The organism is Sphingomonas sp. (assembly GCF_004799495.1).
Classification (GTDB): domain Bacteria; phylum Pseudomonadota; class Alphaproteobacteria; order Sphingomonadales; family Sphingomonadaceae; genus Sphingomonas.
Map to the genome: position 1 here is coordinate 332,909 of NZ_SSMY01000011.1, position 53,411 is coordinate 386,319.

At 65.3% G+C, this 53,411-nt stretch carries 69 protein-coding genes (2 of these 69 running past the window's edge); 21 read left to right on the forward strand and 48 right to left on the reverse strand.

All coding sequences use genetic code 11. The annotated features are described in order from the left end of the window. From aroQ to arsC, 7 genes are all read left to right on the forward strand, one after another. Window positions 1–216 carry the 3' portion of a type II 3-dehydroquinate dehydratase gene (aroQ, locus tag E7773_RS13040; protein WP_293992001.1) on the forward strand. 219 nt of this gene lie to the left of the window's left edge, so only the last 216 of its 435 coding nucleotides appear in the window; its start codon lies off the left edge, out of view; the stop codon is at window positions 214–216. Between the two features lie 49 nt (window positions 217–265). Then, complete coding sequence (gene accB, locus E7773_RS13045; RefSeq protein WP_293992003.1) at window positions 266–748, forward strand: acetyl-CoA carboxylase biotin carboxyl carrier protein; 483 nt, start codon at window positions 266–268, stop codon at window positions 746–748. Between the two features lie 110 nt (window positions 749–858). After that, on the forward strand, window positions 859–2,226 hold the full coding sequence (gene accC, locus E7773_RS13050) for an acetyl-CoA carboxylase biotin carboxylase subunit (RefSeq protein WP_293992006.1): 1,368 nt from the start codon (window positions 859–861) through the stop codon (window positions 2,224–2,226). A gap of 20 nt (window positions 2,227–2,246) precedes the next feature. After that, on the forward strand, window positions 2,247–2,759 hold the full coding sequence (locus E7773_RS13055) for a hypothetical protein (RefSeq protein WP_293992008.1): 513 nt from the start codon (window positions 2,247–2,249) through the stop codon (window positions 2,757–2,759). A gap of 18 nt (window positions 2,760–2,777) precedes the next feature. After that, a complete protein-coding gene (locus tag E7773_RS13060; protein ID WP_293992009.1) occupies window positions 2,778–3,440 on the forward strand; it encodes a hypothetical protein in 663 nt (220 codons plus the stop codon). Between the two features lie 26 nt (window positions 3,441–3,466). After that, entirely contained in the window at window positions 3,467–4,714 is a 1,248-nt protein-coding gene (locus tag E7773_RS13065) for an MFS transporter (RefSeq protein ID WP_293992010.1), read from the forward strand. Further along, window positions 4,711–5,049: an arsenate reductase (glutaredoxin) gene (gene arsC, locus E7773_RS13070; RefSeq protein WP_293992013.1), complete on the forward strand. Its 339-nt coding sequence runs from the start codon at window positions 4,711–4,713 to the stop codon at window positions 5,047–5,049. Before E7773_RS13065 ends, arsC begins: the two co-directional genes overlap by 4 nt. Window positions 5,050–5,090: 41 nt before the next feature. Here the strand turns inward: arsC and E7773_RS13075 are convergent, their stop codons facing one another. Beyond that, window positions 5,091–5,753 (reverse strand): hypothetical protein, encoded by a 663-nt coding sequence (locus tag E7773_RS13075; RefSeq protein WP_293992015.1) that lies wholly within the window; start codon window positions 5,751–5,753, stop codon window positions 5,091–5,093. 70 nt (window positions 5,754–5,823) lie between these two features. Next, window positions 5,824–6,573 carry a TonB family protein gene (locus E7773_RS13080; RefSeq protein WP_293992017.1) on the reverse strand — a complete coding sequence of 250 codons (750 nt, stop codon included), beginning with the start codon at window positions 6,571–6,573 and terminating at the stop codon, window positions 5,824–5,826. 70 nt (window positions 6,574–6,643) lie between these two features. Between E7773_RS13080 and purL the strand changes: the two genes are divergently transcribed. From purL to bfr, 6 genes are all read left to right on the forward strand, one after another. Beyond that, on the forward strand, window positions 6,644–8,857 hold the full coding sequence (gene purL / locus E7773_RS13085; protein ID WP_293992019.1) for a phosphoribosylformylglycinamidine synthase subunit PurL: 2,214 nt from the start codon (window positions 6,644–6,646) through the stop codon (window positions 8,855–8,857). Between the two features lie 16 nt (window positions 8,858–8,873). Then, window positions 8,874–9,302 carry a hypothetical protein gene (locus E7773_RS13090; protein WP_363130423.1) on the forward strand — a complete coding sequence of 143 codons (429 nt, stop codon included), beginning with the start codon at window positions 8,874–8,876 and terminating at the stop codon, window positions 9,300–9,302. A gap of 14 nt (window positions 9,303–9,316) precedes the next feature. After that, a complete protein-coding gene (locus tag E7773_RS13095) occupies window positions 9,317–9,757 on the forward strand; it encodes a hypothetical protein (RefSeq protein ID WP_293992022.1) in 441 nt (146 codons plus the stop codon). Further along, window positions 9,754–11,013 (forward strand): DUF418 domain-containing protein, encoded by a 1,260-nt coding sequence (locus tag E7773_RS13100; protein WP_293992025.1) that lies wholly within the window; start codon window positions 9,754–9,756, stop codon window positions 11,011–11,013. Before E7773_RS13095 ends, E7773_RS13100 begins: the two co-directional genes overlap by 4 nt. A gap of 63 nt (window positions 11,014–11,076) precedes the next feature. Continuing rightward, window positions 11,077–11,247: a (2Fe-2S)-binding protein gene (locus tag E7773_RS13105; RefSeq protein WP_293992027.1), complete on the forward strand. Its 171-nt coding sequence runs from the start codon at window positions 11,077–11,079 to the stop codon at window positions 11,245–11,247. Window positions 11,248–11,350: 103 nt separating this feature from the next. Beyond that, the gene (bfr, locus tag E7773_RS13110) at window positions 11,351–11,833 is read left to right on the forward strand and encodes a bacterioferritin (protein WP_293992030.1); all 483 of its coding nucleotides are present in this window, start codon (window positions 11,351–11,353) and stop codon (window positions 11,831–11,833) included. Between the two features lie 90 nt (window positions 11,834–11,923). Here bfr and E7773_RS13115 read toward each other — a convergent pair whose 3' ends face one another. From E7773_RS13115 to panB, 5 genes are all read right to left on the reverse strand, one after another. Further along, complete coding sequence (locus E7773_RS13115; RefSeq protein WP_293992033.1) at window positions 11,924–12,325, reverse strand: Hpt domain-containing protein; 402 nt, start codon at window positions 12,323–12,325, stop codon at window positions 11,924–11,926. A gap of 137 nt (window positions 12,326–12,462) precedes the next feature. Continuing rightward, on the reverse strand, window positions 12,463–13,830 hold the full coding sequence (gene der, locus E7773_RS13120) for a ribosome biogenesis GTPase Der (RefSeq protein ID WP_293992035.1): 1,368 nt from the start codon (window positions 13,828–13,830) through the stop codon (window positions 12,463–12,465). A gap of 48 nt (window positions 13,831–13,878) precedes the next feature. Beyond that, complete coding sequence (locus E7773_RS13125) at window positions 13,879–15,207, reverse strand: PQQ-like beta-propeller repeat protein (RefSeq protein WP_293992037.1); 1,329 nt, start codon at window positions 15,205–15,207, stop codon at window positions 13,879–13,881. Then, window positions 15,208–15,891, reverse strand: a complete 684-nt coding sequence (locus E7773_RS13130; protein ID WP_293992039.1) for a tetratricopeptide repeat protein — start codon at window positions 15,889–15,891, stop codon at window positions 15,208–15,210. It abuts the gene before it with no gap. A gap of 80 nt (window positions 15,892–15,971) precedes the next feature. Then, a complete protein-coding gene (panB, locus tag E7773_RS13135; RefSeq protein WP_293992041.1) occupies window positions 15,972–16,844 on the reverse strand; it encodes a 3-methyl-2-oxobutanoate hydroxymethyltransferase in 873 nt (290 codons plus the stop codon). Between the two features lie 123 nt (window positions 16,845–16,967). Here panB and E7773_RS13140 point away from each other — a divergent pair, with 123 nt between their 5' ends. Next, a complete protein-coding gene (locus tag E7773_RS13140) occupies window positions 16,968–17,396 on the forward strand; it encodes a hypothetical protein (RefSeq protein WP_293992043.1) in 429 nt (142 codons plus the stop codon). Next, window positions 17,389–17,610, forward strand: a complete 222-nt coding sequence (locus E7773_RS13145; protein WP_293992045.1) for a helix-turn-helix transcriptional regulator — start codon at window positions 17,389–17,391, stop codon at window positions 17,608–17,610. The genes E7773_RS13140 and E7773_RS13145 overlap by 8 nt, the downstream gene beginning before the upstream one ends. Before the next feature lie 142 nt (window positions 17,611–17,752). On the opposite strand, the gene E7773_RS13150 is transcribed toward E7773_RS13145, so the two are convergent. Continuing rightward, window positions 17,753–18,196 (reverse strand): hypothetical protein, encoded by a 444-nt coding sequence (locus E7773_RS13150; protein WP_293992047.1) that lies wholly within the window; start codon window positions 18,194–18,196, stop codon window positions 17,753–17,755. 63 nt (window positions 18,197–18,259) lie between these two features. Next, on the reverse strand, window positions 18,260–18,601 hold the full coding sequence (locus tag E7773_RS13155; RefSeq protein ID WP_293992319.1) for an arsenate reductase: 342 nt from the start codon (window positions 18,599–18,601) through the stop codon (window positions 18,260–18,262). 129 nt (window positions 18,602–18,730) lie between these two features. Here E7773_RS13155 and E7773_RS13160 point away from each other — a divergent pair, with 129 nt between their 5' ends. Continuing rightward, window positions 18,731–20,656: a TonB-dependent receptor gene (locus tag E7773_RS13160; RefSeq protein ID WP_293992049.1), complete on the forward strand. Its 1,926-nt coding sequence runs from the start codon at window positions 18,731–18,733 to the stop codon at window positions 20,654–20,656. Window positions 20,657–20,660: 4 nt separating this feature from the next. Here E7773_RS13160 and guaA read toward each other — a convergent pair whose 3' ends face one another. The 5 genes from guaA to E7773_RS13185 form a co-directional block, all read right to left on the reverse strand. After that, on the reverse strand, window positions 20,661–22,229 hold the full coding sequence (gene guaA, locus E7773_RS13165) for a glutamine-hydrolyzing GMP synthase (protein WP_293992051.1): 1,569 nt from the start codon (window positions 22,227–22,229) through the stop codon (window positions 20,661–20,663). Between the two features lie 40 nt (window positions 22,230–22,269). After that, entirely contained in the window at window positions 22,270–23,934 is a 1,665-nt protein-coding gene (locus E7773_RS13170; RefSeq protein WP_293992053.1) for a hypothetical protein, read from the reverse strand. Window positions 23,935–24,043: 109 nt separating this feature from the next. Further along, a complete protein-coding gene (locus E7773_RS13175) occupies window positions 24,044–24,313 on the reverse strand; it encodes a hypothetical protein (protein ID WP_293992055.1) in 270 nt (89 codons plus the stop codon). Between the two features lie 8 nt (window positions 24,314–24,321). After that, window positions 24,322–26,136, reverse strand: a complete 1,815-nt coding sequence (locus E7773_RS13180; RefSeq protein ID WP_293992057.1) for an NAD(P)/FAD-dependent oxidoreductase — start codon at window positions 26,134–26,136, stop codon at window positions 24,322–24,324. Between the two features lie 61 nt (window positions 26,137–26,197). Then, a complete protein-coding gene (locus tag E7773_RS13185; protein ID WP_293992059.1) occupies window positions 26,198–28,333 on the reverse strand; it encodes a prolyl oligopeptidase family serine peptidase in 2,136 nt (711 codons plus the stop codon). 134 nt (window positions 28,334–28,467) lie between these two features. Here E7773_RS13185 and E7773_RS13190 point away from each other — a divergent pair, with 134 nt between their 5' ends. Next, window positions 28,468–29,007, forward strand: a complete 540-nt coding sequence (locus tag E7773_RS13190; RefSeq protein WP_293992061.1) for a glycine zipper 2TM domain-containing protein — start codon at window positions 28,468–28,470, stop codon at window positions 29,005–29,007. Between the two features lie 163 nt (window positions 29,008–29,170). Here the strand turns inward: E7773_RS13190 and rplQ are convergent, their stop codons facing one another. From rplQ to rpsJ, 28 genes are all read right to left on the reverse strand, one after another. Continuing rightward, the gene (rplQ, locus tag E7773_RS13195; protein WP_293992063.1) at window positions 29,171–29,593 is read right to left on the reverse strand and encodes a 50S ribosomal protein L17; all 423 of its coding nucleotides are present in this window, start codon (window positions 29,591–29,593) and stop codon (window positions 29,171–29,173) included. A 237-nt stretch (window positions 29,594–29,830) separates the two neighbouring features. Then, complete coding sequence (locus E7773_RS13200) at window positions 29,831–30,892, reverse strand: DNA-directed RNA polymerase subunit alpha (protein ID WP_293992065.1); 1,062 nt, start codon at window positions 30,890–30,892, stop codon at window positions 29,831–29,833. Between the two features lie 87 nt (window positions 30,893–30,979). Further along, window positions 30,980–31,369 carry a 30S ribosomal protein S11 gene (rpsK, locus tag E7773_RS13205; protein WP_293992067.1) on the reverse strand — a complete coding sequence of 130 codons (390 nt, stop codon included), beginning with the start codon at window positions 31,367–31,369 and terminating at the stop codon, window positions 30,980–30,982. 54 nt (window positions 31,370–31,423) lie between these two features. Beyond that, window positions 31,424–31,792, reverse strand: a complete 369-nt coding sequence (rpsM, locus tag E7773_RS13210; RefSeq protein ID WP_293992069.1) for a 30S ribosomal protein S13 — start codon at window positions 31,790–31,792, stop codon at window positions 31,424–31,426. Between the two features lie 187 nt (window positions 31,793–31,979). Then, the gene (locus E7773_RS13215) at window positions 31,980–32,519 is read right to left on the reverse strand and encodes an SRPBCC family protein (RefSeq protein ID WP_293992071.1); all 540 of its coding nucleotides are present in this window, start codon (window positions 32,517–32,519) and stop codon (window positions 31,980–31,982) included. Between the two features lie 40 nt (window positions 32,520–32,559). Then, entirely contained in the window at window positions 32,560–33,210 is a 651-nt protein-coding gene (locus tag E7773_RS13220) for an adenylate kinase (protein ID WP_293992073.1), read from the reverse strand. A gap of 34 nt (window positions 33,211–33,244) precedes the next feature. Then, complete coding sequence (gene secY, locus E7773_RS13225; protein WP_293992075.1) at window positions 33,245–34,609, reverse strand: preprotein translocase subunit SecY; 1,365 nt, start codon at window positions 34,607–34,609, stop codon at window positions 33,245–33,247. Between the two features lie 175 nt (window positions 34,610–34,784). Next, window positions 34,785–35,342, reverse strand: coding sequence for a 50S ribosomal protein L15 (gene rplO / locus E7773_RS13230; RefSeq protein WP_293992077.1), 558 nt, complete (start codon window positions 35,340–35,342; stop codon window positions 34,785–34,787). Window positions 35,343–35,534: 192 nt separating this feature from the next. Next, window positions 35,535–35,711: a 50S ribosomal protein L30 gene (rpmD, locus tag E7773_RS13235; RefSeq protein WP_293992079.1), complete on the reverse strand. Its 177-nt coding sequence runs from the start codon at window positions 35,709–35,711 to the stop codon at window positions 35,535–35,537. Between the two features lie 5 nt (window positions 35,712–35,716). Then, the gene (gene rpsE / locus E7773_RS13240; RefSeq protein WP_293992081.1) at window positions 35,717–36,439 is read right to left on the reverse strand and encodes a 30S ribosomal protein S5; all 723 of its coding nucleotides are present in this window, start codon (window positions 36,437–36,439) and stop codon (window positions 35,717–35,719) included. A gap of 2 nt (window positions 36,440–36,441) precedes the next feature. Further along, entirely contained in the window at window positions 36,442–36,798 is a 357-nt protein-coding gene (rplR, locus tag E7773_RS13245; protein WP_293992083.1) for a 50S ribosomal protein L18, read from the reverse strand. Next, on the reverse strand, window positions 36,798–37,331 hold the full coding sequence (gene rplF, locus E7773_RS13250) for a 50S ribosomal protein L6 (protein WP_293992085.1): 534 nt from the start codon (window positions 37,329–37,331) through the stop codon (window positions 36,798–36,800). Before rplF ends, rplR begins: the two co-directional genes overlap by 1 nt. Continuing rightward, window positions 37,331–37,726: a 30S ribosomal protein S8 gene (gene rpsH / locus E7773_RS13255; RefSeq protein WP_293992087.1), complete on the reverse strand. Its 396-nt coding sequence runs from the start codon at window positions 37,724–37,726 to the stop codon at window positions 37,331–37,333. The genes rplF and rpsH overlap by 1 nt, the downstream gene beginning before the upstream one ends. 10 nt (window positions 37,727–37,736) lie before the next feature. After that, window positions 37,737–38,042, reverse strand: coding sequence for a 30S ribosomal protein S14 (gene rpsN, locus E7773_RS13260; protein WP_293992089.1), 306 nt, complete (start codon window positions 38,040–38,042; stop codon window positions 37,737–37,739). Between the two features lie 19 nt (window positions 38,043–38,061). Then, window positions 38,062–38,655, reverse strand: coding sequence for a 50S ribosomal protein L5 (rplE, locus tag E7773_RS13265; RefSeq protein ID WP_293992091.1), 594 nt, complete (start codon window positions 38,653–38,655; stop codon window positions 38,062–38,064). Further along, window positions 38,648–38,965 carry a 50S ribosomal protein L24 gene (rplX, locus tag E7773_RS13270; RefSeq protein WP_293992093.1) on the reverse strand — a complete coding sequence of 106 codons (318 nt, stop codon included), beginning with the start codon at window positions 38,963–38,965 and terminating at the stop codon, window positions 38,648–38,650. The genes rplE and rplX overlap by 8 nt, the downstream gene beginning before the upstream one ends. Continuing rightward, entirely contained in the window at window positions 38,965–39,333 is a 369-nt protein-coding gene (gene rplN / locus E7773_RS13275; protein ID WP_293992096.1) for a 50S ribosomal protein L14, read from the reverse strand. The genes rplX and rplN overlap by 1 nt, the downstream gene beginning before the upstream one ends. Before the next feature lie 68 nt (window positions 39,334–39,401). Then, window positions 39,402–39,674 carry a 30S ribosomal protein S17 gene (rpsQ, locus tag E7773_RS13280; RefSeq protein WP_293992098.1) on the reverse strand — a complete coding sequence of 91 codons (273 nt, stop codon included), beginning with the start codon at window positions 39,672–39,674 and terminating at the stop codon, window positions 39,402–39,404. Between the two features lie 10 nt (window positions 39,675–39,684). Beyond that, a complete protein-coding gene (gene rpmC / locus E7773_RS13285; protein ID WP_293992100.1) occupies window positions 39,685–39,915 on the reverse strand; it encodes a 50S ribosomal protein L29 in 231 nt (76 codons plus the stop codon). Between the two features lies 1 nt (window position 39,916). Continuing rightward, window positions 39,917–40,351 (reverse strand): 50S ribosomal protein L16, encoded by a 435-nt coding sequence (gene rplP, locus E7773_RS13290; RefSeq protein WP_293992102.1) that lies wholly within the window; start codon window positions 40,349–40,351, stop codon window positions 39,917–39,919. Between the two features lie 11 nt (window positions 40,352–40,362). Then, window positions 40,363–41,070, reverse strand: a complete 708-nt coding sequence (rpsC, locus tag E7773_RS13295; protein WP_293992104.1) for a 30S ribosomal protein S3 — start codon at window positions 41,068–41,070, stop codon at window positions 40,363–40,365. Next, window positions 41,070–41,447 (reverse strand): 50S ribosomal protein L22, encoded by a 378-nt coding sequence (gene rplV / locus E7773_RS13300; RefSeq protein WP_293992106.1) that lies wholly within the window; start codon window positions 41,445–41,447, stop codon window positions 41,070–41,072. The genes rpsC and rplV overlap by 1 nt, the downstream gene beginning before the upstream one ends. 1 nt (window position 41,448) lies before the next feature. Continuing rightward, window positions 41,449–41,724 (reverse strand): 30S ribosomal protein S19, encoded by a 276-nt coding sequence (rpsS, locus tag E7773_RS13305; RefSeq protein ID WP_293992108.1) that lies wholly within the window; start codon window positions 41,722–41,724, stop codon window positions 41,449–41,451. Next, window positions 41,724–42,572: a 50S ribosomal protein L2 gene (rplB, locus tag E7773_RS13310; RefSeq protein ID WP_293992110.1), complete on the reverse strand. Its 849-nt coding sequence runs from the start codon at window positions 42,570–42,572 to the stop codon at window positions 41,724–41,726. The genes rpsS and rplB overlap by 1 nt, the downstream gene beginning before the upstream one ends. Beyond that, window positions 42,572–42,895: a 50S ribosomal protein L23 gene (locus tag E7773_RS13315; protein ID WP_293992112.1), complete on the reverse strand. Its 324-nt coding sequence runs from the start codon at window positions 42,893–42,895 to the stop codon at window positions 42,572–42,574. Before E7773_RS13315 ends, rplB begins: the two co-directional genes overlap by 1 nt. After that, window positions 42,895–43,539, reverse strand: coding sequence for a 50S ribosomal protein L4 (rplD, locus tag E7773_RS13320; protein ID WP_293992115.1), 645 nt, complete (start codon window positions 43,537–43,539; stop codon window positions 42,895–42,897). The genes E7773_RS13315 and rplD overlap by 1 nt, the downstream gene beginning before the upstream one ends. Window positions 43,540–43,541: 2 nt before the next feature. Then, the gene (gene rplC / locus E7773_RS13325; RefSeq protein ID WP_293992117.1) at window positions 43,542–44,405 is read right to left on the reverse strand and encodes a 50S ribosomal protein L3; all 864 of its coding nucleotides are present in this window, start codon (window positions 44,403–44,405) and stop codon (window positions 43,542–43,544) included. A 242-nt stretch (window positions 44,406–44,647) separates the two neighbouring features. Further along, on the reverse strand, window positions 44,648–44,956 hold the full coding sequence (rpsJ, locus tag E7773_RS13330; protein WP_146570118.1) for a 30S ribosomal protein S10: 309 nt from the start codon (window positions 44,954–44,956) through the stop codon (window positions 44,648–44,650). A 202-nt stretch (window positions 44,957–45,158) separates the two neighbouring features. Between rpsJ and E7773_RS13335 the strand changes: the two genes are divergently transcribed. Further along, complete coding sequence (locus E7773_RS13335; protein WP_293992121.1) at window positions 45,159–45,563, forward strand: hypothetical protein; 405 nt, start codon at window positions 45,159–45,161, stop codon at window positions 45,561–45,563. A gap of 79 nt (window positions 45,564–45,642) precedes the next feature. Here the strand turns inward: E7773_RS13335 and tuf are convergent, their stop codons facing one another. The 4 genes from tuf to rpsL all read right to left on the reverse strand — a co-directional run bounded on the left by tuf (window position 45,643) and on the right by rpsL (window position 50,023). Then, window positions 45,643–46,839 carry an elongation factor Tu gene (gene tuf, locus E7773_RS13340; protein ID WP_293992123.1) on the reverse strand — a complete coding sequence of 399 codons (1,197 nt, stop codon included), beginning with the start codon at window positions 46,837–46,839 and terminating at the stop codon, window positions 45,643–45,645. Window positions 46,840–46,921: 82 nt separating this feature from the next. After that, window positions 46,922–49,015 (reverse strand): elongation factor G, encoded by a 2,094-nt coding sequence (fusA, locus tag E7773_RS13345; RefSeq protein ID WP_293992126.1) that lies wholly within the window; start codon window positions 49,013–49,015, stop codon window positions 46,922–46,924. Window positions 49,016–49,081: 66 nt separating this feature from the next. After that, window positions 49,082–49,552 (reverse strand): 30S ribosomal protein S7, encoded by a 471-nt coding sequence (gene rpsG, locus E7773_RS13350; protein ID WP_293992128.1) that lies wholly within the window; start codon window positions 49,550–49,552, stop codon window positions 49,082–49,084. A 99-nt stretch (window positions 49,553–49,651) separates the two neighbouring features. Next, window positions 49,652–50,023, reverse strand: coding sequence for a 30S ribosomal protein S12 (gene rpsL, locus E7773_RS13355; RefSeq protein ID WP_022691828.1), 372 nt, complete (start codon window positions 50,021–50,023; stop codon window positions 49,652–49,654). A 260-nt stretch (window positions 50,024–50,283) separates the two neighbouring features. On the opposite strand from rpsL, the gene E7773_RS13360 reads away from it, so the two are divergent. Both E7773_RS13360 and E7773_RS13365 read left to right on the forward strand, forming a co-directional pair. Then, complete coding sequence (locus tag E7773_RS13360; RefSeq protein ID WP_293992134.1) at window positions 50,284–50,886, forward strand: hypothetical protein; 603 nt, start codon at window positions 50,284–50,286, stop codon at window positions 50,884–50,886. Between the two features lie 51 nt (window positions 50,887–50,937). Further along, on the forward strand, window positions 50,938–51,411 hold the full coding sequence (locus tag E7773_RS13365; RefSeq protein WP_293992136.1) for a polymer-forming cytoskeletal protein: 474 nt from the start codon (window positions 50,938–50,940) through the stop codon (window positions 51,409–51,411). 3 nt (window positions 51,412–51,414) lie between these two features. Here E7773_RS13365 and E7773_RS13370 read toward each other — a convergent pair whose 3' ends face one another. Beyond that, window positions 51,415–51,879: an MAPEG family protein gene (locus E7773_RS13370; protein WP_293992139.1), complete on the reverse strand. Its 465-nt coding sequence runs from the start codon at window positions 51,877–51,879 to the stop codon at window positions 51,415–51,417. A gap of 54 nt (window positions 51,880–51,933) precedes the next feature. On the opposite strand from E7773_RS13370, the gene E7773_RS13375 reads away from it, so the two are divergent. Further along, a complete protein-coding gene (locus tag E7773_RS13375) occupies window positions 51,934–52,386 on the forward strand; it encodes a GFA family protein (protein WP_293992141.1) in 453 nt (150 codons plus the stop codon). Here E7773_RS13375 and E7773_RS13380 read toward each other — a convergent pair. Beyond that, a protein-coding gene (locus tag E7773_RS13380) for a PDZ domain-containing protein (RefSeq protein WP_293992143.1) crosses the window boundary here: on the reverse strand, window positions 52,383–53,411 show its 3' portion. The gene runs 117 nt beyond the window's last position; only the last 1,029 of its 1,146 coding nucleotides appear in the window; its start codon lies beyond the right edge, outside the window — the gene reads right to left on this strand; its stop codon occupies window positions 52,383–52,385. The two genes, E7773_RS13375 and E7773_RS13380, sit on opposite strands and share 4 nt — an antisense overlap.

Consider the following 53,411-nt stretch of genomic DNA (forward strand, 5'->3'; position numbering starts at 1 on the left):
CTGCTCAACGCCGGCGCCTTCACGCACACGTCGATCGCGCTGTTCGACGCGATCAAGGCAATCAACGTGCCGGTGATCGAGGTGCATTTGTCGAACCCGCTGACGCGCGATTCCTTCCGGCACGCCAGCTTCGTGGGTCGTGCCGCACGCGGAACCATTTCCGGGTTCGGGGCGCTATCGTATATGCTCGCGCTTGAAGCCGCCGCCCGTCTCTGACAATGGGCGCGCCTTTGACTCAGCCCGAATACGGGCAGAAGAGGGTTGCATGGCAGAAGACAAGAACAGTGGGGCGATGCGGGTCGATGTCGAGCTGGTCCGCCAACTCGCAGCGTTGCTCGATGACACCAACCTGACCGAGATCGAGGTCGAAGACGGCGACCGCAAGGTCCGAGTCGCACGGCAAGGCGGCCCCGTTGCGCCTGCGCCCGTCCATTACGCCCCGGCGCCCGCGGCCCCAGCCGCCGCGCCGGCGTCCGCCGCTCCGGCAGCCGAAGCGCCCGCCGCGCCGAGCGCCGCCAACGCGGTCAAGTCGCCGATGGTCGGAACGGTCTATCTGACCCCCAACCCCGAAGCGAAGCCGTTCATCGCGGTCGGGCAAAAGGTCGCCGCGGGCGACACGCTCCTCATCATCGAGGCGATGAAGGTGATGAACCCGATCACCGCGCCGAGCGCCGGCACCATCACCGCGATCCTGGTCGACACCGGCCAGCCGGTCGAATTCGACCAGCCGCTCGTCGTCGTCGAGTAACGCGCTTTTTTATGCGCCGCACCGGCCCGCTCCCCCACCCGACCGCCCAATCAGTTTATTCTATGGGCGGCCGGGTGGGGGAGCGGGCCGGTGCGGTCTAGGAATCAAGAATGCCCGAGATCAAGAAACTGCTGATCGCCAATCGCGGCGAAATCGCGTTGCGCATCCACCGCGCGTGCCACGAAATGGGGATCAAGACGGTCGCGGTGCACTCGACCGCCGACGCCGATGCGATGCACGTGCGGCTGGCCGACGAGGCGATCTGCATCGGGCCGCCGCCCGCGGGCGAATCGTATCTCAACGTGCCGCGCATCATCTCCGCCGCCGAAATTTCGGGCGCCGACGCGATCCATCCGGGCTACGGTTTCCTAAGCGAGAACGCCAAGTTCGCCGAGATCATCGAAGCGCATGGCATCATCTTCGTCGGACCCAAGCCCGAGCATATCCGCACGATGGGCGACAAGATCGAGGCGAAGCGCACCGCGGGCGCGCTCGGCCTGCCGCTCGTCCCCGGATCGGACGGCGCGATCAGCGATGTCGAGGAAGCGAAGAAGATCGCCGCCGAGGCCGGCTATCCGGTGATCATCAAGGCCGCATCGGGCGGCGGCGGGCGCGGCATGAAGGTCGTCTACGATCCCGACGAGCTCGAAACCCAGATGCAGCAGGCGGGCAGCGAGGCGAAGGCCGCTTTCGGCGACGCTACGGTCTATCTCGAAAAATACCTCGGCAACCCGCGCCACATCGAAGTCCAGGTATTCGGCGACGGTAACGGCAACGCGATCCATCTGGGCGAGCGCGACTGCTCGCTCCAGCGCCGCCACCAGAAGGTGCTCGAGGAAGCGCCCTCCCCTGTCCTGTCGTCCGAAGAGCGCCAGCGGATCGGCGGCATCTGCGCCAAGGCGATGGCCGACATGGGCTATCGCGGCGCGGGAACGATCGAGTTCCTGTGGGAAGACGGCGAATTCTACTTCATCGAAATGAACACCCGGCTGCAGGTCGAGCACCCGGTGACCGAGGCGATCACCGGGCTCGACCTCGTGCGCGAGCAGATTCGCGTCGCGGAAGGTCATGGTCTCACGCTGCGGCAGGAAGACGTGCATTTCCGCGGCCATGCGATCGAATGCCGCATCAACGCCGAGGACCCCAAGACCTTCGCCCCCTCGCCGGGCCTCGTGAGCCAATATCACGCCCCCGGCGGGATGAACGTCCGCGTCGATAGCGGCCTCTACGCCGGCTACCGCGTGCCGCCCTATTACGATTCGATGATCGCCAAGCTGATCGTCTACGGCACCACCCGCGCCGGCGCGATCAGGCGCCTCCGCCGTGCGCTTGAGGAATATGTGATCGAAGGGATGAAGACCACGATCCCGCTCCACCGGGCGCTGATCGAGGACCCCGAGTTCCTCGAAGGGCAGTATACGATCAAGTGGCTCGAGGAATGGCTGGCGAAGCAGGAGGCCGCCGACCCGGCCGCGTGACGTCATGAAGGGGGGAAGCAATGCGGAAGACCGTTCTCCTTCTGGCGACGCTGGGGATCGCCGCCGCGCCCGCCTCCCCCGTCACCGCGCTCGCCGGGCGCTATTCCAGGCACTTCCAGAACGGGTTCGTCGATGGCTCCAAATACTGGTCCGACGATGTCGTCGAAATCGTGCCGGTCGACGCGACCCATGCCTATGTCCGCGCCGACCTGCAGTTCTACAACGGCCACCAATGCGGGATTTCCGCGATCGCGAAAGCGGTCGGCAACACGCTGGTCTACCGCGAGAAGGAAATATCGGCTTACGAAGGCAAGCAGCCGTGCACGCTGACCGTGTCGGTCAAGGGCGCCAAGCTGCTGCTCGACGACGGCGATGGCACCTGCAAGGCCTATTGCGGCGCGCGCGGTACGTTCAGCGGGTACGATTTCATCCCCGCCGCATCGAAGCGCCCGATCACCTATATGGCGCGGCTCAAGGGTTCCGACGAATATAAGGGCGCGATCGAGGACTGGAAGGCGGGCAAGGTCGAGTAGATACCGGAGGGGACTGCGATGTTCATCGGTCATTACGCGCCAGCGTTCGTCGCGGCGACCTCACCCAAATCACCGCGGTTGGGCGCCTTGTTCGTCGCCGCGCAACTCGTCGACATCGCGTTCTTCAGTTTCCTGATATTAGACGTCGAGCATTTGCGGTTCGTACCCCACGCGACCGCGATGAACGCGATGGACCTGTACGACATGCCGTGGACGCACAGCCTGGCCGGCGCGATCAGCTGGGGTGTATTGTTCGCGTTGGCGGTCAAGGCGATGCGCGGGAGCTGGACGGCGGGAGCGATAGGCGGCGCGGTGGTCGTATCGCACTGGCTGATCGACCTGCTCGTCCACCGTCCCGACCTGACGCTGGCGGGCCGCCCGCCCGCCCTCGGGCTTGGGCTGTGGAACCATCCGTGGGTCGAAATCCCGCTCGAACTGGCCTTCGCGTTCGGCGGATTGTGGTTCTTCGTCAGCCGCACACGCGCAATCGGCGCGGCGGGCCGATGGTCGCCGCTGGCGCTCGCCGTCGCGATGGCGGCGCTTCAGGCGGTCAACTGGCTGACCCCGCAGCCCGACGCGATCGCCCCCGCCCCGCCCGCGACCGGCTGGCTCGGGCTGTTCGCCTATGCCGTGCTAGCGGTGCTTGCCTGGTGGGTGGCGCGGACGCGGCGTTTGGCATAACCCTCCCCACCAAAGGGGAGAAGTGCATGTCGCTGGCCGCCGAATTGAAAGGGCTCAACCGCAAGCAAGTCCATTCGATCTGGGCGAGCTATCTCGGCTGGACACTCGACGCGTTCGATTTTTTCCTGCTCGTCTTCATGCTGTCGGCGATCGCGAAGGAATATCTGCCGGGCATGCCGACACCGGAAGCGATCAAGCAGGTTTCGGAAGCGACCTTCCTAACGCTCGCCGCGCGCCCGTTCGGCGCGTTCGCGTTCGGCTGGATGGCGGATCGGTTCGGGCGGCGACCGATCATGATGATCGTGATCCTGCTGTTCTCCGTCTTTTCGTTCGCCTCCGCCTTCGCGTGGAGCCTGACCAGCCTGTTCGTGATCCGTACCTTGTTCGGGTTCTGCATGGGCGGCGAATGGGGAATCGGCGCGAGCCTGGTGATGGAATCGATCCCGGCGAAGCTGCGCGGGCCAGTCTCCGGACTGCTCCAGTCGGGCTATCCGTCGGGCTATTTCCTCGCCAGCCTGGTCTTTTTCCTGCTGTTCGATCGGATCGGCTGGCGCGGCATGTTCATGGTCGGGATCGCGCCGGCGATCCTCGTTTTCCTGATCCGCATGCACGTCGACGAGAGCCCGGCGTTCGAAGCGCGGCGGCACGAGCGTCCCGCCAATCCGTTCGGCGAACTCGCGCGAAACTGGAGGATCGCACTCTATCTGATTGTCCTGATGACCGCTTTCAATTTCTTCAGTCACGGCACGCAGGACGTTTATCCGACCTTTCTCAAGGAACAGCACCATTTCGACACCCATCTGACGGGCATTCTGGCGATGGTCGGCAATGCCGGCGCGATCGTCGGCGGGATCGGCTTCGGCATTTGGTCCGAACGGATCGGACGCAAGCGCGCCATCGTCATCGCCAGCCTGATTGCGCTGCCCGTCATCCCACTCTGGGCGTTCAGCGCGACGCCGTTGCTACTGGGCGTCGGCGCCTTCCTGATTCAGGTCGCGGTGCAGGGTGCATGGGGCATCGTCCCGGTGCATCTGAACGAGCTGTCGCCCGCTCTAGTGCGCGGGATGTTCCCGGGGGTCGCCTACCAGCTCGGTAATTTGATCGCGTCGCGCAACCTGCCGATCCAGGCCGGTATCGCCGAAGCGCATGGCGGAAATTACGGCCTGGCGATGGCGCTGGTCGCGGGCATCACGGCGGTCGTGCTGGTGATCTGGACGCTCGTCGGCCCTGAGCGCACCGACGTCGATTTCCTGGCGACGGAGAACAAGGGATGAAGGCAACGATCTGGCACAATCCGCGCTGCTCGAAATCGCGCGAAACGCTCGCGATCCTGAACGACACGCCGGGGGTCGAGGTCGAGGTGGTCGATTACCTCAACCATCCGCCGAGCCGCGACGAGCTCAAGGCACTCTACGCCGCCGCCGGGCTGACCCCGCGCGAGGGGCTGCGCAGCGGCGAGGACGCGGCCAAGCTGCTGAGGGGCGCCAGCGACGACCAAATCCTCGATGCGATGGTGGCGCACCCGATCCTGATCGAGCGCCCGCTGGTCGAAACGCCCAAGGGCGTGCGGCTCGGCCGCCCGCCGGAGCGCGTGCGCGAAATCCTGTGATCCGCCGGAGCGGCATGTCGGCCGCTCCGGCGTCAGCGACGTCAGCCGGTCTTGACCTTCACCGTCGTCGTGGTCTTGGCGGCGGGGGCCGGTGCCTTGCGGACGACGCGGCGTTTCACCGCGCGACGAACGGGCACGCGTTTTTTTACGACGACGGTCTTGGCAACCGGCGCCGCGGTGGTCGTCGATGTCGTGACCACCGCCGTGGTCGGCGCGGGCGGCGGAGGCGGCGGGGCCGGCGGCGCGGCGATGATCACCGGAGCCGGGGGCGGCGCATTGCGCGCGGCGGCGGCGTCGGCCTCGGCAGCGCGAGCGCGCGCATCGGCATCGGCGGCGGCGCGCGCGGCGTCGGCGGCCTGCGCGTCGGCTGCGGCCCGGTCGGCACGCTCGCGATCGGCGCGCGCGCGCTGCGTTTCGTTGAGCGCCAGGTCGGCGAGCCGCGACGCGTCCTGGGCATCCACGATCGCCTTGTCCTTGCGGCTGGCCTTGAGGTCATCCTCGGCGATCCGGAGCGCGTCCTGCGCCTGCGTCAGCGTGCGGGGTGCCACGCCGCCCGTGCCGGCGCGGGCCGCGGCTTCGACCTTGCCGCGCGCTTCGGCGACAGCGGCGCGCGCGCGGTCCATCTTGCCCTCGGCCGAAGCCGGCGCGGACGCAACGATCAGGCCCAGCGCCGAGGCGCAGGCCAGCAGAGTGGTGGTACGCATGCAAATTCTCCTGTTGGGGAACCGCTGCACAACGTTCGTTACGCGGGCGGAGTTCCCCGCAGAGGCCGCGTCAGTGCCGGCGCGCGTCCTCGAAATTCCAGAACTGATCCTGCGTGACGCGCGACCGCACCGGCTGCTTGTTCTCGTCGAGCGACGGGCGAAACCGGAATTTCCGCTCCATCAGTTCGCAGGTCAGCCGGTCGAGCGCGGGATTGCCGCTCGAGCGCGTGATCCGGCAGTCATCGACCCGGCCGTCGGTTTCGACCGCGAAGATCACACCGACGACGAACTCGCGCCCCGATTCCGCCAGATAGTCCAGCTCGTCGGGCAGATCGCCCGACTTGATCCGTCCGCCGGTCTGGCGCGGCGGCGTGTCGGCGCCATCGCCGTCGCCGTCGCCGTCGCCCTCCCCGCCACTACCGAAGCCGTTGCCCGTGCCGCCGGCGCCGAACCCTGGCCCCGGGACCGGCGCCGCGCCCTGGGTCGATTGCACGCCGGTATTGGCGACCGGCGCCGCGGCCATGGACTGCGGCGGCGGCGGGATCACTGGCTTGGGGGCGACGAGCTCGGTCGCGGTCGAGCGCAGGTTGGCGGGCGATGCCGCACCCTCTTTCGAGCTGCTCCTCTTGGGCTGCGGCGGCGGAGGCGGCGGAGGCGGCGGTTGGTCTTTCGCCATCGAAAACAGCGCGATCTTGTCGCGCAACACGGGGGAGTTGCTCACCGCCAGACCGGCGATCAGCACCCACAACAGTGCGCCCTGCACCAGCAGCGCGCCAATCGCGCCCTTCCAGCGCTCCTCATGGCCAAGATAGCCTTCCATCCCTGCTATAACGCACGACTTGCCTGAACGGCGCGTGACGTTTGCCGCCCGCACCGCTATGCGCCCCGGCATGAGCGCCATCACCCCCCAGATCATCGCCGAGCACGGCCTGTCCCCCGACGAATACGACCGCGTGCTCCATGCGATGGGACGCGAGCCGAACCTGACCGAGCTCGGCATCTTTTCGGTGATGTGGTCCGAACATTGCTCCTACAAATCCAGCCGTATCCACTTGAAAAAGCTGCCAACGACCGCGCCGTGGGTGATTTGTGGACCCGGTGAGAACGCGGGCGTGATCGATATCGGCGACGGCCAGGCGGCGATCTTCAAGATGGAGTCGCACAACCACCCCTCGTACATCGAGCCGTATCAGGGCGCGGCGACCGGGGTCGGGGGCATCCTGCGCGATGTGTTCACGATGGGCGCGCGGCCGGTCGCGAACCTCAATGCGCTGCGCTTCGGATCGCCCGATCATCCCAAGATGCGCCACCTGATCGCAGGCGTGGTCCACGGCATCGGCGGCTACGGCAATTGCGTCGGCGTCCCGACGGTCGGCGGCGAGGTCAATTTCCACCCCGCGTATGACGGTAATATCCTGGTCAATGCGATGACCGTCGGCGTCGCGCAGACCGACAAGATCTTCTATTCGGCGGCGTCGGGCGTCGGCAATCCGATCGTCTATGTCGGCTCCAAGACCGGTCGCGACGGCATCCACGGCGCGACGATGGCGAGCGCGGATTTCGGCGAGGACAGTGAGGAAAAGCGCCCCACCGTCCAGGTCGGCGACCCCTTCACCGAGAAACTGCTGATCGAGGCATGCCTCGAACTGATGGCCAGCGACGCGATCGTCGCAATCCAGGACATGGGCGCCGCGGGCCTGACCTCCTCGTCGGTCGAGATGGCGTCGAAGGGCGGGGTCGGGATCGAACTGATCATGGACGACGTGCCGCAGCGCGAAACCGGCATGACGCCGTATGAAATGATGCTGTCGGAGAGCCAGGAGCGAATGCTCATGGTGCTCAAGCCCGGGCGCGAGGCGTTCGCCGAAGCGATCTTCCGCAAATGGGAGCTCGATTTCGCTGTCATCGGCACGGTGACAGATACCGGGCGCATGATATTGAAATGGCACGGCGATGTCGTCGCGGACATTCCGCTCGCGCCGCTGGCCGACGAAGCGCCGCTCTACGACCGGCCGCATGTCCCCACGCCCAAGCCGGCGGAACTCGCTGACGATCCCGAGAGCATCGACCTTGCTGCCGACCTGCTGACGTTGATGGGTTCGCCCGATATTGCCAGCCGCCGCTGGATCTGGGAGCAATACGACAGCCAAGTCGGCGCCGACACGGTCCAGCGCCCCGGCGGCGACGCCGCGGTGGTCCGCGTGCACGACACGCAGAAGGGTCTGGCGGTCACCACCGACTGCACCCCGCGCTATTGCTTCGCCGATCCGTTCGAGGGCGGCAAGCAGGCGATCGCGGAAGCCTGGCGCAATCTTTCCGCGGTCGGCGCGACGCCGCTCGCGGTGACCAACTGCCTCAATTTCGCCAACCCGCAACGCCCCGAGATCATGGGCCAGATCGTCGGCTGCCTTGAGGGGATGAGCGAAGCGTGCGTCGCGCTCGACTTCCCTATCGTGTCAGGCAACGTGTCGCTCTACAACGAAAGCAAGGCGACCGGGGGCGGATCGGCGATCCTTCCAACCCCCGCGATTGGCGGCGTCGGATTGCTCGACGATTACACCAAGTCGGCCACCATCGCGTTCAAGAATACCGGCGACGCGATCATCGCGGTCGGCGAGCGCGGCGGGCATCTCGGCCAGTCGGTCTGGTTGCGCGAGGTCCACGGCCGCGAGGACGGCCCCCCGCCCCCGGTCGACCTGCGCGCCGAGCGCCGCACGGGTGAGTTCGTTCGTGCCTGCATCGCCAAGGGCGCAATCAGCGCGTGCCACGACGTTTCGGACGGCGGGCTGGCGGTGACACTCGCCGAAATGGCGCTGGCGTCGGGGATCGGCGCGATCATCAACGAAGCGCAACCGTTCGGCGTCGCGGGCTCGTTCTTCGGCGAGGATCAGGGGTTGTATCTGGTCACCGTCCCCGACGACCATCTCGCCGAGTTCCTCGCCGATGCGGCGCAAGCCGACGTCCCGGCGGACCCGATCGGCCGGACGATCAGGGACCGGTTGATCTTCGAACTCGACGAAGGCGACTGGGCGATCCCGCTCGCCGATCTACGCGCCGCGCACGAAGGGTTTTTCCCGAAACTGATGGGCGACACGATCGCCTAGCGCGGTCGTGGCGGTTGTGGCAGCGTCCGTCGTCATGACCGCAGGCTATTCGGGCACGCCGCTGGCGAAAAAGCTCGGGCTAAAACCCGGGATGCGCGCGTGGTTCGCCGGTATGCCCGCCAGCGTGCGCGGCGAGATCGATCCCACCGCGATCGGCTTGGTCGAACAAGATTCGTCCACCGTGGGACTCGACGCCGCCCACATCTTCGTCACCGGATGCGCCGACCTTGAGCGCCAATTGGCGATGCTTCGTAACCTTATCCAGCCCGCCGGGCAAATCTGGGTGTCGTGGCCTAAAAAGGCATCGAAAGTGCCTACGGACATCACCGAGGAAGCGATCCGCGACGTCTGCTTGCCGATCGGGCTGGTCGATGTGAAAGTATGCGCGGTCGACGATATCTGGTCGGGATTGAAGCTGGTAATCCGCAAGGAATTGCGCGGCTGACGGGGGAGAGGGGCATGGGGCAATCGGTTTCGCGCAGGATCGTGGGTGCGACGGTGGTCGCGGGGACGCTCGATATCCTGTCGGCGGTGGTCTACACGCTGATCGCGGGGCATCAGCCGCTCAATATGCTCAAGGGGCTGGCGAGCGCGGTCCTGGGTGACGACGCCGCGACGGGCGGCCTTCACATCGCGCTGGCCGGGCTGCTGATCCATTTCGTGATCATGGCGGTCATGGCGGCGTTCTACATCGTCGTCGCGGATCGCATGCCGGTGCTCAAGTCGCGCTGGGTGCTGGCCGGGATCGCCTATGGGATCGGGCTGTGGGCGGTGATGAACTTGGTCGTCCTGCCGCTGCGCTTCGGTTTTCATCCGTTCAAGCCGCTCGGGCTGGCCGAGCAGTTCTTCAGCCATATCGTGCTGGTCGGGATCCCGATCGCCTGGTTCGCCCGCAAGTGATCGTCGATGTACCGCGCCTGCGCACCTTGGACGCGGTGCGCGGGTTCGCGGTGATGGGCATCCTGTTGCTCAACATCAACGGGCTGGCGATGCCCGACTATGCCGAGGTCGACCCCAGCTTCTACGGCGGCGCGACCGGCGCCAACTGGTGGACGTGGGCGGTGGCATACGTGATCGGCGACGGCAAGCTGCGCGGGCTGTTCACGATGATGTTCGGCGCGTCGACCATCCTCGTTGCGGGCCGCGCGTTCGATAGCGGGCAGAGCCCGGCGCGCGTCCATTATGCGCGGATGGCGACGCTGTTCGTGTTCGGAATGGTCCACGCCTATCTGATCTGGGCGGGCGATATCCTCGTGCTGTACGCGCTGACGGGCATGGTCGCGTTCGTCGGCTGGCGCGTGCGGCCGCGCATTCTGCTGCTGATCGGGATGGCGCTGCTCGCTTACAAATTGGCCGACGGGCTGGTCGCGTATCAACATTTCGAGACCGCGCGGGTCGCGGCGGCACAACCGAACGGCGATCCGGCACTGGTGGCGCAATGGCGCAATTATCAGGAAATATCGGCGATCGCGCCCGATGCCGCGGCGAAAGACGTGGCGGCGTATCGCGGCAGTTACGCGGACGCGCTCGCGGCGCGGACCCAGGCCGCGATCTTCTTCCAGACGGTGATCAACCGCATCGCCTTCGTCGACACGCTCGCGCTGATGCTGATCGGCATGGCGCTGTTCCGTTGGGGCTTTTTCTCCGGCGCATGGTCGCGACATGCCTATTGGCTGGCGGCCGGCGCGATTCCATTGCTGTGGATCGCCTATATCCCGCTGGCCAATTGGCTGAGCACCACACACTGGTCGCAGCTGACGATGACCGCGACCGAAGCGATCCAGCTGAGCGTGCTGCGCCCGCTACTCAGCCTCGGTTACGCCGCGCTCGTCATCCTGTTCGTGCAATCCGGCCGCGCAGCGTGGTTCGCCGACCGGCTCGCCGCGGCCGGACGGATGGCGTTTTCGAACTATCTCGGCACCTCGATCGTCTGCACGCTGATTTTCAACGGCTACGGGCTCGGCTGGTATGGCTACCTCCAGCGCTGGCAGTGCCTGTTTGTCGTCGTCGCGATATGGCTGCTGATGCTGGCCTGGTCGAAACCGTGGCTCGACCGATTCGCCTATGGCCCGTTCGAATGGCTGTGGCGCAGCGCGGCGCGCGGACACCTCCAGCCATTCATCCGCCGCCACCGAGTTGCAAACGCCTCGCAATAGTCTTGCGAATCACTCTCACTAACGCTAACTCGATCGTAATCCGCGATAGGGATAGTCGTTCTCATGATGGTGTGCGTCTGCAATGCGATCCGCGAACGCGAAGTGCGCGATGCCGCGCGCTCGGGGTCGATGACCGCGTGCCAAGCATATCGCGCGATGGGGATGCAGCCCAAGTGCGGCCAATGCGTGCCGTTCGCGCGAGCCATTATCGATGAGGAGCGCGCTGCTGCGTAGCGTTCGCAGCCGCTAAAATCCGCAGAAATCCGCCATTATTTCGCTGTTTCGCAAGGGCGATCGGCGCTATGGTGCGCGCTCACTTTCAAAGGGGCGGCTAGCCATGAAGGGCGATCCCAAGGTCATCGAATTCCTCAACTCGGCGCTCAAGAACGAGTTGACCGCGATCAACCAATATTGGCTGCACTACCGCTTGCTCGACCATTGGGGCGTCAAGAAGCTCGCCGAGTTCGAACGGCACGAATCGATCGACGAGATGAAGCACGCCGACTGGCTGTCGGAGCGGATCCTGTTCCTCGATGGCCTTCCCAATTTTCAGCTGCTCGGGCGGTTGCGCATCGGCGAGACGGTCGAGGAAGTGCTCAAGGCCGACCTCGCGCTCGAGATGGAAGCGCTGCCCCTGCTCCGCGATGCGATCGAGCATAGCGAGAAGGTCCGCGATTACGTCAGCCGCGACCTATTCCGCAAAATCCTCGACAGCGAGGAAGAACATGTCGACACGCTCGAACGCCAGTTCGAGATGATCGAGCGGATGGGGCTGGAGAATTACATTCAGCTCAACGCAAAGGCGGAAGAGGGGGAATAACCAAGTCCGTCATCCCAGCGTAAGCTGGGATCGCAAGCCATATGGCACTGTCTCACGAGACCCCAGCTTACGCTGGGGTGACGGCAAGGCTCAACCCGCGCGGCGGCCGAATTGCGGACGGCGCTCGACCAGCGGGTTGGCTTCGCGCTCCAGCATCGTCAGCGTCGCTTCGAAGCACGGGCGCAACTTGACGACATGCTCAAGCGCCTGATCGGGCGCGTCGCGCGTCTCGACGCACTGGCGCGCGATATGCTCGATCGACTCGGCCAGCACCGACAGCGGCTCGGCACCGAACTGGCGCGATTCGCCTTTCAGCGTGTGCGAGGGCAGCACCAGCGCCGCGGCATTGCCGTTGCGCATCGCTTCCTCGATCGCAGCGACCGATTTGACCCCGTCCTCGCGGAAATACCCCAGGATGCGCACGAACCCGGCGCCAAGCTCGCTGCGCGCCGCCTGGAACGCGGTCCAATCCACCAGTTGGTCGCCGCCCATCGTCACCCCAATCCTCCGCCGGCGCCGTGCACCGCGCTGCCCATGACGGGTGTGTAACGCGCGCAAGTAAACGATGCGTTGATGAAGGGTCCGAAACGACGATCTAAGTAATTGTCGCGCTTATCTTTCCGTCTGCGCTACTTCTTGTCGCGATCGAACGGGTTCTTGGGGGCACGGAAGGTCAGCCGCACCGGGACCGCGCCGAACCCGAGATCGCGGCGCATCGAATTGACCAGATAACGTTCGTAACTCGCCGGCAACTGGTCGACGCGAGTCCCGAATATGACGAAGCTGGGGGGGCGCGTCTTGACCTGGGTCACGTAGCGCATCTTGACGCGCTTACCGCCCGGCGCGGGGGGCGGATTGGCCTCGATCGCGCGTTCGAACCAGCGGTTGAGCTCGCCCGTGCCGACGCGTTTCGACCATGCCTCACGCGTTTCGAACGCGGCGCCGAGCAACTGGTCGATCCCCTTCCCCGTCGCCGCCGACACCGTCATCACGGTGACGCCCTTGACCTGGCTCAGCCCGTCCTCGAGCGCTTTCTTGACGCCGTTGAACAGCGACGAGGCATTTTCCGCGACGTCCCATTTGTTGAGCGCGATGACGAGCGCGCGGCCTTCCTCGAGCACGCGGTCGGCGATGCGCAGGTCCTGCGCCTCCAGCCCCAGCGTCGCGTCGAGCAGCAGCACGACGACCTCGGCGAAATCAATCGCGTGGAGTGCATCGGCGACCGACAATTTCTCCAGCTTGTCCTGCACCTTGGCGCGCTTGCGCATCCCCGCGGTGTCGATCAGCCGGACCTGGCGCGGGCCGGTCCTGGGGTCGTTCCACACCCAGTCGACCGCGATCGAATCGCGCGTGATCCCGGCCTCGGGCCCGGTGATCAGCCGATCCTCGCCGAGCATCCGGTTGATCAGCGTCGACTTGCCCGCATTGGGCCGTCCGACGATCGCCAGCTTGAGCGGCGCGTCGGGGCGTTCGTCGTCGTCCTCGATATCTTCCTCCGGTTCGGGCAGCCGCGGCAGCAGCGCTTCGAACAGGTCGGCCATTCCCTCGCCATGCTCCGCCGACAATTGCACCGGATCGCCGAACCCCAGCGCCAGTGCCTCGATCACCCCGGCCTCGCCCGCACGCCCCTCGGCCTTGTTCGCGACCAGGATCACCGGCGTCGCCGAGCCGCGCAACCAGCGCGCGATCTCCTCGTCGAGCGGGACGATCCCCGCGCGCGCGTCGATCAGGAATAGCGCAACGTCGGCCAGCGCCACCGCGGCCTCGGTCTGCTGGCGCATGCGCCCGGGCAGTGTCGCGGCGTCGAGGTCTTCGTATCCCGCCGTGTCTATCACGCGAAAATCGAGCCCGATCAGGCTCGCCTCGCCCTCGCGCCGGTCGCGCGTGACGCCGGGCTGGTCATCGACCAGCGCGAGCTTCTTGCCGACCAGGCGGTTGAACAATGTCGACTTGCCGACATTGGGCCGGCCGATGATGGCGACGGTGGGTAAGGGCATGGGGTGACGCTCTAGCCGGGGCGACGCCCCGCGTCACCCCGCCCTAAATCAGCGATACGCCGTGATCCGACCACGCAGGTCAAGCGTGTACAGCGTGTTGTTTGCGACGACCGGACCGAGCCCGAAGCCCTCCTTGTTGTCGATCACTTGCCCGATCGAGCCATCGGCAGGCGAGACGAACAGCACCTCACCCATCGAGTTGGTCAGGACGAGACGATTGCCGGCGAGGACCGGGCCGTACCAGGTCAGCGGGCCCTTCTTGGACTTCTTCTTTTGCACCTTGAACGCGCGCAACTGGCTGATCCAGCGCACCTTGCCGGTCGAGCGCTGCAGGCAATAGAGCTTGCTCTCGTCGGTCACGACGAAGATCCACTCGCCCGCGAGCCACGGGGTCGAAATGCCAGCGAAATTCTGTTCCCAGATGCGCTGTCCGCTCGACAGATCAGCGGCGATCATGCGTCCGCCCTGACCCAACGCATAGACCTGGTTGCCGTCGATTATCGGGTCGGCGTCGATGTCCGACAGGCTCGACACGCTGGTCGTGATGCTCGTGCGCGACAAGGCATCGCCCCACAAGGTCCGGCCGTTTTCGTAACGATAGGCATTGAGCTCGCCGCTCGAGAAGCCGGCGACGATCGTCCCGCGCGCGACCGCGGGCGCAGCGACGCCGAACACGCCCTGCGTTTCCAGACTGCCCGACGAACTCCACGCCTGCTTGCCGTCGGCGGTCGACAGCGCGAACAACTGGTTGTCCTGGCTCAACACGTACAGCTGGTCGCCGTCGACCGATGGGGAGCCGCGCAGCGGCCCGCCCGGCTTCGCGCGCCATACCTCGGCGCCGGTGCCAGCGTCGAACGCCACCACATCGCCCAGCCCGTCGGTCGCATAAACACGGCCATTGTCGACGCTGGCGCCGCCGCCGAAGCGCGCGTTCTTGTTCCCGTCGCCCTTGGCGATCGGCACCGACCACAGTTGCGCGCCGCTCGCCGCGTCGAAGGCGTGGAGCATCGCATCGATATCGACGACATAAAGTTTGCCGCCGGCGATTACCGGCGGGCTGGCCAGCCTGGTACGGTTGGAGCCCGCGGCGATCGTCGCGCTCCAGGCGCGCGACACGCTGCTGCCGAGCGCGAGATGGCCCATCGACTTGAAGGCGTTGCCGCCCGATTGCGCCCATTCGGCGTTGACGACCGGTTCGGGCAACAGCACTTGCAGCCCGGCGATCGCCGGGTCGAGCTTGGCGTCGCTTTCGGACATCAGGATCGGGATGCGTTCGCCGACCGTCGGGGTCTTCTTGCCGCCGCCCTTGAACACGCCGCAGCCCGCGAGCGCGGTCAACGCCATCACCGCGATCGGCATCCGCCACTTGCTCGTCATTTACTTGCCCTTCTGGTCGGCACCGCCGACATCCACAGCATCCACACCCTGAACCGCGCGTTGACGGATCGATTCGGGAACGCCGTCGGTTTCGGCGATCGTCTTGAAAACGCTCCGCGCCTCGTTCGGCTTGTTGAGCCGGAGGTACGCCATCGCGACCATCTCGCCCGCGCTGCCGAGCCACGCCGATTCCTTGACCGCGAGCGGCTTCAGCCGGTCGATGATCACCTGTGGCGCGAGGGTATCGAACTCGATATTGGTCTGGCGGATCAATGCATAGTCACGAATCGGCTTGCCGACCGACGTATCGCCCGCGACCGATCCGAACTGCGCGGCGGCTTCCTTCGCCTTGCCGGCGTTGAACAGCTGGTTGGCCTCGGTCATCCGCGCGACCGCGCTATACCCCGGCGCACCCGACGCGCCGAGCTCGTCGAGGGCCGTCTTGGCGTCGGCGGGCTTGTTCGCGGCGAGCGAATCGAAAGCGGTCTGCAGCTTGACCGCCTGTCCTTCCGCCTTGCTGTGGCTCCAATAGCGCCAGCCGAGGACAGCCGCGAAGATCAGCAACCCGCCCAGGATCGCGCCGACGATCAGCCGGCCGTGCTTCGTCCATACGTCGACGATCTGGTCGCGGCGCAGCTCCTCGTCGACCTCGCGCAGGAAAGCTTCATCGGTTTTCGGCGTCACGGCCAAGGGGGTAGGCTCCGATTGTGGTGGGAATTGGGTCGGCGGGACCTTAGCGATGCCCGCTGCAAACGCAACGAGGGTTAGGGCTTCGGCAGATACACCTGTTCCTCGCCCGGGAAGGTCCGCGCGCGGACCTCTTCGGCATAGCGCTTTGCCGCGTCGCTGATCCGGCTCGCCATGTCGTCGAAGCGCTTCACGAATCGCGGGGTGCGCTCGAACAGCCCGAGCATGTCCTCCGCCACCAGTACCTGACCGTCGCATGCCGCCGACGCGCCGATGCCGATCACGGGAATGTCGCTGGTCTCGGTGATCTTGCGCGCGAGCGGTTCGACCACGCCCTCGACCACCACCGAGAACGCGCCCGCATCGGCCACCGCCTTGGCGTCGGCCGCGATTTTCGCTTCCTCTTCCTGGCCCCGCCCGCGCGCACCGTAACCGCCCAGCGCGTTGATCGCCTGCGGGGTCAGTCCGACATGCGCCATCACGGGGATGCCGCGCTCGGTCAGGAACTTGATCGTCGGCGCCATCGCCGCGCCGCCCTCCATCTTGATCGCGGCGCAACCGGTTTCGGCGAGCACGCGGCTGGCACTGGCGAACGCCTGTTCGGACGAGCCCTCGTAGCTGCCGAACGGCATGTCGACGACGACCACCGCATGATAACTGCCGCGCACCACCGCCGCGCCGTGCGCGACCATCATGTCGAGCGTCACCGGCAGCGTCGACGGCAGCCCGTACACCACCTGTCCCAGCGAATCGCCGACCAGCAATATGTCGCAATGCGGGTCGAGCAGCTGCGCCATCCGCACCGTGTAGGCGGTCAGCATGACCAGCGGCTCGTCGGTCCGTCCTTCGATCTTGCGCCGCTGGATCGCGGGCACGGTCAGCCGCTTCATCGGCGCCGGCGTCGGGTTGGCGCGGCTGGTCGAGGTATCGATCGTGAAGGTCGTGGACATGGCGGCGCTCCTACCCGCTTCGCCTCGGCCTCGCCAGCACCCGCGAAGGCCCTAGCCATTTTTGTTGACTTGATGTTAGATATATATAACATTGAGTCTACAGCGCCGAACATGAGGTCAGCTATGTCATTCAGGGAAAAGATTGCGTGGATTTCGGTCGTCACGACCGCGATCGTGTGGGGTACCTTCTTCGCGTTGCTGCTGTCTGCGGTCGCCAACGGCCACCAGCCGGGGCACAGCTATCTCGCCGGATTCTTCGGCGCGGTGGTGATCCAGGTCATCCTGATCGTCGTCGCCAGCATCGTCACCGCGGCGACCGCGCCCAAGGATGCCAGCGCCGGGATCGACGAACGCGACCGGGCGATCGCGCAAGGATCGTCGGCGATCGCTTATCCAGTGCTATTGAGCGGGGTGGTGATCGTGGCCGCCTGCCTGCATCTGGGGCTGACGGCGGTTGGCATGACCTATGGCATCATGGGCGCGATCGTGATCGCGGAGATCGTGCATTACGGCGCACAGATCGTGTTCTACCGGCGGGCGCGGCATGGCTAAGCCGCCGCCCGGCAAGGTCGTCAATCAGGTCCGGCTGATGCGGTTCATGGCGAACGAGATGACCCAGGCTGACCTCGGCGACCGGATCGGCATGACGCGACAGACGATCGCGGCGATCGAAGCGGGGAAATACTCCCCCACGCTCGAGGCCGCGTTCCGTATCGCGCAGGTGTTCGGGAAACCATTGGACGAAGTGTTCCAGTGGGAGGGTTAAAGGACATTAGTGGCGATCGGGCCTCCGCCCGATCGCTGGGGTGCCGGCCCGCTCCCCCTCCCGGCCGCCCACAGAGTATCCTGAAATGGGCGGCCGGGAGGGGGAGCGGGCCGGCACCGCCTACGCGCGTGAGCGCTTCGAACTAACGCGCGCCGATCCAGCCCTTGCGCGTCGCCATGCCGGCGAACCAGATCGAGAACGCTGCGACCAGCGCGATAAACACCGGGAACGGCACCACCTTCGCGGCGCCCTCATGCGCGATGATGTCGGTGATCGAGAAGGTGTAGCCGAACTGCACGATCACCGCGATCAGCGAAATCCAGAACAGCACGCGTGCGCGCTTTTCCTTGAGCAACAGCGCCAGCGCGCCGAGCAACCCGCCGAACGTCGCGACCGCGTAACACCAGTTATACCAGGCCGGCAGCGTCGCATATAGCGCGCGGTGGTACGGCGTCTGCTCCCACATCGCCGACATCGCGCCGTGCTGGATCTGGCCGACGCAGAAATAGACCCCGATCGCGTTCCACGCGACGAGCAGGATCGCGACGATCCAGAACCATGCCGGTGGTTTTACTCCGATGGTCATTGCACCCTCCCCCCTCATCGTTGATGGCGGGAAGACTGCGCTCGGTAGGCCCCGAAGGCAAGGTTAGCCGAGCGCGGCATCCCACGCTTCGGGCTTGAACCCGGCGAGCAGGACGCCGTCGCCTTCGAGGATCGGGCGCTTGATCATCGACGGCTGCGCCAGCATCAGCGCCACCGCCTTGTCGGCGTCGAGGTCGGCGCGGTCGGCGTCGGGCAATTTGCGGAACGTCGTGCCTGCACGGTTGAGCACCGTTTCCCACCCAAGCGCCGCGATCCACCGCCGCAGCGATGCCTCCTCGACGCCGGCCTTCTTGTAATCGTGGAACGCGTACGCCGCCCCGCGCGCATCGAGCCACGCCCGCGCCTTTTTGACCGTGTCGCAATTGGGAATGCCATGGAATGTCAGCACGGAATGTATCGCTCCTCGGTGTACGCTGCCCGTTACTACAGCAATTTAACGATGTTCATCCGCTATTCAGCGGCCCGGATACTGATATAGTGTGATAAGGCGTTATAACGCTATCGGGAGGGGAATATGGCACGGTTCGGTTGCGTATCGCTCGCGTTGCTGATGGCGGGCGCCAGCCTCCCCGCGGCGGCGCAGGACCGGACCGAAGACAATGCCGTGACGCAGGCCGAGGACGCGTTCGGCTTTTCCACCGGGCGCGAATCGATCGGCATCTACAGCGCCGGCAACGCGCGCGGCTTTTCCCCCAGCGCCGCGGGCAACGTCCGCATCGAGGGACTCTATTTCGACCCCGCTTTCGGCCTGCCGAGCATCATCAACGATTCGACCAGCATCAAGGTCGGGCTGTCGGCGCAGGGCTATCCGTTCACCGCGCCGAGCGGGATCGTCGACCAGATCCTGGTTCGTCCCGCCGACAAAGCCGGCGCGTCGATCCTGATCAACGGCGACAGTTTCGGGTCGTACGGGATCGAGGTCGACGGATCGCTTCCGATCAACAAGCAGCTGTCGCTGGGGTATGGCCTGACCGCGAACCGGGTCGCCTTTTCCGATGGCACCGACAATTTCAACCACGGCCAGGGGCTGATCCTGCGCTGGCGGCCCGCGCCGGGGGTCGAGATCCTGCCGTTCTGGACGCTCAACAACGATTACAACGACGAGGCCGGGCCGTTCTACGTCCCCGCGGGCAAGTTCCTGCCGCCGCTCCCCCCGCGCCACCAGTTCGACGGGCCGCAATGGGCCGATTTCCGCTACACCGGCACCAACAGCGGGGTGCTCGCTTCCTACGCGCCATCGAACGACTGGCTGGTCCGCGTCGGTGCGTTCCGATCGGTGTTCGACACCAAGACGGGCTACACCAACCTGTTGCTCGGCGTGCAGCCCGACGGGAGCGTGGCGGACCGGCTGGTCATCGCCGACCCGCGCAACAAGAACGTGTCGCTGAGCGGCGAGCTGCGGCTGACGCATAGCATCGTCGATGGGCCGCGGCTCCACGTCTTCCATTTGAGCGTGCGCGAGCGAGATGCGCGGCGCGAATATGACGGGTCGGACGAGGTCGATCTCGGCCCCACGCGGATCGGCGTGGCGGTGACTGCGCCCAAGCCGAATTTCGTGTTCGGCCCGCTGTCGCGCGACCGCGTCGGCCAGACGACGGTCGGGCTCGCCTATGACGGGCGGTGGAAGGACGTGGGCGAGATCAGCTTTGGTGTGTCGCGCGCCGACTACCGCAAGACCACAACCTTTCCGGGCCTCGCGCCGATCGTCTCGCACTCGACACCGTGGCTCTACAACGGCACCGCCGCCACCTATCTCTCGAAGTCGGTCAGCCTCTACGCCGGCTATGCCCGCGGACTCGAGGAAAGCGGGGTCGCTCCCCCCAACGCCGCCAACCGCAACCAGCCGCTCAACGCCGTGCTGACCCAGCAGAAGGACGCGGGGTTCCGCTGGACCGTGACCGGGAACATCAAGCTGATCGCCGGGGTGTTCGACCTCCGCAAACCGTATTTCGGGTTCGACGCGACCAACGTCTATCGGCAGATCGGCACGACGCGCGTCAAGGGCGCCGAATTCTCGATCTCCGGCAACGTCACCAAGCGGCTCAATGTCGTGGCCGGCGGGTTCTTCCTCGATGCGCAGGTTAGGCGCGACCCGCTCGCGCTCGGCAATATCGGCCCGCGCCCGGTCGGCCTGCCCGGGCATCTGCTCAACCTGAACGTCAACTGGCGCACCAAGCTGATCGACGGGCTGTCGCTCGACGCGCAAGTATTCGAGCGCCCGGCGGTACCCGCGACGACCGATAACCTCGTGTCGCTCCCGCCGCGCGCGAACGTCAATCTGGGCGGCCGTTATGCGTTCAAGCTCGCCAATAAGAGCGCGACGTTCCGCTTCCAGGTCAGCAACGTATTCGACAACCGCGCCTTCAACATCGCCGGGCCGGGGGTTTATGGCGCGAATGCGGGGCGGTATTACTTAGGATATCTCGCCATCGACGTTTAGGTCGTCATTCCCACTCAATCGTCCCCGGAGGCTTCGACGTGTAATCGTACGTCACCCGGTTGATCCCCTTGACCTCGTTGATGATCCGCGTCGCACAGCGCGACAGGAATTCTCCGGAGAAATGGTAGGCGTCGGCGGTCATGCCATCGACCGACGTCACCGCGCGCAACGCCAGCACGTTGTCGTACGTCCGACCGTCGCCCATCACGCCGACCGAGCGCACCGGGAGCAGCACCGCGAACGCTTGCCAGATCGCGTCGTAGAGCCCCGCGTTGCGGATTTCCTCGAGGTAGATTGCGTCCGCTTTGCGCAGGATATCGCAGCGTTCCTTGGTCACTTCCCCCGGGATGCGGATCGCGAGGCCGGGCCCAGGAAACGGATGCCGCCCGACGAAGATATCGGGCAAGCCGAGCTCGCGACCGAGCGCGCGCACCTCGTCCTTGAACAGTTCGCGCAAAGGCTCGACGAGCTTCATGTTCATCCGCTCGGGCAGGCCGCCGACATTGTGGTGGCTCTTGATCGTCACCGACGGCCCGCCGGTGAACGACACGCTCTCGATCACGTCGGGGTAGAGCGTCCCCTGCGCGAGAAATTCCGCGCCGCCGATCTTCTTCGCCTCGCTCTCGAACACTTCGATGAAGGTCTTGCCGATGAATTTGCGCTTGGCCTCGGGGTCGGTGACGCCGGAGAGGCCGTTGAGGAACAGCGTCTCCGCGTTCACATGGACCAGCGGGATATTATAGTGATTGCGGAACAGCGAGACGACCTGGTCGGCCTCTCCGCTGCGCATCAGCCCGTGATCGACGAACACGCAGGTCAGCTGGTGCCCGATCGCCTCGTGGATCAGCACCGCCGCGACCGCCGAGTCGACGCCGCCAGAGAGGCCACAGATCACGCGCTTGTCGCCCACTTGCGCGCGGATCTCGGCGATCTTGGCCGCGCGGAACTCGGCCATGCTCCAGTCGCCGGTCAGCCCGCAGACGTGCCGCGCGAAATTGGCGATCAGCCGGGCGCCGTCGGGGGTGTGGACGACCTCCATGTGGAATTGCGTGGCGTAGTAACGGCGCGCATCGTCCGCCACGACCGCGAACGGCGATCCCGGGCTAGTCGCGACCGGGCGAAAACCGGGGGCGAGCTCGACCACCTTGTCGCCGTGGCTCATCCACACCTGATGGCTTTCGCCTTCGGACCACAGTCCGTTGAACAGGACGCACCCGTCCTGAATCTCGACGAAGGCGCGGCCGAACTCGCCGGCATCGCCCAGCACCACGGTGCCGCCGAGCTGGTGCATCATCACTTGCTGGCCGTAGCAGATGCCGAGGATCGGCAGCCCGCTGTCGAAGATCGCCTGCGGCACGCGCGGGCTGTCGTCGTCGAGCACGCTCGCCGGACTGCCCGACAGGATCACGCCCTTGGGCTTCATCCGCTCGAACGCTTCCGCCGCCGCGTTGAACGGCGCGATCTCCGAATAGACCCCCGCTTCGCGCACGCGGCGCGCGATCAGCTGAGTCACCTGGCTGCCGAAATCGACGATCAGGATCGAATCGCCGAACGCTGCGGGTGTCTGGGTCATGGCGCCGGATAGGAACCGCGCTCCAGCCTGTCAAAGCCGGTTAGTGCTTAGCCGTCTCCCGGCGATAGATCCCGCCCAGCGATGCCTCGACGTCGGCGACCCGGATCAGCCGCCAGCGGCTATGCTCGAACCCCGACGGCAGCGCGCGCTCGGTGACCGGCAGGATGCGAACCCGCGCTTCGTAGCCGTTGTTGCTCGTCCCGTAGTTGATTCCGTACATGCCGTAGGTCGTCAGCGTGCGTTCGACGAACAGCCGCGAGTCGATCAGGAACGCGTCCTTCCCGGCCTTTCGCGTCTGCTGGGCCGCCGCGAGCAGCACCAGTTCCTCAATCGTCGCGCGGTTGGCGACATAACCACCGTAGCGAATGTTGAGATAGTCGGACCCGGGCTCGCGCTTGGTGTAGAAGCCGTTCATATCGCTGAGGAAATAGCCGTCGCCGGTCCCCTGGAACGCCGGCACCATCGGCTGCGTTTCCGGCCGCGGCAACAGATCGACCAGCTCGGCGACGGTCAGCTTGTTTTCCTTGGCCATCGACGCATCGATCTGTGCGCCCACCATCTTGACTACCGCATCGCGCGTCTGCGCATCGGCCGGTGTGTCGATCCTGACATGCGCCAGCAGGTCCGGAAGCGCGATCGCGGACTCCATCTGCCTGAGATCGACCGCCGGGCGCAGCGTCGTCATCGTCAGCGTGCCGATCCGGCCGCGCAACGCGATCATCGCCTTCCAGCGATCGAGCTTGGCCTGCGCCGACTGCCCGGCGTGCATCCGGCTGTCGTGGTCCGCGATCTGGCTCTTCTTGTATTTCTCCCCGGCGGCGAGCGGCGGAAGCGGCGCCATCACCTCGACCAGATCGGCTTCCGCTTCCGCGATCGCCGCGCGCGATGCCTCGTCGGCGCCGGTCGCCGCCAGCGCATAGGCGCGCGCACCGGCGACCGCCGCGCGCTTTTCGATCGCGTCATATTTGCGGTCCGCAAAGCCCACGATCTGCCAATCGCCGCGGCCGCGCGGCAGGTCGAAGCTCACTTCCTGCCCGATATCCGCCGCTGTCCGGAAATCCGAATAGAACATCGCCAGCCAGAACAGGCGGTTCAGGTCGCCCGGTGCGAGGCGGGCATTTTCGCGGATCAGTCGCCGCTGCCGTTCGTGATCGTCCTCATTGGCCAGGCGAATTTCAAGCGTCAGGTCACGCAGGATGCCGGCATAGGGCCGCTCCTTGTCGACCGCGTCGAGCTCGGCGAGCGCAGCATCCTTCTTGCCCTGCTTGAAATAGGCCATCGCGCGAAGTGCACGGTTGCCCAGGATCACCGACCGCTCGAAGAAAACATCGCCCGCCGGTGCCAGCGCGTCGGACGCCGCGAGCGACTTCAGCGCCCCGTCGGCGTCACCAGCATCGACCTGGTGCGTCGCCTTCGCCTGGAGCAAATGCGCGTGTCGCAACCAATATTGCGGCAACAGCAGCGGATCGGCGAGCGCCGCGTCGCATGCCGTGATCGCAGTCGCACCGAACGTCTTCTGGTTGCGCCGGATGTCTTCGGAGCGCGAGGCCAACCCCCACAGCCACGTGCCCTTGCTCATCCCGTCGACCTTTTTAGTCGGGGCGGGATAGCCGTCGCACATCGTGAAATCGCTCGGCGCGGCAGCAGCCGGAGCGCTGGCCAGCGCTAACGAAGCCGCGCCTGCGGCCGAAAGAATATAACGCATGATTCCCCCACGGATCAGCAAGCACAAAAGCCCGCCTTTCCGCCACGTTAGCGAGGACCGACGGCGCCGGGAAGCGGGATTTCGGCGCGGGCGCCATATCCGCGAAGATTCAGAGTCGGATCGTTTTGACGAAGGTAATGCGCGGGGAGCGCATCGCACGCATGCGACACACGAAGCGCCGCGCGACACGCGCCCCGCCCTCCGGCTCGACGATCGAGCCGATAACGACTTGCGTGTCGCCCTTGCCGGAAATCGACAGCCATTCGAAACCGACGCCGGTCACATCGACCATGCCGCCGGGATGGCGTGCCGCGACGACGGCTTCGGCGCAGCGTTCCATGACCATGTTGCGATCGCTCGCCGCCGCGGCCAGCGCCAACGCCAGGATCATCGGAACTCCAGCCCCTCGAACGCGCCCGATTGGCGCCAATCGTCGATGTATTTGAAATAAGCGTGCGCGCCGAGCGGGTAACCGACCGCCAGCGCCGCGGCCGGCCCGGGATCGCGCCCTTCGTTGTTGTAATAGCCCGGCGTGCAATCGGGCGCGGTGCGTAAAGATCGGCCCGGGCCCGACAGCAGCAGGTCGCACCACGCGTCCTGCGCTTCTTCGGTCACCTCGACCTCGCGCGCGCCGCGCTTCTCCGCCTCCTCCACCACCGTCGCGATCGTGCGCCCGGATTCGGTCAAATTGTGCGGCACGTTGGAGATCAGGTTCGCGCCCTGCGTCGGCGTCACGACGAACAAATTGGGAAAGCCGTGGACATGGATGCCATGCTTAGACCGCATTCCCTCGCCCCACGCCTCGGACAGCTTCACCCCGCCGCGCCCGACCACGTCGAACCCGACCAGCGCCGACAGGTTCGCGCCCACGCGAAAGCCCGAGGCGTAGATGATACAATCGACGGCATAATGCTTGCCCGCGACGGTGAAGCCGGTTTCGTCGATCGACTCCACCCCCTTTCCTTCGGTGTCGATCAGGTGCGTCCCCGGCTCGTTAAACGCCTGAAGGTAAGCGTCGTGGAAACACGGGCGCTTGCAGAGTTGCCGGTACCACGCCTTCAGATTCTGCGCAGTGGCGGGGTCGGCGACGATGGTATCCACTCGCGCGCGGATTTCCTCCATCTTTTCGAAATCGGAATCCTCCCACACGCGCAGGATATTGTCGAAGCTTCGCTCGTTCGGCGGCAGCGTCACGATCCGCGCCTTGATCCGCCGCGAAATGTCGGTCCAGCCGTCCTCGACCAGATCCTCCTCGACCATCATGCCGGGCGTCTGGTTCGCGGTGAAATTCTCCAGCCAGCGGCGTTGCCAACCCGGCGTCGCGATGCCCGCGAACCAGTCGGGGTCGATCGGCGCGTTGGCGCGGACATCGACCGACGAGGGCGTGCGCTGGACGACGTACAACTCCTTCGCCGCGCGGGCGAGGTGCGGCACAGCCTGGACCGACGTCGCGCCTGTGCCGATGATCGCGACGCGCTTGTCGGCTAGGGCGGCCATCGGCGCGCCGTTCGCGTCGCCGCCGGTATAGGCATAGTCCCAGCGGCTTGTGTGGAACGAATGCCCCTTGAACCGCTCGATCCCCGGAATGCCGGGCAGCTTGGCGATGTGCAGCGGCCCCGTGCCGATCCCGACATATTTGGCGGTGAAGGCGTCGCCGCGGTCGGTCGTGATCGTCCACAGCTTCGCCGCATCGTCCCACGCGATGGTGTCGATCTGGGTGTGGAACAGCGCCTTGTCGTAGAGCCCGTATTGCCGCGCGATCCGCCGGCATTGCTCGAGGATCTCGGGGCCGTGCGCGTATTTCTCGGTCGGACGGTGCCCGGTTTCCTCGAGCAGCGGCATGTAGATCATCGACGCGGTGTCGCACTGCGCGCCGGGATAGCGGTTCCAGTACCATGTGCCGCCGACATCCCCGCCCTTTTCGATAATGCGGTAGTCGGTGATCCCCGCCTCGGCGAGCCGCGCGCCGGTCACCAGCCCCGCGAACCCGCCGCCGACGAACGCGAAGGTGACGTGATCGGTCACCGGATCGCGCGGCACGACGGGCATGTGCGGGTCGATCGCATAGTCCGCGAACGCGCCGTTCATGTCGATGTATTGATCGTTGCCGTCGTCGCGCAGCCTTTTGTCGCGCTCGGCGATGTACTTGGCGAGCAGCGCCTTCTTGTCGAGGCGCGCGCGGACGGGGGTCGGATCGTTCATGACCATACCCTATCTTCGAAAGATGGTCCGGCGCAAGGTGGGAGCGCCGGATCGGATGTCGTTATTGTACGGGCTTGACGGTCATCCCGGTCCACTTGGCAATGAATGCCCAGTCCATCGCTGTCTCATCGATGATCTTCGTCGTCGGCTTGCCCGATCCGTGGCCCGCGCGCGTTTCGATGCGGACGAGGCGCGGCTTCGGCCCCAGGTCCATCGATTGCAACATCGCGGTGTATTTGAACGTGTGCCCCGGCACGACACGGTCGTCGGTGTCGGCGGTCGCGGCGAGGATAGCGGGGTAGGCCTGCCCGCTGCGGATATTGTGGTACGGCGAATATTTGTACAGCACGCGGAAATCGGCTTCCTTCGACGGATAGCCGTAATCGTCGACCCAATAGCGCCCGGCGGTGAAGCGGTCGAAGCGGAGCATGTCCATCACCCCGACCTGCGGCAGCGCAGCGGCAAACAGATCGGGCCGCTGGTTGACCACCGCGCCGATCAGCAGCCCGCCGTTCGACCCGCCCATGATCGCGAGCTGGTCCTTGCCGGTATAGCCCTTGGCCTTGAGATACTCGCCCGCCGAAATGAAATCGTCGAACACGTTCTGCTTGTTGGCGAGCCGCCCGCCGTCGTGCCACGGCTTGCCGTACTCGCCGCCGCCGCGGATATTGGCGACGGCGTAGACGCCGCCTTGTTCGAGCCACGCGATCCGCGTCGCGGAGAAGGCCGGCTCCATCGAGATATTGAACCCGCCGTACGCGTAGAGCAACGTTGGCGCCGGGCCGCTCGTCCCCTTCTTGCGGACGATGAACATCGGCACGCGCGTGCCGTCCTTCGACGTATAGAACACCTGACTGACGACGTAGCTCGCGGGATCGAACGCGACCTTGGGCTGCGCCCAGACGGTCGATTTGCCGGTCGCGACATCGTAGCGATAGATCGTCGCGGGCGTGTTGTAGCTGGTGAAGCTGTAGAACGTCTCGGGGTCGTCCGCCTCGCCGCCGAACCCGCCGACCGAGCCGATTCCGGGGAGCGCGACCTTGCCGACGAGCTTCCCGTCGAGGCCGTAGGTCCGCACTTCGCTCTTCACGTCGACCAGATAGGTCGCGATCAGCTTGCCGCCGACGATTCCGGCGCCGTCGAGTACGGCCTTATCCTCGGGGATCACTTCGGTCAGCGCGACGTCGCCCGGTTGCGCGAGGTCGGTGGACACGACGCGAAGGCGCGGCGCATCCTTGTTGGTTACCCAGTAGAACTTGCTCCCGACATTGCCCGCGAGGCTCCACTGGTTCTCCAGTCCTTTGAAGATCGTACGCGGCGTCGGCTTCGGCGCGGTCAGGTCGATCACCGTGACTTCGTAGCGGTTGTCGGTGCCCTCGGTCGTCGTGACGACCAGCCATTTGCCGTCGTCGGTCACTTGCACGCCGTGCCCGCGCTTGGGCTGTTCGGGCGTCGCGTAGATCAGCGGGTCGGAGACCTGCGGCGTGCCGAGCTTGTGGAAATAGACCGCCTGATTCTCGTTGGTCGACTGGAACTTCTTGCCCTCGGGCGGTGCGGGGAAGCGCGAATAATAGAAGCCCGACCCGTCCTTCGCCCAGGCTAGCCCGGAGAACTTGACCCACTCGACGTCGTCGTCGAGCACCTTGCCGGTGTCGACGTCGAGCACCTTGACCGTGCGCCAGTCGGTGCCGCCGTCCTGGATCGTATAGACCAGCCGCTTGCCGTCCTCGCTCGGCACCCATTCGCCGAGCGCGGTCGCACCGTCCTTCGACCAGCCGTTCGGGTCGATCAGCACGCGGCCCGCCCCGTTCGCGCTGTCCCGCACATACAGCACCGCCTGGTTCTGCAGCCCCGAATTGCGCGTGTAGAAATAGCGCCCGCCCTTTTTGAATGGCGTGCCGAAGCGTTCGTAGTCGATCAGCTGAGTCAGCCGCGCCTTGAAGATATCGCGCCCGGGAAGCGTCGCGAGATAGGCGTCGGTGATCTTGTTCTCCGCCGCCACCCACGCTGCGACCTTGGGATCGGTGCGGACGTCGTTCTCGAGCCAGCGATACGGATCGGCGACCTTCACGCCGAATTGCTCGTCGACGGTCGTGCCGGCCTCGGTTGCGGGATAGGTCATGGGGATGGGAGCACTCGTCTGGGCAAAGGCGGGAACGGCAAGGGCGATCAGGGTCAGCGGCAGGACTCGGCGCATTCGGGAAACTCCGCGAGGGGTGAGCCCGGATGTCTATCAGGCGTCAGCGCAGGTTCAACCACGCACCGTCAAATCGAAACGGACCCGTTTCGGCCTTACTGCGTTGTGACGGGGTAATTGCAAGGAGAAGAACCATGTTGCGTACCCTACCTCTCGCCTTGTCGGCTGCCGCCGTCGCTTTGTCGGCGGTCTCGCTGCCCAGCACGGCCCAGACCTATTCCGAACAACGCCGGTTCGACGCCGCGCAGCGCCGCTTCGACAACGAACAGCGGATCTACAACCAGGAACTCCAATATTATCGCGATGCGCAGCGCCGCGATCAGCGCCGATCGAGCTACAACGATCCGCGCTACAACGATCCGCGGTACGACGATTACGATCGCCGTTACGCGACCGACTACGATGCCGCGCGCTACTATCGCGACGATCCGCGCTATCAGGAGCGCGTGCTGACCTCGAGCGACCAGATCTATCGCGGGTCGGACGGGCGCTATTATTGCAAGCGCAACGACGGCACGACCGGGCTGATCGTCGGCGGCGCGGGCGGCGCGATCATCGGCAACGTAATCGACGGCGGCCGCAACCGCGTCGCCGGCACGCTGATCGGCGGCGCGCTCGGCGCGCTGATCGGCAAGTCGGTCGATCAGTCGAATACCGATTACCGGTGCCGCTGAGCGGCACGGGGCTAGCGCAAGCTAGCCCCGAGACCGCGAAGCGCGGCCGGCGGCGCTGAGCGCCGTCCGACGACGCGGCTTCGCCGCGGCGGGCCACACAGAAAGAAAGGGCCGCGCCTCCACCCGGAGACGCGGCCCTTTCTCTTATCGGCTAGCGATCGGCTTACGCCGCCTGATCGTAATCCTCGTCCATCATGACAGGCCCCGAATCCTGCCCCTTGGCGCTGACGTCGCGATCGACGAACTCGATCACCGCCATCGGCGAGGCGTCGGACAGGCGGATGCCGGCCTTGATCACGCGGGTGTAGCCGCCATTGCGGTCGGCGTAGCGCGCACCGATCACGTCGAACAGCTTCACCAGCTGCGTATCGTCGAGCAACCGCGCGTGCGCGAGGCGACGGTTCGACAGCCCGCCCTTCTTCGCCAGCGTGACCAGCTTTTCGACGTACGGGCGAAGCTCCTTCGCCTTGGCGACCGTGGTGGTGATCTGCTCGTGCTTGATCAGCGCGGCCGCCATATTGCGAAACATCGCGGCGCGATGCGCCGAGGTACGCTGAAGCTTACGACCGCCTACTTTATGGCGCATAATATAGTCCTTTCGTTCGTTAAGGGGCCGTTTCAGGTACCCCAGACCAGGTGGCGACGCGGACCACCCTCCAATTCGTCATCCCCGCGAAAGCGGGGACCCAGCTTCCTTCCTTGCAGGCCCGCCGCGGCAAAGCCGCGTCGTCGGACCTCGCTTTGCGAGGCCGGCCGGATTTGCTCGTCTCCGCATCTAACTCGGCGATTGCTGCGCAATCCCCTCCTTATCTGCGGGCGAGCTTCACCCCATAATTTCCTGCTCCAACTTCTTCGCCATCTCTTCGATGTTCTCGGGCGGCCAGCCCGGGATTTCCATGCCCAAGCGGAGACCCATGCTCGACAGCACTTCCTTGATCTCGTTCAAGGACTTGCGGCCGAAGTTCGGGGTGCGCAGCATCTCGGCTTCGGTCTTGCCGACCAGATCGCCGATATAGATGATGTTGTCGTTCTTGAGGCAATTGGCCGAACGCACCGACAGTTCGAGCTCGTCGACCTTCTTGAGCAAGTAACGGTTGATCTGCTGCGTGTCGCCCGTGACGCCAGTGTCGGCGGGGGCGGCGGCAAGGCCGATCGGGGCCGAGCGGGTGATCGCCGAATCGTCGAAGTGGACGAACAACGCCAGCTGGTCCTGCAGGATGCGCGCGGCATAAGCGAGCGCGTCTTCCGGGGTTACCGTGCCGTCGGTCTCGATCGACAGCGTCAGCTTGTCGTAATCGAGTTCCTGCCCGACGCGGGTGTTCTCGACCTTGTACGACACCTGGCGCACCGGGCTGTACAGCGCGTCGACCGGGATCAGGCCGATCGGCGCGTCGGCCGGACGGTTCGCGACCGCCGCGACATAGCCCTTCCCGACATCGGCGGTCAGTTCCATGTTGAGCGTCGCGCCCTCGTCGAGGTGGCAGATGAGGAGATCGGGGTTCATCACCTCGATGTCGCCCGACACCGCGATGTCGCCCGCCTTGACGTCGGCCGGACCGGTCGCGGAGAGCTGGAGGCGCTTCGGCCCCTCGCCCTGCATCTTGAGCGCGATCTGCTTCACGTTGAGCACGATGTCGGTGACATCCTCACGCACGCCGGCGAGCGACGAGAATTCGTGGAGCACGTTCTCGATCTTGATCGAGGTGACCGCGGCGCCCTGGAGCGACGACAGCAAAACGCGGCGCAGCGCGTTGCCGAGCGTCAGGCCAAAGCCCCGCTCCAACGGCTCGGCGACGAAGGTCGCCTTCGACTTGCCCTCACCGCCCTTTTTCTCGAGCGAATTGGGCTTCTTCAGTTCCTGCCAGTTCTTTGCGTTGACGGACAAGGCTCTGGTCCTCTGTTGGGCCGCGTCGGGGTGGCGGGGCCAGGTATTGAAAAGCGCGCCGGCGCGTCCGCCGGCACGAAAACGAAATCAGACGCGGCGGCGCTTCGACGGGCGAACGCCGTTGTGCGGGATCGAGGTCACGTCGCGGATCGACGTGATCTGGAAACCGACCGCCTGCAGCGCCCGCAGCGCGCTCTCGCGGCCCGAACCGGGCCCCTTGACCTCGATCTCGAGCGTGCGGACGCCATGCTCGGCGGCCTTCTTGCCGGCGTCTTCCGCGGCGACCTGCGCGGCGTACGGCGTCGACTTGCGCGAGCCCTTGAACCCCATCATCCCGGCGGACGACCACGAAATGGCGTTGCCCTGCGCGTCGGTGATGGTGATCATGGTGTTGTTGAAGCTGGCGTTCACATGCGCGACGCCAGCGGTGATGTTCTTGCGTTCACGGCGCCGAATGCGCTGCGGTTCACGTGCCATTTGGTAATTCCTGACCTTATCTACAAGGAAGCGATCTGCCGAAGCAGCTCGAGCTTACTTCTTCTTGCCGGCGATCGGCTTAGCCTTGCCCTTGCGGGTGCGCGCGTTGGTGTGCGTGCGCTGGCCGCGGACGGGGAGGCCCTTGCGATGGCGCAGCCCGCGATAGCAGGCCAGGTCCATCAGGCGCTTGATGTTCATCGCGGTTTCGCGACGAAGATCGCCCTCGACGGTGTAGCCGGCGTCGATCGCTTCGCGGATCTGCAGCACTTCCTGATCGGTCAGGTCCTGCACGCGAGTCGCATCGGCGATACCGAGCTTCTTGGTGATTTCCTTGGCTTTGGTCGAACCAATGCCGTGGATGTAGGTCAGCGCGATAACCACGCGCTTGTTGGTCGGGATATTGACACCCGCAATACGTGCCATGAACTATATTCTCCTAGCTCCACAGGGAACGGCATGGCTGCCACGGTCCCCATCTCATCGCGTTACATCCGAAACGCACGACAGCGGCGGACGCAAACGAGCGCCGCCGGCCAGCCGGTGTATCGGAAGGCCGCCCATCTAGGTGTGAGTCGGCGGAGTGTCAAGCGTAGTGAACGTTGAATCGGACCTATTTGGCCGGGGGTAGCGGCACTTCGGCAGCAGCCTTGAGCCCATCGAGCTGCTGGCTCAACACGCTGTCCACCGGCGCCGCGATCTTTTCGAGCCCGCCGGCGACGTAACCGCCCACCGTATAGGTCATCTTGACCATCGTCGCCTTGTCGCCATCGGGCGTGAGTTCGAACGTCATCACCCCAGTCACTGCCATCGACTGCAACGGCCCGAACGCGCCCTCCATGCGGAGCAGCTTGCCCTTGTCGACGAAGATCAGCCGGGCGTGCGCGACGCTGCCTCGCCCCGGCAGTTTTTCGCAGAAACAGCCGGTCGCCTGGCTGTCGATGTAGAGGTTGGCGCTGTCGCCCGACCAGGTGTGCTCCTTCGCCCACCAGCGTTGCGGGGCGCGCAGTGTGTCCCACACCACGTCGGGAGTCGCGGCGATCGTCACGGTCTTCGACACGGTGAAGCCGGCGGCGGACGTATCGACCACGTCGGCGGCGACCGGCGACGCGGCGCCCGCGATCAGCGCGGTAGCAATGGCAAAACGAAGCATGGCGGTTCCCCCCTCAGGAAGTGCCACCTTACCGCGAACGCTATTTTCCGTCGAGGATGTCCGCGATCGCCGCGCTGACATGGTCGATGTCGCCCATGCCGTCGATCCGGACCAGGATGCCGCGCGCTTCGTAGATCGGGATCACCGGTGCGGTCTTGGCGCGATATTCGGCCATCCGCGTGCGCACGGTTTCCTCGTTGTCGTCGGGGCGGCGCTTGAATTCGGTCGATCCGCACACGTCGCACACGCCGTCGACTTTCGGTCGATGGAACGTGTCGTGATAGTTGGTCCCGCACTTGGCGCACGAATAGCGCCCGACGATCCGCTCGACCAACGCGTCCTCATCGACGTCGAGCTCGATCACGCGGTCGAGCTTGCGGTCGTGGCGGCTGAGGATCGCGTCGAGTGATTCCGCCTGCGCCGCGGTGCGCGGATAGCCGTCGAAGATCGCGCCCTGATCCGCCGTCATCGTCGAGAGCTTGTCGTCGATCAGTGCGGAGACGATCTCGTCCGAGACCAACGCGCCCGAATCCATCACCGCCGCTACCTGATGCCCCAGCGGCGTATCGGCCTTACGCGCCGCGCGGAGCATGTCGCCGGTCGACAGCTGGACCATGCCGCGTCCCGCCACCAGCCGCTCGGCTTGCGTGCCCTTGCCCGCGCCGGGCGGGCCCAGAAGGATGATGTTCACGGCAGTCGCCTCCCCTGTCGTGTCGGCCTCCGTCCTAGCGGAAGCGTCCACCCTTCAGCTTCGCCTTCTTGATCAGATCGCCGTACTGATGCGCCAGCAGGTGCGACTGGATCTGCGTCACCGTGTCCATCGTCACGTTGACCACGATCAGCAGGCTGGTGCCGCCGAGGTAGAACGGAATCTTGAGCGCCGAGACCAGATACTCCGGCACCAGACAGATGAACGCCAGGTAGGCAGCACCAATCACCGTGATGCGGGTCAGCACGTAATCGAAATAGACCTCGGTATTCTTGCCCGGGCGGATGCCGGGGATGAACCCGCCATAGCGCTTCAAATTGTCGGCGGTCTCTTCCGGGTTGAACACGACCGCGGTGTAGAAGAACGCGAAGAACACGATCCCCGCGCCGTACAGCGTCATGTACAGCGGGCTGCCGTGCTGGAGGTACTGGTTGAGCGTGATGACCACGTCGCCCCACCAGCTGTCGCCCGCGACCTTGTTTCCGGCAAACTGCGTGATCGTCAGCGGCATCAGCAGCAGCGACGAGGCGAAGATCGGCGGGATCACGCCCGCGGTATTGAGCTTCAGCGGCAAATGGCTGCGGTCCGACTGGACGCCGCGTTGCGTCTGTCGCTTGGGATACTGGATCAGGATGCGGCGCTGTGCACGCTCCATGAAGCAGATCAGCAGGACGATGCCGACCACCGCGAGCACGATCAGGAACACCGTCAGGCTGTCCATGCTGCCGGTGCGGCTGCCGTTGACGAGGTTGTAGATATTGGCCGGCATGTTCGCGACGATGCCCGCCATGATGATCAGGCTGACCCCGTTGCCGATCCCGCGGCTGGTGATCTGCTCGCCCAACCACATCAGGAACATCGTGCCGCCGATCAGCGAGATGACCGCGCCGGCGCGGAACATCATGCCGGGTTCGACCACCGCCTGAATACCCTGCGTCGCGCCGAAGCTTTCGAGCCCGACCGCGATGAAATAGCCCTGGATCGCGGTCAGCCCGACCGTGCCGTAGCGCGTATACTGGTTGAGCCGCTTGCGCCCGCTTTCGCCTTCCTTCTTGATCGCGGCGAGCGTCGGCGACAGCGAGGTCGCGAGTTGCACCACGATCGAGGCGGTGATGTAGGGCATCACGCCGAGCGCGATCAGCGACATGCGCTTCAAGGACCCGCCCGAGAAATTGTTGAAGAAGTCGAGCACGCCGCCTGTCGTCTTGTCGCCGAGCAGCCCGAGCGCGGTGGGGTCGACCCCCGGCAGCGGCACGAAGCTCAACAGGCGGAACACGATCAGCGCGCCGACCGTGAACCACAGCCGCTTCTTCAGGTCGGTCGCCTGCGCGAACTTCGATAGGTTGAGCCCGGAGGCGAGACTGTCGGCTGCGGATGCCATTGGATTAATCGTCCCGAAAACAAAACGGCGACGGGCGTTTGCCGCCCCCCGCCGCTCATATAGTCACGCTTGAGAGGTTGTCTAACCTCTGGAGCAATTTGTTCCCCGGCGGAGGCCGGGGCCCAGCATCGAGCGGCTCGCGACTGGACCCCGGCCTTCGCCAGGGAACAGCTGATTACTTCTTCGCGGCGGCCGCCTGCTTGGCTTCCTTGTCGGCCTTGCGCGCCTTGTACGCCACGCCCTTCTTGGCGGCGGCCTTCTCGGCGGCCGGCACGACGTGGATCACGTCGACCTTGCCGCCGGCCTTCTCGACCGCTTCGATCGCGCCCTTCGACGCGCCGGCGACGGTGAAGTTGAGCTTGGCCGAGAACTCACCCTTGCCGAGCAAGCGAACGCCGTCCTTGCCACCGCGCGCCACGCCGGCTTCCTTGAGCGCGGCGTGATCGAGCGTCGCGCCCGCCTTGATCTTCTTGGCGTCGACCAGCTTCTGGATCGCGCCTAGGTTCACCACGGCATAATCCTTGGCGAAGACGTTGTTGAAGCCGCGCTTCGGCAAGCGCATGTGGAGCGGCATCTGGCCGCCTTCGAAGCCGGCGATCGAGACGCCTTCGCGGCTCTTCTGGCCCTTGACGCCACGCCCGCCGGTCTTGCCCTTGCCCGAACCGATGCCGCGTCCGACGCGCATCCTGGATTTACGGGCGCCCGCATTATCGCGGATATCGTTCAGTTTCATGTCGTGCACTCGCTTTCGCTTTTGTCGCGCTTAATTTCCCTCTCCCACCTCGGGAGAGGGACGACGACCCGCCAGGGTCGTCAGGGTGAGGGCTGGGTCGAAACGCTTCCTGGGAAACGATGGCGCCCGAACGGGCCGCTTCGACTTAACCCTCTCCCCAGCCCTCTCCCGTAAAGGGAGAGGGAGATTTTCTTACTCGCCGACGCTCACCATGTGAGACACCTTGCGGATCATGCCGCGCACTTCGGGGGTGTCGGTCAGCTCGACGGTCTTGTGCATCTTGTTGAGGCCCAGACCGATCAGCGTCGCGCGCTGGTCCTTGGTGCGGCGGATCGGCGAGCCGGTCTGCGTGATCTTGACGGTTGCCATCTGTCTTACTCCGCGATCGCGGCCGCATCGGCCTCGGCGGTTGCGGAACCACCACGGCCGAGCAGGTCGGCGATCTTCTTGCCGCGCCGCTGCGCAACGCTCTTGGGCGAGGTCTGCTCGCCGAGCGCTTCGAAGGTGGCGCGGATCATGTTGTAGGGGTTCGACGTGCCGACCGACTTGGTCACCACGTCGGCGACGCCCAGACTCTCGAACACGGCGCGCATCGGGCCGCCGGCGATGATCCCGGTGCCCGCCGGCGCCGAGCGCAGCGTCACCAGGCCAGCCCCGAAGTGACCATTGCCGTCGTGATGCAGCGTGCGGCCTTCCTTCAGCGGCACGCGGACCATGGTCTTCTTGGCCGCTGCGGTCGCCTTGGAAATGGCTTCCGGCACTTCGCGCGCCTTGCCGTGACCGAAGCCAACGCGACCCTTGCCGTCGCCCACGACGACGAGTGCTGCAAAGCCGAAGCGCTTGCCGCCCTTCACCGTCTTCGAGACGCGGTTGATGTGGACCAGCTTCTCGATCAGCTCTTCGCCGCCGTCGTCCATGCCGGGGCCGCCACGGCCACGACCGTCGCGACCGCCACGGCCGCCGTCACGGCCACCGCGATTGCCGCCGCCCGGGCCGCCACGGCCACGGCCGCCACGCGGACCACGACCGCCCTCGGGCAGTGCCGTCTGCTCGGACTGCTCGGCGGGAGTCGCCTGCGGGTTGTTGTCGTCAGCCATTCTTAAAACTCCAATCCGGCTTCGCGCGCGGCGTCAGCCAGTGCCTTGACGCGGCCGTGGTAGAGGAAGCCGCCACGATCGAACACGACCTGCTTCACGCCGGCCTTCACCGCGGCTTCCGCCACGCGCTTGCCGACCGCGGTCGCGGCGTCGATATTGGCGCCAGAGGTGCCGCGCACGTCCTTTTCCAGCGTCGACGCCGAGGCGACGGTCGTGCCGTTCGCGTCGTCGATCACCTGGGCATAGATATGCTTGCCCGACCGGTGCACCGACAGGCGCGCCCGGGTGCCGGCCCGCGCGCGGAGCGCGGTGCGATTGCGGCGGCGCCGCTTCTCGAACAGAGAGAGACCCTTGGTCATTACTTCTTCTTCCCTTCCTTGCGGAAGATGTACTCGCCGTCGTACTTGATGCCCTTGCCCTTGTACGGCTCGGGCTTGCGCCAGCGGCGAATCTCGGCGGCGAGCTGGCCGACCTTCTGCTTGTCGGCGCCCGAAATCTCGACCGTGGTCTGATCCGGGGTCGCCACCGTCAGGCCTTCCGGCACGTCGATATCGACATCGTGGCTATAGCCGAGCTGAAGCTTGAGCTTCTTGCCCTGCGCCGACGCGCGATAGCCGACGCCGGTGATCAGCAGCTTCTTGGAGAAGCCGTCGGTCACGCCGGTGACGAGGTTCTGCACCAGCGTGCGCTGCATGCCCCAGAACGCGCGCGCGCGCTTGGTGTCGTTGGCCGGCTGGACCGCGACCGAGTCCGCTTGCACGTCCCAAGTCACTTCCTGCGCCATCGGCATGGAGAGAGTGCCCTTGGGCCCCTTCATGCTGAGCACGCCGCCCTCGACCGTGGCGGTGACACCGCTCGGGATCGCGACCGCCTTCTTACCGATGCGGCTCATCAGAACACCTCCGCCAGCACTTCGCCGCCGACGTTCTGGTCGCGCGCTTCGGCATCCGAAAGCACGCCACGCGGCGTCGAGACGATGGTGATGCCCAGCCCGTTCATCACGCGCGGCAGTTCCTGCGAACCGCTGTACACGCGGCGGCCCGGCTTGGAGACGCGCGCGACATGCTTAATGGCCGGCTGGCCCTCGAAATACTTGAGTTCGATCCGGATGCCCTTGGCGGGACCCATCTCTTCCTCGCTGTAACCACGGATATAGCCCTCGCGCTGGAGCACGTCGAGCACGCGGACGCGCAACTTCGACGCCGGCGAAAGGACGCTGTCCTTGCGCGCGCGCTGGCCGTTGCGGATGCGGGTGAGCATATCACCCAGGGGATCGGTCAAAGCCATCTCTTGGTCCTTACCAGCTCGACTTCGTGACGCCGGGAATCAGGCCCTTGTTGGCCAGTTCGCGCAGCTGCACACGGCAGAGACGGAATTTGCGGTAGTAAGCGCGGGGACGCCCGGTCACTTCGCAACGGTTGCGGATGCGGGTCGGGTTACCGTTGCGGGGCAACTCGGCCATCTTCAGCCGCGCGATCAGGCGCTCGGTATCGTCGAGCGACTTGTCGTTCGCCTGCGCCTTGAGTTTCGCCAGCTTGGGAGCGGTTTTCGCCACCAGCTTCTTGCGCTTCTCGTTCTTGTTCACGGAACTCAGTTTCGCCATGACTTAAGTTCTCTTTCCCTTATGCCGCTTGCTTCTGCTCGCCGTCCGCTTCCTGCGGAAACGGGAAGCCGAAGAGACGGAGCAGCTCGCGCGCTTCGTCGTCGGTGTTTGCCGAAGTGGTGACGATGACGTCCATGCCGCGCACCTGGTCGATGCGGTCATAGTTGATCTCCGGGAACACGAGCTGTTCCTTGAGGCCCATCGCGTAATTGCCGCGACCGTCGAACGATTTCGGGTTCAGCCCGCGGAAGTCGCGAACGCGCGGCAGCGCGATCGTGATGAAGCGGTCGAGGAACTCGTACATGCGCTCGCGACGCAGCGTGACCTTCACGCCGATCGGCATGCCCTCGCGCAGCTTGAATTGCGCGATCGACTTCTTCGCCTTGGTGACGACCGGCTTCTGGCCCGCGATCAGCTCCATTTCCGAAGCGGCCTGCTCGACCTTCTTCTTGTCCTGAGTCGCTTCGCCCACGCCCATGTTCAGCACGATCTTCTCGATCCGCGGAACTTCCATGGCGTTCTTGTAGCCGAACTTGTCGGTCATCGCCTTGACGATCTTCTCGTCATAGATGCCCTTCATCCGCGGCGTGTACTTGGTGTCTGCCTTAGCCATCGATCTTCTTCCCGGTCTTGACCGCGACGCGGACCTTCTTGCCGTCCTTGGCCGTTTCGAAACGGACGCGGGTCGGCTTGCCGTCCACGACATGGGCAACCTTCGAAATGTGCAGTGGCGCTTCCGAGCGATCGAGCCCGCCCTGCGGGTTCGCCTGGCTCGGCTTCACGTGGCGCACGTGGACGTTCACGCCCGACACGATGACCTTGCCGTCCTTCGGCATCGCCTTGGTGACTTCGCCGGTCCGGCCCTTGTCCTTGCCGGACAGAACGATGACCTGGTCACCCTTCTTGATCTTCGCGGCAGCCATCACAGCACCTCCGGCGCGAGCGAGATGATCTTCATGTGCTTGCGCGCGCGCAGTTCGCGGACCACCGGGCCGAAGATACGGGTGCCGATCGGCTCCTCGTTCTTGTTGACCAGGACGGCGGCGTTGCTGTCGAACCGGATCACCGTGCCGTCGGCGCGGCGAATGTCCTTGCGGGTGCGCACGATGACCGCGCGATGCACGTCACCCTTCTTCACGCGGCCGCGCGGCTGCGCTTCCTTGATGCTGACGACGATGATGTCGCCGACGCCGGCCGTGCGGCGCTTCGAGCCGCCCAGCACCTTGATGCACTGCACCCGCTTCGCGCCGCTATTGTCAGCGACGTCGAGATTGGATTGCATCTGGATCATCGATCCGCTTCCTTCTCTCTTGGCCTACCGGGACATCCGCCCGGGGGTTCCGCTAAAACCAGTGACGCTTACGCGTCGACGTCAACTCGCTCGGGCGTCGCGTGGGTGTTGACCCGCTCGATCACCTTCCAGGTCTTCAGCTTGGACATCGGCGCGGTCTCTTCGATCCGCACGGTCTCGCCCTGCTTGTATTCATTGCCCTCGTCATGGGCGTGGTACTTCTTCGAACGGCGGATGATCTTGCCGTAGAGCGCGTGCTTGACCTTGCGCTCCACGTTCACGACCACCGTCTTGTCGCCCTTGTCCGAGACAATCTGCCCGGTCAGCACGCGCTTCGGCATGTCCTATTCCTTACTTCGCGGCCGCGGACGCTTTCGCGCGCGCGGACTGCTGGGTCTTGATACGGGCGATGTCGCGACGGACCTCGCGCACGCGGCTCGGCTTCTCGAGCTGGCTGGTCGCCGCCTGGAAGCGCAGGTTGAACGCCTCGCGCTTCAGCTCGGCCAGGCTCTCGTTCAGCTGGTCGTCGCTCTGGCCGGCGACGTCTAGCTTGCTCGACGACTTGGTTTCTTTCTTCGCCATCTTATTCGCCTCCGAGGTGCGACGTGTCACCCAGACGCGCCACGACCTTGACCTTGATCGGCAGCTTCATCGCCGCGCGGCTGAACGCTTCCGCCGCGAGCGGGCCGGGCACGCCGTCCAGCTCGAACAGGATGCGGCCGGGCTTGACGCGAGCGGCCCAATATTCCGGCGCGCCCTTGCCCTTGCCCATGCGGACTTCGGCCGGCTTCGACGTCACCGGCACGTCCGGGAACACGCGGATCCACAACCGCCCCTGGCGCTTGATGTGACGCGTGATCGCGCGGCGAGCCGCCTCGATCTGGCGCGCGGTGATCCGCTCCGGCTCCAGCGCCTTCAGCCCGTACGAGCCGAAGTTGAGCGTGGCGCCGCCCTTGGCATCGCCGTGAATGCGACCCTTGAACTGCTTGCGGTGCGCGAACTTTTTCGGTTGCAGCATCTCTTATATCCTTAGCGACGATCGTCGCGCGCGGGGCGCACGCCGGAGGTCTGGGCCTCCATCATCAACTTTTCCTGCGCGAGCGGGTCGTGGCCGAGGATCTCGCCCTTGAACACCCACACCTTGACGCCGCAGACACCGTAAGCGGTGTGCGCCTGCGCCTCGGCGTAATCGAGGTGCGCGCGCAGCGTGTGCAGCGGCACGCGGCCCTCGCGATAGCTCTCGGTCCGCGCGATCTCGGCACCGCCGAGGCGGCCGCCGCACATCACCTTGATGCCGTCGGCGCCCAGGCGCATCGCCGACTGCACCGCGCGCTTCATGGCGCGGCGGAACGCGATGCGGCGCTCGAGCTGATCGGCGATACCCTGCGCGACGAGCTTGGCGTCGATCTCGGGCTTGCGGATCTCGACGATGTTCAGCGACACGTCGGACGAGGTCATCGAGCCGATCTTCTTGCGAAGCTTCTCGATGTCGGTGCCCTTCTTCCCGATGATCACGCCGGGGCGCGCGGCATAGATCGACACGCGGCACAGCTTGGCCGGGCGCTCGATCACCACCTTCGAGATCGCGGCCTGGGGCAGCGTGTCGAGGATGTACTTGCGGATCTTCAGATCCTCGAGAAGCAGCCGGCCATAGTCCGCCCCTTCCGCGAACCAGCGGCTGTCCCAGGTACGGTTGATCTGCAGGCGCAGGCCGATCGGATTGCTCTTGTGACCCATTATGCTTCTTCCTGCTCGCGCACGACGATGCGCAGACGTGAGAACGGCTTCAGGATGCGGGTGGACTTGCCACGGCCGCGGGTCGCGAAGCGCTTCATCGTGATCGACTTGCCGACCGAAGCCTCGGCGACGACGAGCGCGTCGACGTCGAGGTTGTGGTTGTTTTCCGCGTTGGCGATCGCCGACGCGAGAACCTTGCGCGCGTCGACCGCCATGCCCTTCTTCGAAAACTGAAGAATGTTCATCGCGTCGCCGGCCTTGCGGCCACGGATCAGCGCCGCAACCAGGTTCAGCTTCTGCGCCGAACCGCGGATCTGCGTGCCGACCGACAAGGCTTCCTTGTCGCCGACCTTGCGGGGGGATTTAGGCTTGGACATTTTAACGCTTGCCCTTCTTGTCGGCGGCGTGGCCCGGGAAATACCGGGTCGGCGCGAACTCGCCGAGCTTCATGCCGACCATGTCCTCGTTCACCGACACCGGCACGAACTTGCGGCCGTTGTAGACGCTGAAGGTCAGGCCGACGAAGTCGGGCAGGATGGTCGAGCGGCGCGACCAGGTCTTGATTGGCGCGCGCGCGTTGGTTTCCTGCGCGGTCTGCGCCTTCTTGAGCAGGCTCAGTTCGACGAACGGGCCCTTCCAGATCGAGCGAGCCATTACTTCTTCCTCGCGTGACGGCTGCGGATGATCATCTTGTCCGTCGCCTTGTTGTGACGGGTGCGCGCACCCTTGGTCGGCTTGCCCCACGGGGTGACCGGATGACGGCCGCCCGAGGTCCGGCCTTCACCACCGCCGTGCGGGTGGTCGACCGGGTTCTTAGCGACGCCGCGAGTCAGCGGGCGGATGCCCTTCCAGCGGTTGCGGCCGGCCTTGCCCAGATTGGTGTTCTGGTTGTCGGGGTTCGACACCGCACCGACCGTCGCCATGCAGTTCGAGTGGATGTAGCGCTGCTCGCCCGAATTGAGGCGAACGATCACCATCCCGCGGTCACGGCCGACGACCTGCACATAGGTGCCCGCCGAGCGCGCGATCTGACCGCCCTTGCCCGGCTTCATCTCGACGTTGTGGACGATCGTGCCGACCGGCATCGAGCCCAGTTCCATCGCGTTGCCAGGCTTCACGTCGGTCTTCTTGCCCGCGACGATCTTGTCGCCGACGCCGAGGCGTTGCGGCGCGATGATATACGCCAGCCGATCCTTGCCGTCCTCGCCCGCGCCGTAGTTCACGAGCGCGATGAAGGCGGTGCGGTTCGGGTCATACTCGATCCGCTCGACCGTGCCGTCGACGTCCCACAAGCGGCGCTTGAAGTCGACGATGCGATACTTCTGCTTGTGACCGCCGGCGATCCCGCGCGACGTCACATGGCCCTTGTTGTTGCGGCCGCCGGTCTTCTGCTTGCCCTCGGTCAGCGCCTTGACGGGGCGTCCCTTGAACAGGCCCGACCGGTCGATCAGGATCAAGCCGCGGCGCGCCGGGCTCGTCGGGTTATAATGCTTGAGTGCCATTACGCGCTGACCCCTTGCGTCACGTCGATGGACTGACCGTCCTTCAGCGTGACGATCGCCTTCTTGATGTCCGAGCGCGTGTAGTCGGCGCCCTTCCACTTCTTGGTCTTGCCCTTCTGGACGATCGTGTTGACGCCCGTGACGCTGACGTTGAACAGCGCCTCGACCGCGGCCTTGATCTCGGGCTTGGTCGCGTCGCGCGCGACCTTGAACACCACCGCATTCTGTTCCGACATCATCGTCGACTTCTCGGTGATGTGCGGGGCGACGATCACGTCGTAGTGACGGATGTCGACCGCGCCTTTGCTGGGCTTCTTAGCCATTAGTTAGTCCCTCCCGGAAGGGCGAAACGCGCCTCCAGCTTCTCGACCGCGGCGCGCGTCAGCACCAGCGTATCAGCCTTTAGGATATCGTAGACGTTCGCGCCGGCGGCCGGGAGCACGTTGACGTGACCCAGATTGCCCGCGGCGAGCGCGAAGCTGTTCTCGACGGCGTCGCCGTCGATCACCAGCGCCGACTTGCCGAAGCCGAGCTTGGCCAGGTCGCCCTTGAGCGTCTTGGTCTTGCTGTCCTTGACCGCCAGACTGTCCATCACGAACAGCGAACCGGCCTTGGCGTGGCTCGACAGCGCCATCTTCAGGCCCAGCGCGCGAATCTTCTTGTTCAGCGACGGGTTGAAGTCGCGGACACGGGCGCCGTGCGCCTTGCCGCCGCCGACGAACACCGGGGCACGGCGATCGCCGTGACGCGCCGTGCCGCCGCCCTTCTGGCGGCCGAACTTCTTGCCCGAGCGCGCAACGTCGGCGCGCTCGCGCGTGCCGCGTGCGGTCGCGCGACGCTTTTCGAGCTGCCACGTGACGACGCGGTGCAGGATGTCGGCGCGCGGATCGAGGCCGAAGACCTCGTCGTTGAGCTCGACGTCCGCCGCTTTCGCCTTGGCGTCGAAGGAGGAAACCTTGACCTTCACGTTCAGCCCTCCTGGCCGGAATTGTCGGTGTCGCCGCCGTTGTCGGTGGCATCGATCTCTGCGTCGGTCGCACCAGCCGCATCGGCGGCCTCGACGGCGGCATTGACCTCGTCATCGCCCGGCAGCGCGGGGATTTCGTGGACCGCGGCCTCGTCGATCTCGATCCCGACATGCGGCTCGGCATCGTCGTTGGCGCTGCGCAGGCCGGCCGGGTACGGCGCGTCCTTGTGCGCGGGCACCTTGACCGCGTCCTTGACGAACAGCCAGCCGCCCTTCGAGCCGGGCACCGAGCCCTTCACGAAGATCAGGCCGCGCGCGACGTCGGTCGCGACGATCTCTAGGTTCTGCTGGGTGCGATACTTGTCGCCCATCTGGCCGGCCATCTTCTTGTTCTTGAAGACCTTGCCCGGATCCTGGCGCTGACCGGTCGAACCGAGCGAGCGGTGCGAGACCGAAACGCCGTGCGACGCGCGCAGACCACCGAAGCCCCAGCGCTTCATGCCGCCGGCAAAGCCCTTGCCCTGCGTCTTGCCCTGGATGTCGACGATCTGGCCGGCGACGAAGTGCGCGGCCGACAATTCGGCGCCGACATCGAGGAGGTTGTCCTCGGTGACGCGGAATTCGTGGACGATCGCCTTGGGCTCGACCTCGGCCTTGCCGTACGCGCCGCGCTGCGGCTTGGCGACGTTCTTTGCCTTGGCGCTGCCCGCGCCCAATGCGACGGCGGTGTAGCCGTCACGATCCTGTTCGCGACGGGAAACGACCTGCAAGCCTTCGAGGCTCAGGACGGTGACGGGCACGTGGCGGCCGTCGTCCTGAAACAGGCGGGTCATCCCCAACTTCTTCGCGATCACGCCGGTACGCATGATCCATACTCCTCACAGAGGCACCCAGCGGAATTGCTCGGGTGCGTGCCGGGCACTCATCGAAGTAATACTTCGATGGGACCCGTCAGCCCGGAAATGCGAAGCGAGCCCCCGTCCCGGGCTGGTTGTCCGTAGCCAAAGCTATGAACGTGACGGGAGACGCTGCCTGATCCGAAGATCAGCGGTATCTCTATGTGTCAGCGACCAGCAGGACCTAGGGTCGACCGCCGGTGCGCAGGCCCTTAGGCCAGCTTGATCTCGACGTCAACGCCCGCGGCGAGGTCGAGCTTCATCAGCGCGTCGACCGTCTGCGGGGTCGGCTGAACGATGTCCAGCATGCGCTTGTAGGTGCGAACCTCGAACTGCTCGCGCGACTTCTTGTCGATGTGCGGGCCGCGGTTCACGGTGAACTTCTCGATGCGCGTCGGCAACGGGATGGGACCACGGATCATCGCGCCGGTGCGGCGCGCGGTGTCGGCGATGTCGCCGGTCGCCTGATCGAGCACGCGATGGTCGAACGCCTTCAGGCGAATGCGGATATTGCTGTCCATGGTTCCTGCCAATGCGAAAGAGCGGGGCAGCTAACCCTTGAAGGGGGCCACCTCTTGCTGGTTCAAACTCAAACTGAAGGCGCGCCCCTACACAGGGTGGCGCTCGGGATCAACCCCCGTTCGTCGCATCACGCGTGAAAAAGAAGTTGCGACTTATCTGGAACTCTGCGAATTAGCTGAATCTCAGCATAGGAGATTCGAAATGATGCGCAATGTCTCAATTTCAATCGACGTTTTTCACGCAATCTGGGCGGCGCGAGAGCAAGGCGAGAATGACGAAGATGCCATACTTCGTCGCCTCCTAAAGGTCGCGGGAGGTGCATCAATTCCCGCGCAGGGAATCTTGCAGCAAGGCCGCAGCTGGACCGACAAGCGTTATGGCGTGGAGTTCCCACACGGCTTTGAGATTTATCGGCGCTATCTTGGGCGAGACTTTCGAGCCGTTGTGATGGATGGACGGTGGACCCTCAATGGCCGAGAAATTGACGTAAAGAGCATCAACGAACTGAGCCAGGCTGCCGGCACCAAGACGGAGAACGGTTGGGTTAACTGGCGCTATCGCTCAGCAGATGGAACCGAGCGGAAAATTGCCGAACTCCGGAACTAGTCGACAGCAAGGCCCCAAACGCCAAAAAGCCCGGCCTCTTGCGAGGCCGGGCTTTCCGCTCAGTCCCTAGGAACCAATCTTACTTGGTGATGCCCGAGACGATGCCCGAGCCGACCGTGCGGCCACCCTCGCGGATGGTGAAACGCTGGCCGACGTCCATGGCGATCGGCGCGATCAGCTTCACGCCCAGCGCGACGTTGTCGCCCGGCATGACCATCTCGGTGCCGGCCGGCAGTTCGACGGTGCCGGTCACGTCGGTGGTGCGGAAGTAGAACTGCGGACGATAGTTCGCGAAGAACGGCGTGTGACGGCCGCCTTCGTCCTTCGACAGGACGTACACTTCCGACGCGAAGTCGGTGTGCGGCGTGATCGAGCCCGGCTTGGCCAGAACCTGGCCACGCTCGACCTCTTCACGGCCGACGCCGCGGATCAGCGCGCCGATGTTGTCGCCGGCCTGGCCCTGATCGAGCAGCTTGCGGAACATTTCGACGCCCGTGACGGTGGTCTTGCGGACTTCCGGCTGGATGCCGACGATCTCGACTTCCTCGCCGACCTTGACCACGCCGGTCTCGACGCGGCCGGTGACGACGGTGCCGCGGCCCGAGATCGAGAACACGTCTTCGATCGGCATCATGAACGGCTTGTCGAGCGGACGCTCGGGCTGCGGCAGATATTCGTCGACCGCGTTCATCAGCGCCATAACGGCATCCTTGCCGAGCTTGTCGTCCGAGCCCGAGAGCGCGGCGGTGGCCGAGCCCTGGATGATCGGAATATCGTCGCCCGGGAAGTCGTACGAGCTCAGCAGCTCGCGGATTTCCAGCTCGACCAGCTCGAGGATTTCGGCGTCGTCGACCAGGTCGACCTTGTTCATGAACACGACCATCGCCGGCACGCCGACCTGACGCGCGAGCAGGATGTGCTCGCGGGTCTGCGGCATCGGACCGTCGGTCGCCGACACGACCAGGATCGCGCCGTCCATCTGCGCGGCGCCGGTGATCATGTTCTTCACATAGTCGGCGTGGCCCGGGCAATCGACGTGCGCATAGTGGCGCTTCTCGGTCTCATACTCGACGTGCGCGGTCGAGATCGTGATGCCGCGCTCGCGCTCTTCCGGCGCCTTGTCGATGTTGGCGAAGTCGACCGCCGCGTTACCGGCGACGTTTTCCGCCAGCACCTTGGTGATCGCCGCAGTCAGCGACGTCTTGCCATGGTCGACGTGACCGATGGTGCCGATGTTCATGTGCGGCTTGTTCCGCTCGAATTTTGCCTTCGCCATTTTTCCTACCTCTATGGAAAATCGTTTCGTGGGCCCGCCAGGGGAACCGCGCGAAGGCGGCCCCATAGCGGGTGTTTTTGAGTTAGGCCAGCTTTGCCTTGACCTCGTCAGCGACGTTCTGCGGCACTTCGTCATAGTGCGAGAACTGCATCGAGTAGCTCGCGCGGCCCTGCGTGAACGAGCGCAGCGAGTTCACGTAGCCGAACATGTTCGCCAGCGGGACCATCGCCTCGACCGTCTGCGCGTTGCCGCGCGTGTCGGTACCCTGGATCTGGCCACGGCGGCTGTTCATGTCGCCGATCACGTCGCCGAGGTAATCCTCGGGCGTCACCACCTCGACCTTCATCACCGGCTCGAGCAGCGTGATCCCGGCCTTCTGCGCGCCTTCGCGCATCGCGCCGCGGGCACAGATTTCGAACGCCAGCGCCGACGAGTCGACGTCGTGATACTTGCCGTCGACCAGATGCACTTCGAAGTCGATGATCGGGAAGCCGATCAGCGACCCGGTCTCGGCGGTCTCGCGGAAGCCCTTTTCGACCGACGGGATATATTCGCGCGGAATGTTGCCGCCCTTGATCTCGTCGAAGAACTGGAACCCCGAACCGCGTTCGCCCGGCTTCAGCTGGACCTTCACTTCGCCGAACTGGCCCGAGCCGCCCGACTGCTTCTTGTGCGTGTAGGTCAGCTCGACCGGCTTCTTGAGGTACTCGCGATACGCCACCTGCGGCGCGCCGACATTGGCCTCGACCTTGAACTCGCGCTTCATGCGGTCGACCAGGATCTCGAGGTGGAGCTCGCCCATCCCCTTGATAATGGTCTGGCCCGATTCGTGATCGGTCGAGACGCGGAAACTCGGGTCCTCGGCGGCCAGGCGGTTGAGCGCGATGCCCATCTTTTCCTGGTCGGCCTTGGTCTTGGGCTCCACCGACAGCTCGATGACGGGGTCCGGGAACTCCATCCGCTCGAGGATGATCGGGTGCTGCATGTCGCACAAAGTGTCGCCGGTCGTGGTCTCCTTGAGGCCCGCGATCGCGACGATGTCGCCCGCGCGCGCCTCGTCGATGTCCTCACGGCTGTTCGCATGCATCAGGAGCATACGGCCGATCTTTTCCTTCTTGTCCTTCACCGAGTTCAGGTACTGGCCCTTTTCGAGCTTGCCCGAATAGATGCGCGCGAAGGTGAGCGAGCCGACGAACGGGTCGTTCATGATCTTGAACGCCAGCAGCGACAGCGGCGCATTGTCGTCCGCCGGACGCGAATCCGGGGTCGTGCCGTCGAGCTTCACGCCCTGCACGTCCGGAATGTCGAGCGGCGACGGGAGATAATCGACGACCGCGTCGAGCAACGGCTGCACGCCCTTGTTCTTGAACGCCGAGCCGCAGATCACCGGCACGAACGACATGGCGAGCGTGCCCTTGCGGATCAGCCGCTTGAGCGTCGCGACGTCGGGCTCGTTACCTTCGAGGTACTGCTCCATGACATCGTCGTCCTGCTCGACGACCATCTCGATCAGATCGTTGCGGTACTTGGCGGCCTTTTCCTTCAGGTCATCGGGGATGTCCTGATATTCGAACTTCGCGCCCAGCGACTCTTCGAGCCAGATGATCGCGCGGTTCTCGACCAGGTCGACCAGGCCCTTGAACCCGCCCTCGATGCCGATCGGGAGGTACAGCACCGCCGGCTTCGCGCCGAGGCGCTCGATGATCGAGTTGACGCAATAATAGAAGTCGGCGCCGGTGCGATCGAGCTTGTTGACGAAGCACATGCGCGGCACGCCGTACTTGTCGGCCTGGCGCCACACCGTTTCCGACTGCGGCTCCACGCCGGCGACGCCGTCGAAGCACGCGACCGCGCCGTCGAGCACGCGCAGCGAACGCTCGACTTCGATCGTGAAGTCGACGTGGCCCGGGGTGTCGATGATGTTGATCAGGTGCTCTTCGCCCTTGCCCTCATTCGCCTTCCACTTGCACGTGGTCGCCGCCGAGGTGATCGTGATCCCGCGCTCCTGCTCCTGCTCCATCCAGTCCATCGTCGCGGTGCCTTCGTGCACCTCGCCGATCTTGTAGGACTTGCCGGTGTAATAGAGGATGCGCTCGGTCGTCGTCGTCTTGCCGGCGTCGATGTGGGCCATAATGCCGATGTTGCGATAGCGTTCGAGCGGATGGCTGCGGGCCATGACGTGCTTCCTTGGAAAATGTCGGGAGCCGGCGATGACCGGCTCCCAGTTATGTAGGTAAGAAAATTACCAGCGGTAGTGCGAGAAAGCGCGGTTGGCTTCGGCCATGCGGTGCGTGTCCTCGCGCTTCTTCACCGCGTTGCCGCGGTTGTTCGACGCGTCGAGCAACTCGCCCGACAGGCGCGCCGACATCGTGTTCTCGGAGCGCGCGCGCGCGGCCGAGATCAGCCAGCGGATCGCCAGCGCCTGGGCGCGCTCGGGGCGCACTTCGACCGGCACCTGGTACGTCGCACCGCCGACGCGGCGCGAACGGACTTCGATGCCCGGCTTGATGTTGTTGAGTGCGTCATGGAACACGCCGAGCGGATCCTTCTTGGCGCGCGCCTCGACGGTTTCCATCGCCGAATAGACGATGCCTTCCGCGACGGACTTCTTGCCGTCCAGCATGACGCTGTTCATGAACTTCGACAGAACCTCATCCCCGAACTTGGGATCAGGCAGGATTTCCCGCTTTTCGGGACGGCGGCGACGAGCCATTTCAAAATTCCTTGTTGTGCTTCAGCGGGTCCGGAACCTGTGGGAACCCATCAAAGTACTACTTTGATGGGAGCCCTGTCCGGGGCTTACTCTGGCTGATTATTTCGGACGCTTGGCGCCGTACTTCGAACGGCTCTGCTTGCGGTCCTTGACGCCCTGCGTATCGAGCACGCCGCGCAGGACATGATAGCGAACGCCGGGAAGGTCGCGCACACGGCCGCCGCGGATCAGGACCACCGAGTGCTCCTGCAGGTTGTGGCCCTCGCCTGGAATGTAGCTGATGACTTCGCGCTGGTTGGTCAGGCGGACCTTGGCCACCTTGCGCAGCGCCGAGTTCGGCTTCTTCGGGGTCGTGGTGTAGACGCGGGTGCAGACGCCGCGCTTCTGCGGGTTCTGTTCCATCGCAGGGACCTTCGACTTGGCCTTCTGCGGGTCGCGGCCCTTGCGGACCAGCTGGTTGATCGTTGGCATGAAGCCCTTCACCTTTGTGTTACCCGAAAATCGGGCGGTTACTTTGCCGGGAGCCTTTGGAAAAAACGAAAAGGGTCGTTGGGCGCCTCTCGGCACATCCCATGACCCGCGTCTTCCGGCAGCGTTCAGCTCTCCCCACGTGGCAAAACTGCCGGTGGAGCGGGCGCGCCTATAGACGGGGAGTCGGAACTGGTCAACCGGCCCAAGCGCGCAATCCCGGCTTTACGCGGCGCTAACCCGGCCTGCTGTATCACGGCGCGATGCAGCCGTCACCGATCCCCCTGCCCGCCGGTATCGCCGCCGCGCGCGACGCGGCACATAGGGCGTGGCTGGTACTGGCGGCAGGCGCGCTCGTGCCGGGATGGTCGGTGGCGCGGGTGATGCCGCAGTTCCTGACGGTCGGCGACACGGCGCCGCTGTCCGACGGTGCGCCGAACGTGTGGGCGATCGTGCAGACGCTGCCGTGGCTCGGCGACCTCCCGCTTGCCGGGTTGGCGATGGCGATGGCAATCGGTGCCGGTGCGTGGCTCGCGGCGCATTTCTCGGCAAGGCCGCCGCGCGGCGATGCGCTGTTGCCGGCGGGGTTGCTCGTCGCGCTGACGCTTCCCGGACTGCTTCCCTATATGCAACCGGTCGATTTCCTGCCCGCGGTCGCATTGAGCGTCGTGCTGGCGCTCCGCCACCGCGACTATTCGGCTGCCGCGCCCGTTGTAGCGGGTTTTGTGCTGGCGATAATCGGGCTCCCGGCCTTTGGCGGCGTCGCAACGATTGTCGCTATGGTGCTCATCGTACGAAAGTTCCTCGCCTCGCCAGCGAATGACAACGGTCTGCCGCTTAACCCATTTAATCCCTATCCGGTCTGACCGCCGCGCCTGATAGCATGCCCGCGAATCGGGAAGCGAGCGAGAGGCATTATGTTCAACAAGCGTGAGGACGCCCCGGCGTCGACCATTTCACCGGCGGGCGGCGCGCGCCGTACGGCGACCGGCGGCTTTTCGGTGATCGGGCCCGACATGGTCGTGACGGGCAACGTCCGCGCCACCGCGGACTTGCATGTCGAAGGGCGGATCGAGGGCGATCTCGACTGCGGCAACCTCGTGCTCGGCGCCGACGCCACGGTGCAGGGCATGGTCCGCGCCGACAATGCGCGGATCGCCGGCGGGATCGAGGGATCGGTCGCGATCCGCCAGCTCGTCGTCGAATCGGGCGCGCGGATCGCGGGCGACGTCGACTATGAATCGATCTCGATCGAGAATGGCGCGCAGATCGACGGGCGGCTGCGCCACACCGCCAAGCTGGCCAGCGCGCCGGTCAATGTCGTCACCCCGGCGCTCGGCGGACCGAAGGAACTCAAGATGTTCGACGCGGCGGAGGAAGAAGCGGCGTAACTATCAAATCATCGCGTTCGCCATCGCCGCATCGTAGACACTCGCCGCATTGATCGTGTCGATGAAGAACCCGATCCACATCGCGAAGAGCAGCCCGCACGACACGATATAGATCATCGCGCGCAGCGGCACGCGCTTGACCACGACATGCACCACGCTGTGCGCGACACGCGACGCGACGAACAGCCACGCCAGCGCGATCTGCACCGGGTGCGCCTGGTGCGTGATCATCAGGAGCGGCACCAGCGCGAAATAGAGCACAGGGATTTCGAACAGGTTGCGCAGATTGTTCGCCGGCATCTCGACCGGCGCGAAGTAACGCGATGCCGCATCGCCGCTCGCGAGGTTGGCGGCCGTCGGCGGGTTGCTCCGGATATGCCGCATGCGCTGGAGGAACAGCACGAACCAGATCGTGACGATCAACGCGACCAGCGCAAAGGTCGGCCACAGGATGGCGAACGGCTGCATCAAACTCTCCCTGTCGTTATATGCCGACGCTGCACGATCAGACGGAGGATTGCCATGCCCGATTGGACGTTACCGATGGCGGGCGGTTGCCGCTGCGGCAAGGTGCGCTTTGAAATCACGCGGCCGCCGATGATGACGACGATCTGCCATTGCACCGGGTGTCAGCGCATGACGGGCAGCGCGTTTTCGACGACCGTCATCGTGCCGATCGACGGGTTCGCGGTGACTAGAGGTGAGACGGTCGTCGGCGGGATGCACGGCGATCAGGGCCGGCACCAGCATTGCGACTGGTGCAAGAGCTGGATCTTCACCGAAGTCCCGCCCGCGATGGGCGTGGTCAACGTCCGCGCGACGATGCTCGACGATCCGTCCTGGTTCGTGCCGTTCGCCGAGACCTATACCAGCGAGGCGCTTCCCTGGGCGCTCGCCGGATCGCCCCACCCGTACGAGAAATTCCCGCCGATGGAGGACTATCAGAAGCTGATGGGCGAATTCGCCGCGCGTTAGCCGCAGCGCGGCAATACGACCTTCTCGCGCGGCGCGCCGGCGACGGTGTAGATCCGCTCCGCCGGGAATTTCACGCGCAAGCCCGTCTTGGGCAGGTCGAAATCGTACACCGCGCCCTTCAGCCCCGCCATCCGCCCGCCGCACACCGGCTTGCCGATTGCGAGGAAACCGACCGCCAGCCCCTCGCCCATGCTCCCGGTCCAGCGCCCGGCGCGCACGCTGACCGGGCCGGGATGATATTTGCCGACACGCGGCAGGACGTATTCGACCCACTGCCGTCTGATCCCGGTCTCGCGTTCTTCCGAGGGCAGCTGGTGCATCTGGTAGGGCATCGGGCGCGTTACGAACCACCCCATCACCGCGCGCGCGATCGCGGTCGTGCCGCCCGACGGCACGTCGCTCACGTCGATTACCACCGGCGCCTTCGCAGGCACGCTCGCCATAACCGCGTCGAACGCCTTGATCGTGCCGAGGTCGCCGATCGAATTGTTGAAGCGGATCGTCGTCACGCCCTTCGCGGTCGTCACGGTCAGTGCGGGCCGGTCGGGCTGGTCCTTGTAGAGGCTGTCGAGCGTCAGCGTCCGCTCGCCCTGCGGTCCGGCGAAGGTCAGCACGCGCGGCCGGTCGCGTCGCCCGGTCGCGATGACACGCGCGGCGAACGGCGCACGCTCGCCAACGGGCTGCAACCCCATTCGCGACCAGAACACCGCCACCGCCGCGTCGATCGGCTGGCCGTCGGCTTTCACCAGCCGCTCGCCGACGCGCACGCCCGCCTTCGCGGCGATGCTCCCGTCCTTCACCGCGTCGACGACGTACGCATCGCCCGATTTCACGATCCAGATGTCGGCGTAGCTCGGCACGATGCCCCAATCATCTTTGAACGAGCTGCCGGTCAGCGCGTGATGATCGGCCAGCGCCGCGATCATGTCCTCGGCGTAATGGAGCAGCGAATCATGGTCGTGCACCGCGTCGCGCTCGGCGGTGAGTTGCGGTGACGACGGCACCGCGCCGCCGGGCAAATCGTC

Bases quoted from the DNA above. Each gene is read 5' to 3' on its own strand.
- rplB (WP_293992110.1), bottom strand. From the start codon at position 42,572: ATGGCACTCAAGCATTATAACCCGACGAGCCCGGCGCGCCGCGGCTTG.
- E7773_RS13105 (WP_293992027.1), top strand. From the start codon at position 11,077: ATGATGGTGTGCGTCTGCAATGCGATCCGCGAACGCGAAGTGCGCGAT.
- E7773_RS13055 (WP_293992008.1), top strand. From the start codon at position 2,247: ATGCGGAAGACCGTTCTCCTTCTGGCGACGCTGGGGATCGCCGCCGCG.
- purL (WP_293992019.1), top strand. From the start codon at position 6,644: ATGAGCGCCATCACCCCCCAGATCATCGCCGAGCACGGCCTGTCCCCC.
- secY (WP_293992075.1), bottom strand. From the start codon at position 34,609: ATGGCATCCGCAGCCGACAGTCTCGCCTCCGGGCTCAACCTATCGAAG.
- rpsE (WP_293992081.1), bottom strand. From the start codon at position 36,439: ATGGCTGACGACAACAACCCGCAGGCGACTCCCGCCGAGCAGTCCGAG.
- E7773_RS13140 (WP_293992043.1), top strand. From the start codon at position 16,968: ATGTCATTCAGGGAAAAGATTGCGTGGATTTCGGTCGTCACGACCGCG.
- E7773_RS13365 (WP_293992136.1), top strand. From the start codon at position 50,938: ATGTTCAACAAGCGTGAGGACGCCCCGGCGTCGACCATTTCACCGGCG.
- bfr (WP_293992030.1), top strand. From the start codon at position 11,351: ATGAAGGGCGATCCCAAGGTCATCGAATTCCTCAACTCGGCGCTCAAG.
- panB (WP_293992041.1), bottom strand. From the start codon at position 16,844: ATGTCCACGACCTTCACGATCGATACCTCGACCAGCCGCGCCAACCCG.
- rpsL (WP_022691828.1), bottom strand. From the start codon at position 50,023: ATGCCAACGATCAACCAGCTGGTCCGCAAGGGCCGCGACCCGCAGAAG.
- rpmC (WP_293992100.1), bottom strand. From the start codon at position 39,915: ATGGCGAAGAAAGAAACCAAGTCGTCGAGCAAGCTAGACGTCGCCGGC.
- E7773_RS13360 (WP_293992134.1), top strand. From the start codon at position 50,284: ATGCAGCCGTCACCGATCCCCCTGCCCGCCGGTATCGCCGCCGCGCGC.
- E7773_RS13125 (WP_293992037.1), bottom strand. From the start codon at position 15,207: ATGACGAGCAAGTGGCGGATGCCGATCGCGGTGATGGCGTTGACCGCG.
- rpsG (WP_293992128.1), bottom strand. From the start codon at position 49,552: ATGGCTCGTCGCCGCCGTCCCGAAAAGCGGGAAATCCTGCCTGATCCC.
- E7773_RS13375 (WP_293992141.1), top strand. From the start codon at position 51,934: ATGCCCGATTGGACGTTACCGATGGCGGGCGGTTGCCGCTGCGGCAAG.
- rpsJ (WP_146570118.1), bottom strand. From the start codon at position 44,956: ATGGACAGCAATATCCGCATTCGCCTGAAGGCGTTCGACCATCGCGTG.
- E7773_RS13180 (WP_293992057.1), bottom strand. From the start codon at position 26,136: ATGAACGATCCGACCCCCGTCCGCGCGCGCCTCGACAAGAAGGCGCTG.
- rplV (WP_293992106.1), bottom strand. From the start codon at position 41,447: ATGTCCAAGCCTAAATCCCCCCGCAAGGTCGGCGACAAGGAAGCCTTG.
- E7773_RS13080 (WP_293992017.1), bottom strand. From the start codon at position 6,573: ATGGAAGGCTATCTTGGCCATGAGGAGCGCTGGAAGGGCGCGATTGGC.
- rpsQ (WP_293992098.1), bottom strand. From the start codon at position 39,674: ATGCCGAAGCGCGTGCTGACCGGGCAGATTGTCTCGGACAAGGGCGAC.
- tuf (WP_293992123.1), bottom strand. From the start codon at position 46,839: ATGGCGAAGGCAAAATTCGAGCGGAACAAGCCGCACATGAACATCGGC.
- rpsS (WP_293992108.1), bottom strand. From the start codon at position 41,724: ATGGCTCGCTCGATCTGGAAGGGCCCGTTCGTCGAACTGAGCCTGCTC.
- rpsM (WP_293992069.1), bottom strand. From the start codon at position 31,792: ATGGCACGTATTGCGGGTGTCAATATCCCGACCAACAAGCGCGTGGTT.
- rpmD (WP_293992079.1), bottom strand. From the start codon at position 35,711: ATGGCAACCGTCAAGATCACGCAGACCGGCTCGCCGATCCGCCGCACC.
- rplN (WP_293992096.1), bottom strand. From the start codon at position 39,333: ATGATCCAGATGCAATCCAATCTCGACGTCGCTGACAATAGCGGCGCG.
- guaA (WP_293992051.1), bottom strand. From the start codon at position 22,229: ATGACCCAGACACCCGCAGCGTTCGGCGATTCGATCCTGATCGTCGAT.
- der (WP_293992035.1), bottom strand. From the start codon at position 13,830: ATGCCCTTACCCACCGTCGCCATCATCGGCCGGCCCAATGTCGGCAAG.
- rplO (WP_293992077.1), bottom strand. From the start codon at position 35,342: ATGAAACTGAACGATATCCGCGATAATGCGGGCGCCCGTAAATCCAGG.
- rplC (WP_293992117.1), bottom strand. From the start codon at position 44,405: ATGCGTACCGGCGTGATCGCGAAGAAGTTGGGGATGACCCGCCTGTTT.
- rpsK (WP_293992067.1), bottom strand. From the start codon at position 31,369: ATGGCACGTGAACCGCAGCGCATTCGGCGCCGTGAACGCAAGAACATC.
- E7773_RS13145 (WP_293992045.1), top strand. From the start codon at position 17,389: ATGGCTAAGCCGCCGCCCGGCAAGGTCGTCAATCAGGTCCGGCTGATG.
- rplF (WP_293992085.1), bottom strand. From the start codon at position 37,331: ATGAGCCGCATCGGTAAGAAGGCGGTCGCGATCCCGAGCGGTGTCACC.
- E7773_RS13335 (WP_293992121.1), top strand. From the start codon at position 45,159: ATGATGCGCAATGTCTCAATTTCAATCGACGTTTTTCACGCAATCTGG.
- rplX (WP_293992093.1), bottom strand. From the start codon at position 38,965: ATGGCTGCCGCGAAGATCAAGAAGGGTGACCAGGTCATCGTTCTGTCC.
- arsC (WP_293992013.1), top strand. From the start codon at position 4,711: ATGAAGGCAACGATCTGGCACAATCCGCGCTGCTCGAAATCGCGCGAA.
- E7773_RS13065 (WP_293992010.1), top strand. From the start codon at position 3,467: ATGTCGCTGGCCGCCGAATTGAAAGGGCTCAACCGCAAGCAAGTCCAT.
- rplE (WP_293992091.1), bottom strand. From the start codon at position 38,655: ATGGCTAAGGCAGACACCAAGTACACGCCGCGGATGAAGGGCATCTAT.
- E7773_RS13190 (WP_293992061.1), top strand. From the start codon at position 28,468: ATGTTGCGTACCCTACCTCTCGCCTTGTCGGCTGCCGCCGTCGCTTTG.
- E7773_RS13215 (WP_293992071.1), bottom strand. From the start codon at position 32,519: ATGCTTCGTTTTGCCATTGCTACCGCGCTGATCGCGGGCGCCGCGTCG.
- E7773_RS13370 (WP_293992139.1), bottom strand. From the start codon at position 51,879: ATGCAGCCGTTCGCCATCCTGTGGCCGACCTTTGCGCTGGTCGCGTTG.
- rplP (WP_293992102.1), bottom strand. From the start codon at position 40,351: ATGCTGCAACCGAAAAAGTTCGCGCACCGCAAGCAGTTCAAGGGTCGC.
- E7773_RS13160 (WP_293992049.1), top strand. From the start codon at position 18,731: ATGGCACGGTTCGGTTGCGTATCGCTCGCGTTGCTGATGGCGGGCGCC.
- E7773_RS13315 (WP_293992112.1), bottom strand. From the start codon at position 42,895: ATGGCTAAGAAGCCCAGCAAAGGCGCGGTCGACATCCGTCACTACGAC.
- E7773_RS13115 (WP_293992033.1), bottom strand. From the start codon at position 12,325: ATGGGCGGCGACCAACTGGTGGATTGGACCGCGTTCCAGGCGGCGCGC.
- E7773_RS13095 (WP_293992022.1), top strand. From the start codon at position 9,317: ATGGGGCAATCGGTTTCGCGCAGGATCGTGGGTGCGACGGTGGTCGCG.
- E7773_RS13170 (WP_293992053.1), bottom strand. From the start codon at position 23,934: ATGCGTTATATTCTTTCGGCCGCAGGCGCGGCTTCGTTAGCGCTGGCC.
- E7773_RS13185 (WP_293992059.1), bottom strand. From the start codon at position 28,333: ATGCGCCGAGTCCTGCCGCTGACCCTGATCGCCCTTGCCGTTCCCGCC.
- E7773_RS13060 (WP_293992009.1), top strand. From the start codon at position 2,778: ATGTTCATCGGTCATTACGCGCCAGCGTTCGTCGCGGCGACCTCACCC.
- rpsH (WP_293992087.1), bottom strand. From the start codon at position 37,726: ATGGCTTTGACCGATCCCCTGGGTGATATGCTCACCCGCATCCGCAAC.
- rplR (WP_293992083.1), bottom strand. From the start codon at position 36,798: ATGACCAAGGGTCTCTCTCTGTTCGAGAAGCGGCGCCGCCGCAATCGC.
- accB (WP_293992003.1), top strand. From the start codon at position 266: ATGGCAGAAGACAAGAACAGTGGGGCGATGCGGGTCGATGTCGAGCTG.
- fusA (WP_293992126.1), bottom strand. From the start codon at position 49,015: ATGGCCCGCAGCCATCCGCTCGAACGCTATCGCAACATCGGCATTATG.
- accC (WP_293992006.1), top strand. From the start codon at position 859: ATGCCCGAGATCAAGAAACTGCTGATCGCCAATCGCGGCGAAATCGCG.
- rpsN (WP_293992089.1), bottom strand. From the start codon at position 38,042: ATGGCGAAACTGAGTTCCGTGAACAAGAACGAGAAGCGCAAGAAGCTG.
- E7773_RS13150 (WP_293992047.1), bottom strand. From the start codon at position 18,196: ATGACCATCGGAGTAAAACCACCGGCATGGTTCTGGATCGTCGCGATC.
- rplQ (WP_293992063.1), bottom strand. From the start codon at position 29,593: ATGCGCCATAAAGTAGGCGGTCGTAAGCTTCAGCGTACCTCGGCGCAT.
- E7773_RS13075 (WP_293992015.1), bottom strand. From the start codon at position 5,753: ATGCGTACCACCACTCTGCTGGCCTGCGCCTCGGCGCTGGGCCTGATC.
- rpsC (WP_293992104.1), bottom strand. From the start codon at position 41,070: ATGGGTCACAAGAGCAATCCGATCGGCCTGCGCCTGCAGATCAACCGT.